The sequence below is a fragment of the Aeriscardovia aeriphila genome (assembly GCF_002259595.1).
Taxonomy (GTDB): domain Bacteria; phylum Actinomycetota; class Actinomycetes; order Actinomycetales; family Bifidobacteriaceae; genus Aeriscardovia; species Aeriscardovia aeriphila.
On the sequence record NZ_MWWU01000002.1, the window covers coordinates 115,344 to 173,014 of the forward strand.

At 55.2% G+C, this 57,671-nt stretch carries 49 protein-coding genes and 2 tRNA genes (1 of these 51 only partly in view); 41 read left to right on the forward strand and 10 right to left on the reverse strand.

Annotated elements, in window-relative coordinates; translation table 11 throughout:
• From glnA to AEAE_RS01570, 4 genes are all read right to left on the reverse strand, one after another.
• Positions 1–714, reverse strand: partial view of a type I glutamate--ammonia ligase gene (gene glnA / locus AEAE_RS01555; RefSeq protein WP_244569580.1) — the 5' portion only. Its footprint begins 729 nt before the window's first position; 714 of the gene's 1,443 nt are visible here — the first part of the coding sequence; it begins with the start codon at positions 712–714; its stop codon lies off the left edge, out of view.
• A gap of 354 nt (positions 715–1,068) precedes the next feature.
• Positions 1,069–1,794: a DUF4191 family protein gene (locus AEAE_RS01560; protein WP_094689419.1), complete on the reverse strand. Its 726-nt coding sequence runs from the start codon at positions 1,792–1,794 to the stop codon at positions 1,069–1,071.
• Positions 1,795–1,920: 126 nt separating this feature from the next.
• The gene (locus tag AEAE_RS01565) at positions 1,921–3,507 is read right to left on the reverse strand and encodes an FAD-dependent oxidoreductase (protein WP_094689420.1); all 1,587 of its coding nucleotides are present in this window, start codon (positions 3,505–3,507) and stop codon (positions 1,921–1,923) included.
• A gap of 229 nt (positions 3,508–3,736) precedes the next feature.
• The gene (locus tag AEAE_RS01570; protein ID WP_094689421.1) at positions 3,737–4,348 is read right to left on the reverse strand and encodes a DUF3043 domain-containing protein; all 612 of its coding nucleotides are present in this window, start codon (positions 4,346–4,348) and stop codon (positions 3,737–3,739) included.
• A gap of 107 nt (positions 4,349–4,455) precedes the next feature.
• Between AEAE_RS01570 and AEAE_RS01575 the strand changes: the two genes are divergently transcribed.
• The 13 genes from AEAE_RS01575 to AEAE_RS01635 all read left to right on the forward strand — a co-directional run bounded on the left by AEAE_RS01575 (position 4,456) and on the right by AEAE_RS01635 (position 22,506).
• On the forward strand, positions 4,456–5,826 hold the full coding sequence (locus AEAE_RS01575; RefSeq protein WP_094689422.1) for a dipeptidase: 1,371 nt from the start codon (positions 4,456–4,458) through the stop codon (positions 5,824–5,826).
• 565 nt (positions 5,827–6,391) lie between these two features.
• Entirely contained in the window at positions 6,392–6,949 is a 558-nt protein-coding gene (locus AEAE_RS01580; RefSeq protein WP_244569630.1) for an ECF transporter S component, read from the forward strand.
• A gap of 103 nt (positions 6,950–7,052) precedes the next feature.
• Positions 7,053–9,596, forward strand: coding sequence for an ATP-binding cassette domain-containing protein (locus AEAE_RS01585; protein WP_244569581.1), 2,544 nt, complete (start codon positions 7,053–7,055; stop codon positions 9,594–9,596).
• 90 nt (positions 9,597–9,686) lie between these two features.
• Positions 9,687–10,589: a TrmH family RNA methyltransferase gene (locus AEAE_RS01590; RefSeq protein WP_244569582.1), complete on the forward strand. Its 903-nt coding sequence runs from the start codon at positions 9,687–9,689 to the stop codon at positions 10,587–10,589.
• A 140-nt stretch (positions 10,590–10,729) separates the two neighbouring features.
• Positions 10,730–11,797, forward strand: coding sequence for a phenylalanine--tRNA ligase subunit alpha (pheS, locus tag AEAE_RS01595; protein ID WP_094689426.1), 1,068 nt, complete (start codon positions 10,730–10,732; stop codon positions 11,795–11,797).
• Positions 11,798–11,800: 3 nt separating this feature from the next.
• Positions 11,801–14,419 (forward strand): phenylalanine--tRNA ligase subunit beta, encoded by a 2,619-nt coding sequence (pheT, locus tag AEAE_RS01600; RefSeq protein ID WP_094689427.1) that lies wholly within the window; start codon positions 11,801–11,803, stop codon positions 14,417–14,419.
• A gap of 201 nt (positions 14,420–14,620) precedes the next feature.
• Entirely contained in the window at positions 14,621–15,922 is a 1,302-nt protein-coding gene (locus AEAE_RS06815; RefSeq protein WP_179373189.1) for a DUF4190 domain-containing protein, read from the forward strand.
• Between the two features lie 46 nt (positions 15,923–15,968).
• Complete coding sequence (locus AEAE_RS01610; RefSeq protein ID WP_094689428.1) at positions 15,969–17,309, forward strand: lyase family protein; 1,341 nt, start codon at positions 15,969–15,971, stop codon at positions 17,307–17,309.
• Positions 17,310–17,582: 273 nt separating this feature from the next.
• Complete coding sequence (locus tag AEAE_RS01615; protein WP_094689429.1) at positions 17,583–18,908, forward strand: MFS transporter; 1,326 nt, start codon at positions 17,583–17,585, stop codon at positions 18,906–18,908.
• Positions 18,909–18,920: 12 nt separating this feature from the next.
• The gene (locus AEAE_RS01620; RefSeq protein ID WP_244569583.1) at positions 18,921–19,961 is read left to right on the forward strand and encodes a dihydroorotate dehydrogenase; all 1,041 of its coding nucleotides are present in this window, start codon (positions 18,921–18,923) and stop codon (positions 19,959–19,961) included.
• The gene (gene pyrF / locus AEAE_RS01625; RefSeq protein WP_244569584.1) at positions 19,958–20,692 is read left to right on the forward strand and encodes an orotidine-5'-phosphate decarboxylase; all 735 of its coding nucleotides are present in this window, start codon (positions 19,958–19,960) and stop codon (positions 20,690–20,692) included. The genes AEAE_RS01620 and pyrF overlap by 4 nt, the downstream gene beginning before the upstream one ends.
• A 102-nt stretch (positions 20,693–20,794) precedes the next feature.
• Positions 20,795–21,565, forward strand: a complete 771-nt coding sequence (gene pyrE, locus AEAE_RS01630) for an orotate phosphoribosyltransferase (RefSeq protein ID WP_094689431.1) — start codon at positions 20,795–20,797, stop codon at positions 21,563–21,565.
• A 128-nt stretch (positions 21,566–21,693) separates the two neighbouring features.
• The gene (locus tag AEAE_RS01635; protein ID WP_094689432.1) at positions 21,694–22,506 is read left to right on the forward strand and encodes a hypothetical protein; all 813 of its coding nucleotides are present in this window, start codon (positions 21,694–21,696) and stop codon (positions 22,504–22,506) included.
• On the opposite strand, the gene AEAE_RS01640 is transcribed toward AEAE_RS01635, so the two are convergent.
• From AEAE_RS01640 to AEAE_RS01650, 3 genes are read right to left on the reverse strand one after another with little or no spacing between them, the layout of a single operon-like run.
• On the reverse strand, positions 22,503–23,207 hold the full coding sequence (locus tag AEAE_RS01640) for a methionine ABC transporter permease (protein ID WP_094689433.1): 705 nt from the start codon (positions 23,205–23,207) through the stop codon (positions 22,503–22,505). The genes AEAE_RS01635 and AEAE_RS01640 overlap by 4 nt on opposite strands.
• The gene (locus AEAE_RS01645; RefSeq protein ID WP_094689434.1) at positions 23,204–24,301 is read right to left on the reverse strand and encodes a methionine ABC transporter ATP-binding protein; all 1,098 of its coding nucleotides are present in this window, start codon (positions 24,299–24,301) and stop codon (positions 23,204–23,206) included. Before AEAE_RS01645 ends, AEAE_RS01640 begins: the two co-directional genes overlap by 4 nt.
• Before the next feature lie 23 nt (positions 24,302–24,324).
• A complete protein-coding gene (locus AEAE_RS01650; protein WP_211277515.1) occupies positions 24,325–25,254 on the reverse strand; it encodes a MetQ/NlpA family ABC transporter substrate-binding protein in 930 nt (309 codons plus the stop codon).
• A 382-nt stretch (positions 25,255–25,636) separates the two neighbouring features.
• Between AEAE_RS01650 and tyrS the strand changes: the two genes are divergently transcribed.
• The 11 genes from tyrS (at position 25,637) to AEAE_RS01705 (ending at position 36,987) form a co-directional block, all read left to right on the forward strand.
• Positions 25,637–26,962 carry a tyrosine--tRNA ligase gene (gene tyrS, locus AEAE_RS01655; protein ID WP_094689436.1) on the forward strand — a complete coding sequence of 442 codons (1,326 nt, stop codon included), beginning with the start codon at positions 25,637–25,639 and terminating at the stop codon, positions 26,960–26,962.
• The gene (locus tag AEAE_RS01660) at positions 26,959–28,968 is read left to right on the forward strand and encodes a tetratricopeptide repeat protein (protein ID WP_244569585.1); all 2,010 of its coding nucleotides are present in this window, start codon (positions 26,959–26,961) and stop codon (positions 28,966–28,968) included. Before tyrS ends, AEAE_RS01660 begins: the two co-directional genes overlap by 4 nt.
• Before the next feature lie 129 nt (positions 28,969–29,097).
• On the forward strand, positions 29,098–30,165 hold the full coding sequence (locus tag AEAE_RS01665; protein WP_094689437.1) for an HAD-IIA family hydrolase: 1,068 nt from the start codon (positions 29,098–29,100) through the stop codon (positions 30,163–30,165).
• A 27-nt stretch (positions 30,166–30,192) separates the two neighbouring features.
• Positions 30,193–30,432: a hypothetical protein gene (locus tag AEAE_RS01670; RefSeq protein WP_158520464.1), complete on the forward strand. Its 240-nt coding sequence runs from the start codon at positions 30,193–30,195 to the stop codon at positions 30,430–30,432.
• Positions 30,433–30,478: 46 nt separating this feature from the next.
• A complete protein-coding gene (locus tag AEAE_RS01675) occupies positions 30,479–31,291 on the forward strand; it encodes a TlyA family RNA methyltransferase (protein WP_094689439.1) in 813 nt (270 codons plus the stop codon).
• Positions 31,292–31,488: 197 nt separating this feature from the next.
• On the forward strand, positions 31,489–32,451 hold the full coding sequence (locus AEAE_RS01680; protein ID WP_094689440.1) for an NAD kinase: 963 nt from the start codon (positions 31,489–31,491) through the stop codon (positions 32,449–32,451).
• A complete protein-coding gene (locus AEAE_RS01685) occupies positions 32,441–34,309 on the forward strand; it encodes a DNA repair protein RecN (RefSeq protein ID WP_094689441.1) in 1,869 nt (622 codons plus the stop codon). The genes AEAE_RS01680 and AEAE_RS01685 overlap by 11 nt, the downstream gene beginning before the upstream one ends.
• Before the next feature lie 134 nt (positions 34,310–34,443).
• Positions 34,444–34,929 (forward strand): phosphoribosylglycinamide synthetase, encoded by a 486-nt coding sequence (locus AEAE_RS01690; RefSeq protein WP_420809218.1) that lies wholly within the window; start codon positions 34,444–34,446, stop codon positions 34,927–34,929.
• 31 nt (positions 34,930–34,960) lie between these two features.
• On the forward strand, positions 34,961–35,686 hold the full coding sequence (gene nadD / locus AEAE_RS01695) for a nicotinate-nucleotide adenylyltransferase (RefSeq protein WP_094689443.1): 726 nt from the start codon (positions 34,961–34,963) through the stop codon (positions 35,684–35,686).
• Positions 35,687–35,782: 96 nt separating this feature from the next.
• On the forward strand, positions 35,783–36,793 hold the full coding sequence (locus AEAE_RS01700) for a ribose-phosphate diphosphokinase (RefSeq protein ID WP_094689444.1): 1,011 nt from the start codon (positions 35,783–35,785) through the stop codon (positions 36,791–36,793).
• Between the two features lie 120 nt (positions 36,794–36,913).
• Positions 36,914–36,987 (forward strand) — tRNA-Gln (locus AEAE_RS01705).
• Positions 36,988–37,313: 326 nt separating this feature from the next.
• On the opposite strand, the gene AEAE_RS01710 is transcribed toward AEAE_RS01705, so the two are convergent.
• Complete coding sequence (locus tag AEAE_RS01710) at positions 37,314–40,817, reverse strand: glycoside hydrolase family 2 TIM barrel-domain containing protein (protein WP_094689445.1); 3,504 nt, start codon at positions 40,815–40,817, stop codon at positions 37,314–37,316.
• A 91-nt stretch (positions 40,818–40,908) separates the two neighbouring features.
• Here AEAE_RS01710 and AEAE_RS06820 point away from each other — a divergent pair, with 91 nt between their 5' ends.
• Entirely contained in the window at positions 40,909–41,100 is a 192-nt protein-coding gene (locus AEAE_RS06820; protein WP_148139938.1) for a hypothetical protein, read from the forward strand.
• A 7-nt stretch (positions 41,101–41,107) separates the two neighbouring features.
• On the opposite strand, the gene AEAE_RS01715 is transcribed toward AEAE_RS06820, so the two are convergent.
• Positions 41,108–41,398 carry a hypothetical protein gene (locus AEAE_RS01715; RefSeq protein ID WP_094689446.1) on the reverse strand — a complete coding sequence of 97 codons (291 nt, stop codon included), beginning with the start codon at positions 41,396–41,398 and terminating at the stop codon, positions 41,108–41,110.
• A 240-nt stretch (positions 41,399–41,638) separates the two neighbouring features.
• Between AEAE_RS01715 and AEAE_RS01720 the strand changes: the two genes are divergently transcribed.
• From AEAE_RS01720 to AEAE_RS01760, 9 genes are all read left to right on the forward strand, one after another.
• The gene (locus AEAE_RS01720) at positions 41,639–42,421 is read left to right on the forward strand and encodes an HAD-IIA family hydrolase (protein ID WP_094689447.1); all 783 of its coding nucleotides are present in this window, start codon (positions 41,639–41,641) and stop codon (positions 42,419–42,421) included.
• A gap of 144 nt (positions 42,422–42,565) precedes the next feature.
• Positions 42,566–43,990 (forward strand): bifunctional UDP-N-acetylglucosamine diphosphorylase/glucosamine-1-phosphate N-acetyltransferase GlmU, encoded by a 1,425-nt coding sequence (gene glmU / locus AEAE_RS01725; protein ID WP_094689448.1) that lies wholly within the window; start codon positions 42,566–42,568, stop codon positions 43,988–43,990.
• A gap of 84 nt (positions 43,991–44,074) precedes the next feature.
• Positions 44,075–44,473 (forward strand): ribosome silencing factor, encoded by a 399-nt coding sequence (gene rsfS, locus AEAE_RS01730; protein ID WP_094689449.1) that lies wholly within the window; start codon positions 44,075–44,077, stop codon positions 44,471–44,473.
• A complete protein-coding gene (locus tag AEAE_RS01735; protein ID WP_244569586.1) occupies positions 44,460–45,329 on the forward strand; it encodes a histidine phosphatase family protein in 870 nt (289 codons plus the stop codon). The genes rsfS and AEAE_RS01735 overlap by 14 nt, the downstream gene beginning before the upstream one ends.
• A gap of 176 nt (positions 45,330–45,505) precedes the next feature.
• Complete coding sequence (locus tag AEAE_RS01740; protein WP_094689450.1) at positions 45,506–46,669, forward strand: hypothetical protein; 1,164 nt, start codon at positions 45,506–45,508, stop codon at positions 46,667–46,669.
• Between the two features lie 184 nt (positions 46,670–46,853).
• Positions 46,854–46,926 (forward strand) — tRNA-Ala (locus AEAE_RS01745).
• A 151-nt stretch (positions 46,927–47,077) separates the two neighbouring features.
• Positions 47,078–47,785 carry a metalloregulator ArsR/SmtB family transcription factor gene (locus AEAE_RS01750; protein WP_244569631.1) on the forward strand — a complete coding sequence of 236 codons (708 nt, stop codon included), beginning with the start codon at positions 47,078–47,080 and terminating at the stop codon, positions 47,783–47,785.
• 249 nt (positions 47,786–48,034) lie between these two features.
• Positions 48,035–48,394 (forward strand): Cd(II)/Pb(II)-sensing metalloregulatory transcriptional regulator CmtR, encoded by a 360-nt coding sequence (gene cmtR / locus AEAE_RS01755; RefSeq protein ID WP_094689451.1) that lies wholly within the window; start codon positions 48,035–48,037, stop codon positions 48,392–48,394.
• Complete coding sequence (locus tag AEAE_RS01760; protein WP_094689452.1) at positions 48,391–49,038, forward strand: cation efflux transmembrane domain-containing protein; 648 nt, start codon at positions 48,391–48,393, stop codon at positions 49,036–49,038. Before cmtR ends, AEAE_RS01760 begins: the two co-directional genes overlap by 4 nt.
• A gap of 226 nt (positions 49,039–49,264) precedes the next feature.
• Here AEAE_RS01760 and AEAE_RS07015 read toward each other — a convergent pair whose 3' ends face one another.
• A complete protein-coding gene (locus AEAE_RS07015; RefSeq protein WP_420809217.1) occupies positions 49,265–49,348 on the reverse strand; it encodes a helix-turn-helix domain-containing protein in 84 nt (27 codons plus the stop codon).
• Positions 49,349–49,715: 367 nt separating this feature from the next.
• On the opposite strand from AEAE_RS07015, the gene AEAE_RS01770 reads away from it, so the two are divergent.
• The 7 genes from AEAE_RS01770 (at position 49,716) to AEAE_RS01800 (ending at position 57,552) form a co-directional block, all read left to right on the forward strand.
• Positions 49,716–50,960: an MFS transporter gene (locus tag AEAE_RS01770; RefSeq protein WP_094689453.1), complete on the forward strand. Its 1,245-nt coding sequence runs from the start codon at positions 49,716–49,718 to the stop codon at positions 50,958–50,960.
• Between the two features lie 256 nt (positions 50,961–51,216).
• Positions 51,217–51,486, forward strand: coding sequence for a glutaredoxin-like protein NrdH (gene nrdH / locus AEAE_RS01775; protein WP_094689454.1), 270 nt, complete (start codon positions 51,217–51,219; stop codon positions 51,484–51,486).
• A 202-nt stretch (positions 51,487–51,688) separates the two neighbouring features.
• Positions 51,689–52,246, forward strand: a complete 558-nt coding sequence (gene nrdI, locus AEAE_RS01780) for a class Ib ribonucleoside-diphosphate reductase assembly flavoprotein NrdI (protein WP_094689455.1) — start codon at positions 51,689–51,691, stop codon at positions 52,244–52,246.
• 50 nt (positions 52,247–52,296) lie between these two features.
• On the forward strand, positions 52,297–54,447 hold the full coding sequence (gene nrdE, locus AEAE_RS01785; RefSeq protein WP_094689456.1) for a class 1b ribonucleoside-diphosphate reductase subunit alpha: 2,151 nt from the start codon (positions 52,297–52,299) through the stop codon (positions 54,445–54,447).
• A gap of 280 nt (positions 54,448–54,727) precedes the next feature.
• The gene (nrdF, locus tag AEAE_RS01790; RefSeq protein WP_094689457.1) at positions 54,728–55,723 is read left to right on the forward strand and encodes a class 1b ribonucleoside-diphosphate reductase subunit beta; all 996 of its coding nucleotides are present in this window, start codon (positions 54,728–54,730) and stop codon (positions 55,721–55,723) included.
• Positions 55,724–55,945: 222 nt separating this feature from the next.
• The gene (locus AEAE_RS01795; RefSeq protein WP_094689458.1) at positions 55,946–56,422 is read left to right on the forward strand and encodes a DUF488 domain-containing protein; all 477 of its coding nucleotides are present in this window, start codon (positions 55,946–55,948) and stop codon (positions 56,420–56,422) included.
• Between the two features lie 185 nt (positions 56,423–56,607).
• A complete protein-coding gene (locus tag AEAE_RS01800; protein WP_094689459.1) occupies positions 56,608–57,552 on the forward strand; it encodes a magnesium transporter CorA family protein in 945 nt (314 codons plus the stop codon).
• Positions 57,553–57,671: the final 119 nt, after the last annotated feature.

Here is a 57,671-nt window from a genome sequence, read left to right on the forward strand (position 1 = left end):
CAGAGTGTTGTACTCGTAGTTGATCTCCTGCTGAGCGTCAGCAACCTCGTGGTGAGCGCGCTCGAGCTTCAAGCCCACCTTGGTGAGGTTGGAAACCATGTCATCGCGCACATCCTGGTTGTGATCGATCGGTGCGAAGGGGAAGTAGCCGCCGTCAGCCTTCTGCTTGTAGCCGCGGTTGGGCACAGAAGGGTCATCGGCAGAGTCGAAAGGCTTGCCGGAGTTCCAGGAAGCTTCAGCAGAGTCGACTTCGAAGAAGGAACGGTGTGCGGAAACATCGTAACGCACGGAGTCAAACAGGAAGAACTCTGCTTCTGGTGCGAAGTAAGCCGTGTCAGCAACACCGGTGGAGCGCAGGTAAGCCTCTGCCTTGGTTGCCACTTGGCGTGGGTCGCGAGAGTAAGGAGCGTCGGTGACTGGGTCGACCACGGAGAAGAAGATGTTCAGCGTCTTGTGCTTGCGGAACGGATCGACGTAAGCAGTGTCAAGGTCAGGAATCAGCTTCATATCAGAATCGTTGATCTTCTGGAAGCCGGTGATAGAAGAACCATCGAAGAACATGCCACGGGTGAAGCCCTCATCGAGCATCTGTTCGCTTGGCACGTTGAAGTGCTGCTGAACGCCCAACAGATCGGTGAAACCGACGGACACGTATTCGATATCGTTGTCTTTGATGAATTGGGCCAGATCAGCCTCAGTTGAGATACCGTTCACAACAGTTCCTTTCGTTGGTAACGTTTTCATTCTAATAAGTCAGGTTTCCTGCTCCGCGCGTTTTGGTTACGTCTCTATTTCCGTTTGCTAAATTCCTCGGTTCTCTTACGTTACGAACAAAATTTCTCAAGATTATCAGCGAGCGCACATCAGCTCCGCCCGTGCCGGTCGTTTCGCGTGCGGGCTATTCGCGCAGGCCAGCCGGCTGGGCCAGGGGACCGCGCTGTTCGCACTGGGAGAGCTTCCGCACTGGTAATCTGGGGCAATGGGGGGCAACAAAAAAGCCCCTCCTAACGGAGGGGCTCGTAAAATTACGTTTTCAGTTGCTGACTGCTACTGGCTGTTACTGGCAGTTCAGCGCATCATACGACGGCTGATCTTCAAACGCTTCGGGTCAACAGAGCGAGGCATTTGCTGTTGCTGAGTTTGAAGGGAAGTGATGCGGCCATTGAGCTGGTCAAGCTCCGTCTTGCTCATCACAATCTTCTTCTTAATCACCGTGCTGCGCAGCTTACGCAAAGGAGTCTGACCTTCGCCGTTGCCCACGAAAATACGGTAGACAGGGATTTGCGAACCCGGGGTCACGCGGTGAATGGCGGCCTCTAAACGGTTCATTTCACGAGTCAAACGCTGCTTATTGCCTTCGCCGATCAGGAAAACGCCCGAACGACCGGTGCCTTGCCACACGCCATCCTTGGTCTTGCGGTCGAACCACACCGGAGCCTCATCGAAGTTGTAACCGCTCTTGTTAATCGAACGCAGAACTGCGGAAGAAGCACCAGGCTGACCTTCCATGCGAGCGTAACCCACCGAGTCGGCTATCCTCGTCAGAACGATGGTGGCGATCATGACGCCCAGGGTGAGGGCCAGAACCATGGAGAAGACCCACCAGATCCATCCCGAGTGGGTGGCGATGTTGAAGGCGATCATCAACAGCACAGGCAGCAGAACGGAGAGGACCAGCCACACTGGCAGATCCTTACGATCCTTGGATGCGAATTGGTAAACCTGGATAACTTGCTTAGCGGTCTGGAACCGATCCTTCTTTGCACCCTTGGTCGACTTGGTGTCGCGTGCCATTGTGCCTCCTGGCGTGTCGAAACAATAATCAGGTGTTCATTCTACTCGCAAACTGAGAAAACAGGCTGATAATCTCAAGCAAGCCTTGCGAGTTCAAGCCCTTCTGCGAGCTCAAGCCCCGCGAGCTTACCGGCTATGAAGCGGCCTGCCATCTGCCTTGAGCAAAGCTTCGCCCAAAGTTTCCGAGAAAGTGGGGTGAGGGTGGATCAAAGCCGAAGCCTCGTGCACGCCAACGTGGTTACCCACCAGCTGCTCAGCCTCAGCGACCAGCTCAGTGACGTGCGGACCGACCATCTCAACGCCCAACACGACGCGTTTGCCAGGCTCTTGTTCGCGAATGCCGCTGACCACGGTGATCGTGCCGGCAGTCTGGCTCATGAAAACGCGAGCGTTACCCATCATCGGAAGGCTCGTCTCCTGAATTTCGGAGAACTGAGGATTGGCCTTCGCCTCTTCGCCCGAGTAGCCAACCTGCGCAATCTCAGGCTGAGAGAAGGTGACGGAAGGGACGTTGTGGTCGTCCACTGGCTCGCTATCCAGCCCGCAAATCGTTTCAGCAACGCAGATTCCCTGGGCAAAAGCGCGATGGGCGAGCTGCTTACCTGGCGTGATGTCGCCCACAGCCCAGACGTGCTCCACCGAGGTGCGCCCGTAAGGGTCGGTGACCACTAAACCTCGGGCATCGAGATTAACACCGAGCTTGCTCATCCAAGGCTGTGCAGTGTTCGGCACGCGCCCCTTTGCCACCAGCGCAAACTGAGCGGTAAGAGTGACCGTCTGCTCGCCGCCTTCCGGAGCTTTCGCCGTCGGAGGGATCGGAGTGTGCGTGGTCGAGTCAGGGGAGCTGTAGCGCACGGTGACCGACTGGTTGTCACCTTCCGTGAGGGAGTGCAGGTCGACGCTTGTGTGAATGTGGATTCCGCGGCGCTTCATTTCGCGAGCCATGAGGGCGGAAATGCGGCGCGAACCGCGAGGGAAGATGCGTGGCGAGGTCGCCAAAATGGTGACGTCTGCGCCTTGCGAGCTCCACAAGGTGGCAAATTCCAGGCCGATCGGGCCAGAGCCCAAAATGACGACGGAGTGAGGGATCTGCTGCAGGTTCATCGCGTCGGTCGAGTCGAGGATGGCCTTGTGTGAAATCGGAACGCCGTCGAGTTCGCGCGGGTGTGAGCCGGTGGCGATGATGATGTCGGTAGCGTGCAAGTGAAGGATGGGGTTAGCTTGACCGTCATCCTCAGCTTGGCCTTGGTCGGCAGTCTGGCCGCTAGCCTCGCCGTCAACCTGCCCCTCACTCTCGCTTTGGCTTTGCGGCAAATGCAAGGTGAGCTGATGCGGCTGCGTCACCTCCGCCCAGGCTTGCACAAACGTGACCTTGCGCGCATGCAACAGCTGTTCCAAGCCGGAAGTCATCTGTTCAATTGTGGCTTCCTTATAGCTGACCAGACGGCCAAAGTCGAAGGATTTCAGCTCGTAATCCATGCCCATCGCTGCAGCATTATCGGCTAAATGGCGCACTTCTGCGGCGCGCAGCAACGCCTTGCTCGGAATGCAACCCTCGTGCAGGCATACGCCACCAGGGCGAGCGTCCTCTTCGATGAGAACGACAGATTTTCCGAGCTCCGCCAGGCGCAGTGCCGCAGAGTAACCGCCGGTACCAGCACCAATGATGGCAACATCGAAATGCTGATTTTCGCTGACATGGTCTACGAGCATGAAGCCTCCTCCATACGCTGTGGCCGCAGGCTCAGCTTGGGCTTCGAGAAAATTGCTGGAGCATGCGGGCGCAGTTGTGTGCTTAATCACCGTTCATTATACAAAAAGTGCTGGGTTCCTCTCTGAGCTCAGCACTCTGCGAACTTTGTGTAGTTTACTTGTCATTGCTTGAGATTATCAGCCCGCTCATTTCACCTCGCAAGCTGACTTCCATCCCGAGCTGCGCTTATCAGCGCGGCCATTCGCCGCGCTTGGCAGAGCGTGGCTTAGGAATACGCCAACGGCGCACATTCATGGCTCGCGTCACCGCGTAGGAAGCGCAACGAGCGGCCTTGATCTTATCTGTGCCAAACTTGGCGACGAGCTGTGGCTTCAAACCGTGCAACCACATGACGAACATATCGACGATGGCGGCGAGCATGTACACGTACATGAGAACAACCACGACGAAGGAGAGAATGGCCAGCTGAGGAAGCATGCCGAAAATGAAGGCGAGGACGATGCACACCAAGCTCACCGGCAGGAACCATTCGGCCAAGTTGCGGCGAGCGTCAACGTAATCGCGCACGTACACGCGAATAGGAAGCTGCTCGGCGCGAGGCATATTGCGCAGGTCGCCTTGCTCCATGGCTTCATATTGACGATCCTGACGGGCGCGAAGCCTCTTCTTCTCTTCCTTATAGCGAGCTTTACGCTCTTCGTTGGTAGGAACGAGAGGGCGATATTCCTTGGCCTGAGCCTGCTTACGGCTCGGAGTTGGCCTGCCCTTGCCGCCTTGCTTGGCAGACGCCTGTGGCTGCTCGGCTTCGGCCTTTTTGCTCTTAAACGGATTCCATGTCATATGTCATGATGATACGGTCGGGTATTGACCCAGCGGCAGGTGTAACTGGTGTAATTCCGCGCCTTTGAGTCATAACAAGAACGCAGCAACGAAGGAGGAGAGCTTCGATGCAGTTAGAAAACGTCGAACAACTGAAAGCTCGTGTGGATGAGGAATGGCAAGCTGTTCTGGATATGTTGAGCGAAAAGATTGCCATTGGTTCTGTTTCCGCGAAGGGCATTACTGCAGAGCATATGCGTCGCTCTGCTGAGTTTGTTGCCTCCATGATGCGCGAGGTGGGTGTGGATGCTCATGTGGAGCAGTCCACCAACCCGGATGGCACTCCTGGTGCTTTCGAAGTGATCGGTGAAAAGCATGTTTCTGACGATGCTCCTACCGTTTTGCTGTACGCTCACCACGATGTTCAGCCTGTTCCTGACCCTTCCGTGTGGGATACAGACCCGTGGAAGGCAACGGTGAAGGGCGACCGCCTCTATGGTCGCGGCTCTTCGGATGATGGTGGTGGCTTAGCCATTCACCGCGGTGCAATCGGCGCTTTGGCTGATGAGCTGGGCGTCAACATCAAGGTGTTCTTCGAGGGTGAAGAGGAAATGGGTTCGGAATCCTTCATCCCATTCATCACCGCGCATAAGGATGATTTCGCCGCCGACGTCATCATCGTGGCCGATTCGGGTAACTATTCTGCTGAAATCCCATCGCTGACCACCTCTCTTCGTGGTGAAGCGGAATGCGATGTGACGGTTCGCGTTCTCAACCATCCAGTGCACTCTGGCCAGTACGGCGGCCCCATTCTCGATGCGAACACCACGGCAGCTCTGCTGATTTCGAGCATGTATGACGAGAAGGGCAATGTTGTCGTTCCTGGTGTCAAGAGTCAGGAGGTTGTGGGTGGCCTTCAGCGCGACCTCGACGAGAAGACTTTCCGTCATGACTCTTCTGTTGTTGACTCCTACACTTTCGCTGGCGAAGGCTCTTTGGCTTCTCGCTTGTGGGTTAAGCCGTCGATTTCTGTGATCGGTTTTGATGCTCACCCGGTGGAGGGCTCCTTCAACGTGATTGCTGAGACCGCTCGTTTCCGCCTGTCGATGCGCGTTGCTCCAAGCCAGAACCCTCAGAAGGCTCTCGATGCTTTGACTGATTTCCTGGTTTCTCACGCTCCATTTGGCGCGCAGGTGAGCGTCAAGCAGGTTGCTGCAGGTTCGGGTTGGGCTATGGATATGAGCACGGATGTTGTTCAGGATGCGGAAGAGGCTATGCGTGTGGCTTTCGGCACAGACCCGATTAACAAGGGTGAGGGTGGCTCCATCCCGTTCATTCCTGAGCTTCAGAAGCTGTACCCGCAGACCAAGGTTTTGGTGACTGGCCCGGAGGACCCGATGAGTAACGCTCATAGCCCGAACGAGTCCATCTCCCTGTCTGGTTTGAAGAAGAACATCTTAACGGAGGCTCTCTTCTTGCAGGCTTTGGCTCGCAACTAGGCTCAACTCCTCTCTTGCCATAATGGCTTGAGATTATCACTGCGCATTGGTGTACGCCCGCATGACATCACCGCTGTGTGATGAGCGAGCGAGTATATGCAGGTGCGCATGCTCAGGCGGTACGGCGGCTCGTCGTACCGCCTTTTGCGTTGTGGCAATCTTGCGTGATGGCAATCTTTTGTTCTGTCAATCTCATTGTGTAGGCTTCGAGGTGACACGGGAGGTTTCGTTCCTCATGCCATGTACAACCAGCTGTCGGCGTCGCATAAAGCGACGAGGCATGCGGTAGCAAGGCGTGGTGAGGTTCGGGAATCTGAGAAGGGCCTGGAGCCCAACCGATAGAACGTAACGGGTAATACCGAGACGGACCGTCAATCCCGTGCCCGGACTAACCACGGGGTTGAACGGGCATGAGAGCGCAGAAGCTCTTTCGCCTTTTGATTCCATGGATTTTATCGAAAGGCACAAAGTGAGTACAACACAAGAATCTGCAACTTCTGCATCCGCATCGTCCGCAGCAACCGCTGTCAGCACTCCACGTTCTCTTCGCTGGCGCGTTGTCGACATCGCCGTAGCATCGGTGGTCGGCGTCGTTTCCGCATTCATCTTCTGGGCAGCTGTTTTCGTTTATGACTTCTTGGGCGGCCCTCTGGAAGGCGCACTGCCCGGCTTGTCTGGCCTACTCAACGGTTTGTGGCTGTTCGCTGGCCCTCTCGCGCTGATCATCGTGCGCAAGCCCGGTGCAGCAATTTACGCCGAAATCGTCGCTTCTGTTCTCGAAGCTTTGATGGGCAACCAGTGGGGTATCGAAACTCTCTACATTGGCTTCATTCAAGGCCTCTTCGCTGAGCTCGCCTTCCTCTTCTTCGCTTATAAGGTGTGGAACCTCGCTGTTACCACGCTTTCTGGCACTCTGGCTGGCTTGGGCTGCTGGGGCTATAGCTTCTTCACCCACCTTCAGGCCATCAATTGGAACGGCTCGTACGGCTTGGCAAATCTCGTCACCACGCTGATCTCTGGCGCACTGCTCTCCGGCATCGCCATGTGGTACTTGGCTCGAGGCTTGGGTCGCACCGGTGCTCTCGACCAGTTCGCTTCTGGCCGTGAGGTCCACAAGGCCTGAGTTTCTTGAGATTATCAGGGCGCTTCATCGCCTGGCTTACTGTGCTCAGGCGCTGTTGCTCTGACTTTTCCGAGCTGTTATGCACAGAGAGGTGAAAGAGAGCATGGTTGATTCAACCCCACACGCTCAGTCGATTACATTTTCGCAGTGGAGCTATCGCTATGCTTCTCGTAGCACCTTCTCTGTGCATAATTTTTCTTTACATATTGAAGCTGGTCAGCGCGTGCTGTTGCTGGGAGCATCAGGAGCAGGAAAATCCACGCTGATGGCTGGTATGGCTGGCCTCGTCGGCTCCTCACAAGCAGGAGAGGATGAGGATGGTGGAATCTCCCAGGGTGAGATTCGCATTGGTCAGCTTCCTGCCCGTCAGGCGGTGGGCACAGTTGGCCTTATTTTGCAGGACCCGGATGCTCAAGCTGTTTTTGACCGCCTCGCCGATAACGTCGCCTTTGGCCCAGAAAACTTGGGTGTAGAGCGCGAAGAAATTTGGAAGCGCGTGGACCACAGCCTCGCCGAAGTGGGTATGAGCTCAGTGGAACACGACCGCTCGATTTTGCACCTTTCCGGTGGCCAGATGCAACGCGCTGCACTCGCCGGAGCGCTCGCCATGCAGCCCAGCGTTTTACTGCTTGACGAGCCGACTGCTAATTTGGACCCTTCCGGTGTGCAACAGGTGGTGAAAGCAGTTCACCACAGTGTTGAAGCGAGTGGTGCGACCATGGTTTTGGTGGAACACCGTGCAGACCCGTGGATGGATATGCTCGACCGCGTAGTGATCGTGGCGCGCAATGAGGAAGGCGACACCTGCATTCTCGCTGATGGAACGCCTTCTGCCGTGTTCTCCCGCACGGATATCGACTGGGATGCCTGTGGTATTTGGGTTCCCCAACAATTTGCGGCTTCTTCTGCAGCTTTACTGGCTTCGCCAACTGATGCCACTTCTGCCACTTTGCCGGTGCGCTCGGCAGACGTGCCACAGGCGCCTTCGCTCAGTTCGGCTACGAGCCACACTCTCGTTACCCGTGCAGCCGCACAACCTCACGCCATCCTGCAAACGCACGACCTGTCCATTGGCCGCGGCGAGGAAGTGTACGCTTCCCACATCAATCTGCGCATTTACCCGGGCGAAGTTACCGCGCTAGTAGGGGAGAACGGCGTGGGAAAATCCACGCTCGCACTCACTTTGGCAGGCCTGCTCAAACCACTGGCTGGCCAGGTGCAGGCCAGCGAAGAACTCAGAATTGCGCAGGTGAAGAGCAAGAAGAGTGGCAATCTTGTGCCGAACTCAAGCTGCCCGCAAGAGTGGAGCTCGACGCAACTGGCCGCCAGAATTTCCTACGTTTTCCAAAATCCTGAGCATCAGTTCGCCACCAACTCGGTGCTGCGCGAGGCGCAACTCGGCCCGCTGCGAATCGGAATGAGCGAGGAACAGGCTCGTGCCCGCGCCGAACAACTGTTGGAACGCTTCGGATTATCAGCGTATAAAAATGCGAATCCGTATACGCTTTCCGGCGGCGAAAAGCGCCGCCTTTCTGTGGTTTCGTCACTCGCTGCCGCTCCGCGCGTGCTGATTTTGGATGAGCCGACTTTCGGCCAGGATAAACGCACGTGGGCGCATATGGTGGCGATGATTCGTGACCTGGCGCACGATGGCATTGCCATTGTGGTGGTCACGCATGATGAGGACCTTGTCGAGCAGCTGAACGCCCGCGTGGTGCGTTTGGCGGTGGAGGGGACGCAGCCAGCCGAGCCTTCCCAGCCCGCGCAACAAGCCCAGCCCGCGCAGCCAGTCGAGCCAGCCCAGCGCGCGACTATCGCTAAGCCGGTCGCCGAAATCTCTGTGACTGCCGTCGAAGAGCGAGTCGAAAAGCGCAAGCCAACGAGCCCCAGCCCGGTGCTTGCCGCACGCAACCCGGCTTTCCGCTTCATTGCCGCCATGCTCGCGAGCATCCCGCTTGTGCTCTCCCTCGACCCGGTGTCCGCTGGTATCGCCACCCTCGCTGAGCTCATCGCATTCCTGGTGATCGGCTACCGCCCGTGGGAGATTATCAAGCGCATTTGGCCTCTCTTCCTCGCCTCGCCGAGCGCTTTGGTTTCCGTGATTCTCTACGGCAAAGTCGGTGGCCAGGTGCTGTGGCAGTGGGGGCCGGCCATCGTATCGCAGCAGTCGCTGTGGCTCGCGTTTGCCACTTTTTTGAGGATTTTCGCCATCGGTATGCCCGCTATTGTGCTGATCGCCGGCATCGATGCGACTGATTTAGCCGATAGTTTGAGTCAACAGCTGCACTTCTCCGACCGTTTCGTTTACTCCGGATTAGCAGGAATGCGCCTCTTCTCCGTGATCTCCGACGACTGGGCTGCGCTCAGCCTCTCTCGCCGCTCGCGAGGTTTGGCCGACCAGTCTGCCGTCAAACGCTTCTTGCCGCAATGCTTCGCCCTGCTCGTCCTCTCCATTCGTCGCTCGACCACCCTCGCTGTTGCCATGCAAGCGCGCGGTTTCGGTGGTACGACAAAGCGCACGCATGCGCGTATTTCTCGTGTCACAGGCCTTGATGGGGTGATGCTTGCCATAAGCCTCTTCATTCCTCTCGCCTCTTTGCTCGCCGCCGTGTTTGCTGGCACTTTCGCCTTCTTCGGAAACGCTTAGCGGGAAGCTTTCTGGCAAGGCCCTGGGAAGGCGCGCTGGCAATCCACTTCACCAGATACCCTTGAAGTTATGCCTTTTAGCCAGCAGTTTATGGACAATCCGAAAGCCGACCGCGTCAAGCGAGTGGCCAGTTTACGCCAAGCTTCTGTTCGCCGCCGCTTGGGTCTCTTCCTCGTCGAAGGCCCGCAAGCAGTGCGCGAGGCGGTGGCGTATATGCCTGAACGTGTGCACGACGTCTACATTGATACCTCGCACAACCCGCATGATGACATTATTTCCTCGGCTCTCGAAGCGGCCAACCCGATCTACCTGCACCACGTGTCGACCAAGGTGATGGAAGCGATCAGCCCGGACGCGCAGTCTATTGCAGCCGTAGTGAGCTCTGAAGGTTTGATCCGCACTCTGGACGATATTGACCTCAACCCGCTGAACACTGAATTTTCCGAGATTGGCAGTACGAGTAGTGACAATCCCGAGAAAAACTACCAGCCGCAGACGGACCTGATTGTCGCCTGCTGGCAGGCCAGAGACCCAGGAAATGAGGGCACGCTGATTCGTACCGCCGACGCGAGCGGATGCAGGGCCATCATTCTCGTCGACGACTCCGCCCACCCGCTCAACCCGAAAGTGGTGCGCAGTTCCGCTGGCTCGCTCTTCCACATTCCGGTTATTCAAGCCAGCACGGAAGAGTTCTTCGCTTGGGCTGAGAAACATAGCCTGCCAATATGGGCGGCGGATATTCATGGTACGCAAGAGCACGCGCCTTACGACTTGGTGACTGTGCTGGCCGATCGCAATTCTGGGCTCGTCAAGCCGGCTGCAACACCGATCATGCTGTTTGGCAACGAGGCTCGCGGCCTGCCAACCGAGATTGTGGAGCGTGCCGGAAGAGCGGTGATGATTCCGTTGTATGGTTCCGCTGAGTCGCTGAATTTGGCGATGAGCGGAGCGGTGATGATGTATTCCATCGCCATGGCTCAACACCAAGGCTGATCCCGCCTCGCCTGTCTGCGTCGGTGTCGGGCTACGTTGAAAGAATAAACAAGGAATAGCTCTCAGCCCGCATGTTCAGCGTGCGAGGAAGAGCAATGAAAATCTGAAACTTGAAACTGCGATGAGGAAAAGGGGCCTTCGTGACTAACGAAGCTGAATTCGACAAGGAGCGGGTTACCGCCCAGATCGCCGAAGCTGTCCAGGCAATTGAAGACGCCCAGTCGTCGAGCGCCTTACGCCAACTGCGTGACGAGTATGTGGGTAAGAATTCCGTTCTCGCTCGCGCTTCCCAGGCAATCGGCAAACTGCCTAATGACCAGAAGAAGGAAGCCGGACAGCTGCTTGGCCAGTTGCGTGCAGAATTTGGTCGCGCTTTCGGTGCTCGTGAGGCTGCCGTTAAGAAAGCAGAGGAAGAAGCCAAGCTCGCTGCAGAGAAGGTTGACGTTACCCTTCCTGTTGAGCGTCATCCTCTCGGTGCGCGTCATCCTTTGGCAGCGCTGACTGAAGATATTCAAGACTTCTTCGTTTCCATGGGGTGGCAGATTTCTGAAGGCCCAGAAATTGATTCGGAGTGGTACGATTTCGACGCTTTGAACTTTGGCCCTGACCATCCTGCTCGTCAAATGCAGGACACTTTCTACGTCAAGGGTGATAAGGCTCGCGACGCTGCTGGCTTTGTCGGTTCGAACATGGTTCTTCGCACCCAAACCTCTTCCGACCAGGTTCGTGGCCTCATCCAGCGTGGTGTGCCGTTGTACATGGCCTGCACGGGCCGCGTTTTCCGTACCGACGAGCTCGACGCTACCCACACTCCTGTGTTCCACCAGTGCGAGGCTCTCGCCGTGGATAAGGGCCTGACCATGTCCGACTTGAAGGGCACTTTGGACGCTTTGGCAGTTGCCATGTTCGGCCCGGAGGCCAAGACTCGCTTGCGTCCGTCCTACTTCCCGTTCACTGAGCCATCTGCTGAGATGGATTTGTGGTTCCCCGATAAGAAGGGCGGCCCAGGCTGGATCGAATGGGGTGGTTGCGGTATGGTCCACCCGAATGTTCTGCGTTCGGCCGGTTTGGACCCTGACGTGTACACCGGTTTCGCTTTCGGCGTGGGCATCGAGCGCGCTTTGCTGCTGCGCCACGACATTAACGATATGCACGACTTGGTTGAAGGCGATATTCGCTTCAGCAAGCAGTTCGCGATGGGAGAGTGAGTAATGCCAATCGTTGATATTGACTGGCTCAAAGAGCATGTTGACGTTCCTGCAGACCTCACCGTCGAGCAGCTGAGCCAAGACCTCGTTCGTATCGGTCTGGAAACCGAAACCATTCACCGCTCTTCCGTGACCGGGCCTGTGGTGGTTGGCCGCATCGTTGACTTCGTCAAGGAGCCGCAGAAGAACGGCAAGACGGTGTCCTGGTGCCAGGTCGATTGCGGTGAAGAGCACAACGTGAAGGAAGAGGACGGTACCACTCGTCTGCGCGGCATCATTTGCGGCGCTCCGAATGTGGAGAAGGACGCCCTGGTGGTGGTCGCTCTTCCTGGTGCCGTTCTTCCTGGTGACTTCGCCATTTCTGTGCGCAAAACCTACGGCCACAAGTCGGAGGGTATGTGCTGCTCCGCCCGCGAGCTGGGCATGGGCGATGACCATCACGGCATTATCTTGCTGCGCGAAGAGGGCTTCTCTCAGGAGGAGTTGAAGAATATCAAGCCTGGCGATGATGCGCTGAGCTTGCTTCACCTCAACATTCCAACGCTTGAGATTAACATCACGCCAGATCGCGGCTACGCCTTCAGCTACCGCGGTGTTGCGCGCGAATATCACCACTCCACCGGCGAGCCTTTCACCGACCCTATTCCTGAGCTTGCCGCTCAGGCTCCTCAGGTTGAGGCAGGACACCAGGGTGATGTTGAAGCTGCCATCGAGGATGACAACCCTATCCACGGTGTGGTGGGTTGCGACCGCTACTACCTGCGCGCAGTGCGCGGTTTCGACCCGAATGCAAAGACGCCAAACTGGATGCGTCGCCGCCTGATTCGCGCCGGTGTTCGCCCTCACACTTTGGCTGTGGACGTCACCAACTACGTCATGCTCGACTTGGGTCAGCCTTTGCACGCTTACGACTTGGATAAGCTCGTCCCACCGATCGTGGTTCGCCGTGCTCATGAGGGCGAGAAGCTCGTCACTTTGGATGGTGAGGAGCATGTGTTGAGCGTGGAAGACCTCGTCATCACTGATTCTCCGAATGGTGAGCGTTCCTCGCGTATTCTTGGCCTTGCCGGTGTGATGGGCGGCCAGTATGGCGAAATCACTGCTGACACCAAGAATATTTTGGTGGAGTCGGCTCATTTCGATACGGTTTCCATAGCTCGTACTGCTCGTCGCCACAAGCTTCCTACCGACGCTTCGCATCGTTTCGAGCGCGGTGTGGATTATGCGATGCAGCCAGCTGCAGCTCAGGATGCTATTCACCTTTTGACTCGCTATGGCCAGGGCGTTGCTTCTGATAATCCAACGGACCTCAACACTACGAAGGAACCGCAGCCGATCGCCTTCAAGGTGAGCGAGGTGAAGCGCCTTGCTAATCTCGATACCTCTACTGAGGATATTGCCGCCATTTTGGAGGATATCGGTTGCACGGTTGCCGGCGGTGGCAATGGCACCTTCATCGTCACTCCTCCTACATGGCGTCCAGACCTCACCATCGCTCCTGACCTGGTGGAGGAAGTAGCTCGCCTGGTTGGTTATGACAAGATTCCGACTCGTATTCCGTCGGTTCCTGTGGTGAACCCTGGTTTGACGCCATTCCAGGCTCGTCAGCGTAAGGTCGCTGCAACGCTTGCTGAAGCTGGTTTGGTGGAGACGCTCAGCTACCCGTTCGTCGGTGAGAAGGACTTTGAGGAGTTCGCTCTCAACGCCGAGCAGGTGAAGGGTGAGTCGGTTGAGGTGCGTAACCCTCTGGCTGGAGATCGTCCGTTCATGCGTACGAACCTTCTCTATACTTTGGCTCGCACTGCTCAGCGCAATCTTCGTCGTGGCATGCGTAACGTCCAGATTTATGAGATTGGTCACGTGTACCGTCAGGATCCTAACGCTCCTGCCATTCCTGCTCTGCCTGGTTCGGTCAAGCCAAGCGAGGACCAGCTCAAGGCTTTGGAAGCTGGCCTTCCTGCTCAGCCGTTGCAGGTTGCTGCTGTGCTGACTGGTGAGGCTGTTGCCCCCGGCTGGTGGAAGGATTCTCGCGCTATCGACTGGTCGGATGCTGTTGCTCTGGCTCGTCGTGTGGGCGAGCGTATCGGTGCTGAACTGAGCATGGCAAGCCTTGATGAGGCGACGAACTTGCCATCTGATTTCAATGCGGGCACCTGGCATCCAGGCCGTACTGCAGTGGTGAGCTTCAACGGTGTTTACCTGGGTGTTGCCGGTGAGCTCCACCCTGAAGTGAACAAGACTTTGGGCTTGCCGGAGCACTCCGCTGCCTTCAACCTCGACTTGACGGCGCTGTTCGACACCTTGTCGCTGCAGCCACTGCAGGCCAAGCCGATTTCCACCTTCCCGCCAGTTCGTGAGGATCTGGCCTTCATGGTGGAGGAGAAGGTGAGCGCTCAGCAGCTGATTGACGCCATTCGTCGTGGTGGTGGTGAGTCTCTGGAGTCTGTCGAGCTCTTCGACGTGTACCGTGGCTCTGACTTGGGTGAAGGCAAGAAGTCCTTAGCCTTCTCGGTGGTGTACCGTTCTGATTCTCAGACTCTCACCGCAGCCCAGGCGAAGGAGATTCGCGCTGCTATCGTCGCTGAATGCGAGAAGGACCTCAACGCCGTTCTGCGCGTCTGATGCGCGATTGAGCAGCTTCGCTGGTAGGTTTATACGCCCGTTTGCTCAGCACTGGTAATCTGGGGAGATTATCAGCATGCTCAGTAAACGGGCGGTTTTTTATCAGCAAGCATCCAGCGAAGTTTCATAGGATACTGGTATTTTGTAAGGGTTGGCTCTTAGTGTCAGAAGTGAATTCTGAGCGAAGCGGAAAGGGGAGCTATGTCGGATAATGAGAATCTCAACCCAGTGAAGGGTGATTCGGGAGAAACTCCTCGTAATACTGAGCTCAACAATGCTGAGCAGACGGGTGCTGAGCAGACGGGTGCTGAGCAGACGGGTGCTGAGCAGACGGGTGCTGAGCAGAGTGGCGTTCAACAGGCGGAAAATTCTGCGCCGGCTGCTACCCACGATGACGCCCCTCAGGCGGCCGTGCCTCAGAATTCTGCTGCCAGCGAGCCTCATCAGGCCGAGCACAATGCTGAGCACAATGCCGAGCAGCAGGACGAGCGCGTGGACTTGGGCCGCTTGGAAACGCAAGAGCCGTCCTATGGTCAGATGAGCGCGCAGTATGGCCCGAATTACAATCCGTATATTTTCGGCGCTCCTGAGCCTCAACCACAGCCTCAGAACAATAATCGCCCCCAGCAGCAGAATTTCTTCGGTTTTAATGGCAACCGTCCGGATATGAACCAGAACGGCAATGGTTACGGTCCTCAAGGTTTCGGCTCGAACAATTATGGCCCAAACGCTCAGTTTGGTTACGGCCCGAACAACTATGGTCCCAACCCTTATGGTCCACAATTTGGCCCGAACCCTTACGGCCCTCAAGCTGGCCCGCAGGGCCCTCAGGGTCTACAAGGTCCTCGTGGCCCGCAAGCGCAAGGTCCGCAAGGCCCTCAGGGTCCACAGGGCCAGCCGAACCAGCCAGGCAACCAGGATCAGCCACAGAACAGTGGTGCTCGTAACCAGCATGTTCCACAAAACGGCCCGTTCGGTTTCAACCCTTATGAGCCGCAGGATGGCTTTGGCCCACAGCCAGGCACTTTTGGCCCCGGCCAGTTCCCACCTCGCGCATACGGTCAGCCTGGCCCACAGGGTCAGCCGGGCCCACAGGGTCCTCAAGGTCCGCAAGCTGGTCCTCAAGGTCCTCAAGGTCAGCCTGGCCCCAACGGCAGGCCGCAGCCCGTCGCCTACGACCAGTTCCTGCGCCCGTTCAACCCTGATGACCCGAACCAGAACCCGGTGTATGGCCGCTGGGATATGTGGAGCATCATCGCTTTCATCCTGAGCTTCTACACCTACTTCGCATTCCTGAGCTTGCCGCTGGCCATCATGGCTGCTCGCCGTGACAAGGTTCTTCACATGAAGGGCCGCGGCTTGGCTATCGCTGCCATCGTCTTGTCGGTGATCGGCTTGATCGTCATGCTGCTCGTCACTTTCGGCGTTCCGATCCCCGGGCTGAGTTCGCTGCTCGGTGCTGTCGCTAATGGCGCACAAACAGCCAGTTTCCTAACCGTCTGACAAGTTGGAGGCCCCTCGTGGGCCTCTTTTTGTATGAGGAGCTCGCATGAACACAGCAGTTTCCTACGACCTTTCACTCTCTGATGCGTGGGCAGCGGGCCTCGCATCCCTTGAGATTATCAGCGCGAACGAAGCCCTCCGCCTTCACCATGCTCTCCAGCGCATTGGCCGAGACTGGCCAGCTGATTCCTCCCCGCGCTACGACGAGCTGGCTAATCTGTTTAATCACCTCGACGCCCAGCTGGTTTCTCTCATGCGTGAGGATGAGGACGAGCAGCTCGCGCTCGATTTTCTCGCCACTCGTTCGGCAACTGCGCGTTATCTGAGTGTGGGTCGAGCCCTGTTGCGCGCGCATGCTCAGCACATTGTTCGAGCGCTGAACGATGTGAAGCACAGTTTGTTAACGCAAGCAGGTAAGGCGTTGTCGCTCAGGATTATCATTCCTGTTAATCTCAGCCCAACTCTTGCAGCCCAAGCGCTCGTCGGCTGGGCGTACCAGTTTGCCGACATGGCCGAGCAGCTGGTAGCTTGGCGAGCTCACGCCGACCGTTGCCCGGTGACCGTGGGGGAGGGTGCGGGCATGCTTTTCGAGCAAGACCCGAGGCCCTTGGCTCGCGCGCTTGATTTTTCAGCGGTTTCCTCGTGTGCTGCCCGAGAGTTGAGCTCGACTGCGGCAAGCCCAGAGGAGGAGCGATTTTTCGTGTTGACCGGCCAGGTTAAAGCTTTGTGCCGCGAGTTTGAGCAGCAGGTGCAGCTGTGGGAAAACGTGGGGTTCGTCAAGCGTGCGGGCAATTCGGAACAAGTCAGATCAGCACAGACCAGCCCGGCACAAGGTGAGCCTGCACAAGGTGAACCGGCACAAGGTGAACCGGCACAAGGTGAACCTACTCTTCCTCATGATGACTCTCACGCTCTCATAGTCAAACTTACCGCACTGGCTCATATGGTTGAGCGGCTGGAGTGGGATGAGCCTGGCTGCGAGAAGGCCTGCTCGTGGAAGCTCGCTGCGCCGGATGTGGTGGCGTGGCTTGTGGTTCACCAGTATGTGCATCCCACGCTTGCCGAGCAGGTGGTGCTCAAGTTTTTGGAAGATCGCGATACCAGCTCAGCTCAAGCTGAAAGCGCTGAGGTCGCAGCCTCGCGCGCCTCAGAAGCTCCGCGCACCTCAGAGTCTCCCAGCACCTCAGACGCGCCAAGCTCAAAAGAATGCGAGCAGATGCTCCTTGCGGCTGGTGTTGCCCCAGCTGCGATGACAGGCAAGCTACCGGTGAGCGCGCTGAAAAACCTGTGGAGTGCTGCAGGAAGCGTTGAAGCACATAAGAGCTTGGGAGGAAGTGCTGCCAAGCGCGTGGACGAGCAGATCAAAGAGCTTGCGACACGCCCATGAGCTTCGTCTGTCATATCGCGGGCGTATCGTCTTGCAACGATGAGAAACGCAAGTGTGACGGTGAGCGCATGCGCCACCCAGGAGAGCAGCCGAGCAGCCTCGGTTGTTTTTGCATTTGCTTTTCGTGATTGCGTAGTGAAGCAGAGACCGTAAGGTTTCTGCTTTTTTTATGCCGAAAAAGCTCGCTACAGCAATCACTCAGTAGTTGCACCCAACTACTGCAAACCCATACGTCGGGCAGGCCGGTGGTCACCCGATAAGGAGATGAGGTTGATGAACGAAGAAAAGAAGAATACCCAGGCGAAGCTGAGCTTCGCAGATATGACCAAGCAGCAGCGTTGGGTTGTTGCTTCGACATCCTCCGGCTTCTTGCTGGAAAACATGGATATCATGTTCCTGAGCTTCTCGCTGACCATGATTATCGCGAGCTTGGGAATTTCTAAGGCAGAGGCTGGCCTGATTTCCACTATCACGAACCTCGGTATGCTTGCCGGTGGTTTGATCTTCGGCATTTTGGGTGACAAGCTCGGCCGCGTTCGCACTTTCTCCCACACCATTTGGATTTTCGCCATTGCGACCGCTCTGACCTTCTTCGCCCATAACATTTGGCTGCTCTACATTCTGCGCTTCCTCGCAGGTGTGGGTGCAGGCGGCGAGTACGGCGTCGGCATGGCAATGATCGCTGAGAACTTCACTCACCGTTACATGGGCCGTCTCACTTCTCTGGCAGCCATCGGCGGTCAGGTTGGTTCCATTCTCGCAGCTCTTCTCGCAGCATGGATTCTTCCTACTTTCGGCTGGAACGCGCTGTACCTGGTCGGTATCGTCCCCGTCATTTTGATCTGGTTCGTCCGCCGTCACGTCAAGGAATCTGATACCTTCCTTGAGGCTCAAAAGCAGGCTCAGGAAGCCACCGCCCACCACGACGCTTCTCACAAGATCTCCTTCTCTCGCCTCTTCGCCACTCCAGCTCTGGCCGCTCAGACCATCGGCCTGACCATCATGGCCATCATCCAGATCGCCGGCTACTTCGGCTTGATGAACTGGTTGCCAAGCATCGCACAGGCTCGTCTGAATCTCTCCGTCACCAAGTCCAGCTTGTGGATGATCGCCACAATCATCGGTATGTCTCTGGGCATGGTCGTCTTCGGTTGGGTTATGGACAAGTTCGGCCCTCGCTGGTCCTTCGGAATCTTCCTGCTGGGTTCTGCTTGCGTCATGTTCTCCCTGCTCTCCGTCAATAACATGGTTCAGCTGCTGCTCGCTGGCGCGCTGATCGGCTTCTTCTCCAACGGCATGTTCGGCGGCTACGGCACGGTGATCTCCCTGCTCTACCCAACAGAGATCCGCTCTACTGCTAACAACATGATCATGAATATTGGTCGCGCTGTGGGTGGTTTCTCCTCTCTGGCAATCGGCGCGATGATGGACGCTTTCAACAACCTCTGGATTGTGATGGGCTCTTTGGCTGGCATGTACGTCCTCTCCTTCCTGGTGATGGTCAGCCTTCCTGGCATCAAGCGCCTGACTGCTCTCAAGGCTCAGGCTCGCAAGGGCCAAGAGGATGCCCAGGTTGGTCTCGCAGTAGAAACTGCTTGAGAGGAGGGAACGATGGCTGAAACAACAGAAAATATGCTCGCGATCTCTGCTCACGCTCAGCTTTTGGCAGGGGAGGAAACGCCCCAGATTACCAGGCCAAGCTCAACCCGTCCTGACAATCTCAAGAAAGGCGGTGTTGTTTCTGACCCGCGCCTTGGCGTCGAGCTGCCGGGCTTAAAGCTCAAAAACCCTGTTATGCCAGCTTCGGGAACGTGCTGGTATGGCCAGGAAATTGCCCGCGACTACGACCTCAACAGGCTGGGAGCCATCGTTCTCAAAACCACAACCTTGCGCCCGCGCGAGGGAAACGGCCAGCCTCGCCTGCTCAAAAGCGGCGAGGAATGGATGAACTGCAACGGTTTACACAATGTTGGCGTCGAGCAACTCCTCGCCGACAAGCTGGTGTGGCTTGAGGAAAACTATCCCGACCTGCCGGTAATTGCGAGCGTTGCCGGCAATAGCGTCGAAGAATACGAGCAGGTGGCAACAAAACTCAACAAGTCGAGCCATCTTGCAGCCCTCGAACTCAATATTTCTTGCCCGAACGTCAAAGCTGGCGGCCAGGCCATGGGCGTTGACCCTGAGGTCGTCGAAGAGCTGACTCGCCGTTGCGTGCAGGCAAGTTCCAAGCCGGTGTACGTCAAACTCACGCCAAACGTTACCGATATCACGACGATCGCACTGGCCGCCGAGCGTGGTGGGGCAGCGGGCTTGACCATGATTAACACGCTGACGGGTTTGCGCTTCGACCTTGCCAGCCGCAAGCCGATTTTGTCGAATGTGACCGGCGGTGTGTCTGGCCCTGCGCTGAAGCCGATTTGCTTGAGGCTTATTCACCAGGTTCGACAGGTTTCCGATATCCCGATCATTGGCGTCGGGGGTATTACGAGCGCCGAGGATGTTCTGGAATACCTCATCGCTGGTGCTCAAGCTGTTCAGGTGGGTTCAGCATCCTTCACTGACCCGCTGGCATTGCCCAAGATTATCAGTGCGCTTCCGCTTGTCATGGATCAGTATGGCATTGATAATCTCAGCACACTAAGGGGAGAATGATGAGAAGATACGAGCCGATTGTTGCCATCGACGTTGCCAGCGAAAAAGAAGCTCTCGCTCTCATGGACACGCTCAAGGATTCGGGCGAGGCCAACCATGACATGCCCATCCTCAAGATCGGCATGGAGCTGTATTACGGCGTCGGCCAAGAGATGGTGAAGCAGGCTAAAGCTCGCGGCTTCCGCATTTTCCTGGATTTGAAGCTGTACGACATTCCGAACACCGTGCGCCGAGCCATGGCTGCTATCGGACGCTTGGGTGTTGATTTCACCACGATTCATGCGGCTGGCGGCTCTGAAATGCTCAAGGCTGGTTTGGAAGGTTTGCGGCAGGGTGCGCAGGAGGCTCATGTTGAGCCTGCCCAGCTCCTCGCCATCACTCAGCTGACCAGCATTGACGAGCAGATTTTGCACGAGCAGCAGCATGTGGATTTGTCGCTGATTGAGTCGGTGCAGAACTATGCGCGCTTGGCTGACGAGTGTGGTCTGGCTGGTGTAGTCTGCTCTGCTCAGGAGATTGCGGCCATTCGCGAGGTCACTCGTGATGACTTCTTGTGCGTGACTCCCGGTATTCGCCCTGCTCACTACCAGAAGGATGACCAGAAGCGCATTGTTACGCCGTTCCAGGCGCATCAGCTGGGTTCGAACGCCATCGTGGTGGGCCGTCCGATCACGCAGTCTGCCGACCCGGTTGCCGCTTACCAGACCATTCGCCGCGAGTTCATCGGCTGAACGCTGGCTCGCCGATCCCAGGTCGCCCGCTGGCCACTGGCCCGCCCATCCGCGTGGTGGCCTGCCGGCCCGCCCGCACATATTCGTACTCAAGAAGGAAAAATGACGAACACAAACTCCGTTAACGCTGAGAACTCTGCAAGTGCTCAGAACGCCGCAAGCGTTGAAAACACTGCTAACGCACAAGCTGCCGAGGCTAACGCACAGGCCGCCGAGGCAAACGCTCAGGCCCACCAGATCGCCGCTGATCTGCTGTCCATCCAGGCTGTGACCTTGCGCCCGAACGATCCCTTCGTCTGGGCTTCGGGCCTGCATGCGCCTATTTACACTGATAATCGTTTGACTATCTCTTACCCGCAGGTGCGCACTCACATTGCTCAGGCTTTAGCGGCTCTCATCACTCGCCAGTTTGGTGAGGTGGATGTCATTGCTGGCACGGCAACGGCAGGCATTCCTCACGCTGCTTGGCTGGCAGCAGAGCTCAACAAGCCGATGATCTACGTGCGTTCTAAGCCGAAGGATCACGGCCAGGGCCGCCAGATTGAGGGCACGATCACTCCTGGCGCTCGTACGGTGGTTATTGATGACCTGATCTCAACGGGCGGCTCAGTTCTCAAGGCTGTCAAGGCTGCCGAAGGCGAGGGTGCGAAGGTGCTTGGTGTCGCCTCGATTTTCAACTATGAGCTGCCGGAAGCTCGCGAAAACTTTGCTGCTGCTGGCATGCCCTACTTCTCTGCAACAAGCTATTCGACGCTGATTTCTGAGGCCATTGCTCAAGGTTTCGTTGACGAAGCTGATCGTGAGGTTCTCACTGCCTGGTCCAACGACCCTGAGGGCTGGTCTTTGGCTCATGGTGGCGAGCCTTTGGCCTGAATTTCTCCAGATTATCAGTCCGCTTCATCAGCCGCAGCCGAGCATCCGCTTCGCTGCGGCTTTTTCATCTGCCCTGGCAATTTGGCAGAAGCAGTATTCAGAGCTAGCGTTGCTCTCAGGAGGTAGCGATGGAGTATGTGATTCTGCTCGTCATATTGGGCTTGTTGGTGTGGTTTATTGTGCTCCTCGTTCAAGAAATCAAGCGTGAGCAAGCAAAGATGCCAGAAGAAAAAGCCTATGATGCCGCCGTGCGAGAGTATGAACGCCGCGTACACGAAGCAGAGAAGCTGTATAACAAAGCGCTCAAAGCTCACGATAGGCGAGTGGCAGCAGCCCGATGGCAGCATGAAAAAGCGCAGAAAATGGGCGATGGCTACGTGGACTCCATCATCGGCAAAGAAGGAAAAATCGAAGTCCACAAACTCTACATCACCACTCCACAAGGCCGATACCCGCTTGACCCTTCCGTGCGCGCAGAAGTAGACACGGCAGGTGCCATCGCTGTGAAATCACGCACAACACTGACCCGTGTCGCCACCGGAGCTGTACTCTTCGGTCCCATAGGCGCACTCATCGGTGCCAGCGCCAAGAAAAACACGGTGATCGATACCCGCCAGCTCTTCCTCGTGATTGAAAGCGACGCCTTCGCTGCAGCACTCACTTTGAACCCCGACCAAGCCAGCCAAGCACACGCCTTCGCAACCAAACTTCTGCAAACAGCCAAACAAGTGCCCGTTCTCAAGGCCGATCAGAAGAGAATGCTCGAGGAAACTCAAAAGAACATAGAAGAGGAACAAGCAGACCGACGCGAGATTAACACCGCCAGCCACAACCTCACTCTCATTCAAAACGACACGCAAACTGTGGATGCTGCCAAACGAGCAGCGGACGCTGCCATAGCTCGCAAAACTGGTGTGGTTCCACAGAAGCACAACCGTTAGCGAACGCGCGTCTTATCCAAACGGCGAGTGAGCACATCGCCCACCAACTGAACGATAAGAACCAACAGAAGAGTGAGCACGGTAGCCATCACCGTCACATCCGTGTTGAAACGGTCATAGCCATACGAAATAGCCATCGTACCCAAACCGCCAGCGCCAACAGCACCAGCCATAGCTGTTAATCCTATGAGGTTAATGACGGTGACTGTCGACACACGAAGCAACTCGGCTCGCGCTTCCTTCAAGTACACCGTGGTGACAATATCCATCGTGGACGCGCCCACCGACTGCGCCGCCTCCACAATGCCCGGATTCACCGTCTCCAAAGCAACCTGAACCTGGCGGGCGAAGAAGGGGAAAACACCCAAAGAAAGCGGTACCAAAGCAGCCTTCGCACCAATCTGAGTGCCAATCAAAGCCTTCGTAAACGGCGCCACAAAAGCGAGCAAAATAATGAACGGCACCGCGCGGAACACATCCACCGTCTTGCTAATCACAATGTTCCACTTGCGCGACTCATGAATGCCGCCCTTACCGGTCAACACCATGCCAATACCAGCCAACAGACCAGCAATACCGCCAAAGAAAGCCGACCAGAAGGTCATGAACAACGTCTGAACAATAGCGGTACCCCAACCGGTTTCGCCATACCAGCCCAAAGCGAGAACATTAGGAATCCACTGTTCCAGGAAATCTTTCATGCCACACGCTCCTCAGAAGAATCGTCAGCTCCCTCATCATCAGAACTGACCAGCGACGAGTCCAACTGCTGCGCATCAATATCCATCGACGCCAAATAATCCGTCGCCTGCTTGAGCTGCTGCGCATCACCCGTCACCAAAATGATCAGAGTGCCAATCAACTCACCATTCAACACATCAACAGAGCCGTACAGAATACTCGACTCAACGCCAAAACGACGGTACAACTCGAGGGTTGCCGACTGGTCGACATTATCCACACCATACGTCAGCTGGAAAAGCCTCTGGTTCGGCTTCAAACCACCCAAATGGTAAGCGGCCAGAGAGCGCTCCGTCTCACTCGAACCACCCACGAACTCGCGTGTCATCGCCTGGCGAGGGTGCAACACCACATCGCGCAAAGCGCCACGCTCCACCAGCTCACCGTGCTCCATAACAATAATGCGATCGCAAATGCGCTTCACCGCATCCATCTCGTGAGTGATGAGAACAACCGTCACGCCCAAACGACGGTTCAAATCCTTGAGCAAATCAAGAATCTGAATAGTCGTTTGCGGGTCCAGCGCCGAAGTGGACTCATCCGAGAGCAACACCTCAGGGTTATTTGCCAAAGCGCGCGCAATAGCAACCCTCTGCTTTTGGCCACCAGACAGCTGAGCAGGGTAGGCATTCGCATACTCTTCCAAGTGAACGAGCTCCAAAAGGTGGCGAACGCGCTGCTCGATGTCACTTTCACTAAGCTCACTGTGGCGCAAAGCAAAAGCGATATTGTCGGCAATGCTCGACTGGTTGAGCAGGTTAAACCCCTGGAAAATCATGCCCACGCGGCGGCGCAAAGCACGCAGTTCGCGAGGCTTAATCACCGTGCCATCGTCAAAAATCGTCTTTTCCAAAACGCGCACACGCCCAGCACTCGGGGTCTGCAGCAAATTGAGCGTACGAACCAGCGTTGACTTTCCGGCTCCGGAAAAGCCAATCACGCCCAGAATTTCACCCTTATGCAGCTTCAAACTGGCGTCATGGACGGCGGTCGTATCACCAAAGCTGACGCGCACGTGGTCGAGTTCAATGACCACATCACTTTCGTTGTTCATTCGCTCCCGCTTTCCTAGCTCAACTATTCGGCGTGCTGATCTTCCAAACGCTTCAAATACTCGCCGAATGCTGGCAATGTTCTCCCGCCGTATGCGCGGCGAATCACAGTGGCAATCTCGTCGCTTTGGTAGCATTCCACCACTTTGGCGAACAGATCGTTGTGGGCGTCCTTCTTACGCGCGGCAATAATGTTGAGCCACTGGTGAGAGCTCGCATCCACAGGCTCCGTCGCGATGGCCAAGCTTAACGGAGTGTTCGACGAAGCGGCAAAGTCGTCGTTAATAACCGAGCCTGCCACTGACTCGAGTACGCGGGGAGTTTGGTCTGGCGGCACCTCTTTAATAGTCAATTTCTTAGGATTATCAGTAATCGACGCCACCGTAGCCAAACCATTTTTTGGCAGCTTCACGGAAATCAGGCCAGCGTGCTGCAAGGTGAGCAAAGCTCGAGATTCATTCGTTGCGTCGTTGGGAACGGCGATAGTCGAACCGCGAGGAATATCCTGCACCGAAGAATACTGGCGAGAGTAGAGGCGGATCGGGGCAATAACCGTCGTGCCAATCCCCACGAGGTCAGCATGGTTCGCCTTATTCCAAGCGTTCAAGAAGGCGTAATGCTGGTAGGCGTTGAGGTCAATATCGCCATTTTGCAAGGCTTGGTTGGGTTGGTTGTAGTCGGTGAAGTTCTTAATGCTCACCGTAATGCCATAACGGTTTCTGGCAATCTTGGAAACGGCGGCCCACACCTGCTGAGTAGCCGAGCTCAAGCCTGCCACGCCAACAGTGACGTGCTTGCCAGAAGCGGAGGAAGAAGCAGAAGAGTCCTGGTTGGGATCCATCAAAACGATGTCACCGGAGTGCGGGCTAAAACTCAGCCAGGCGAGTGCTGCGATCAGAAGGGCAGCAATACCAGAAATAATGAGCTTTTTCTGGCGACGAAAGTGTCTCATCATACTTCCCCAACTAGTGAAACGACTATGGTGTTCAATTCTGCTCGAATACAAACGAAGAACTAGTGTACGGGGTTCTGACCCTTTTGCCTAAAACGAAATACACGAGTTATCAGAAAAGCTGATAACGGGCGCGGGGAGAGGTTGGGCTGGGTGAAGGCGCGGGCTTCGAGGTCGCGTTCGGTGAGGTTGGGCTCTCTTGGCAGGGGCGCGCGCAAGATTATCACGCAGTGATAATCTCAAAAAAATGGGGAGCGCTGTGGCAAAGAATTGGCTATTTTCTGCGGATTTGCTGAGCTGAAAAAGTGGCGTGTGCTGTCGGGCTGTACTGAGAGAATGAGAACTCGTAAACTCATACGCCGAGAGGCCGAAGGGCAAAAGGAAAATGGCAAAGGTTACCAATTACAAGGAAGCAGGGTTCTCTTCCGTACTAGAAGAACTGGAATGGCGCGGTTTGATCGCGCAGTCTACTGATCGCGAGCGTTTGAGCAAGGCTCTGTCCGAAGGCCCGATCACCTTCTATTGCGGTTTCGACCCTACCGCTCCTTCCATTCACATTGGTAATCTTGTGTCCCTGCTCGTGATGCGTCACTTGCAGGAAGCTGGTCACCATCCTATTGTTCTGGTCGGCGGCGCAACAGGTTTGATCGGAGACCCACGCCAATCCGGCGAGCGCACCTTGAACCCTGCTGAGACGGTTGCTCAGTGGACGGAAAAGTTGCGCAATCAGATCTCCCGTTTCTTGCGTTCTGATGGCGAGAATGCTGCCCAGTACGTGTCCAATTACGACTGGACGAGCAAGTACTCCGCCATTGACTTCCTGCGCGATGTGGGTAAGAACTTCCGCGTGGGAACCATGCTCAACAAGGATATTATTGCCAGGCGTTTGAACTCGGAGGACGGCATTTCCTTCGCCGAGTTCAGCTACCAGGTTCTTCAGGGAAACGACTTCCTCCACCTCTACGAGACGAAGAATGCCACCCTGCAAACTGGCGGTAACGACCAGTGGGGTAACCTCGTTTCTGGCCTGGACCTCATCCACCACGTTCACGGCGTCGACGTCAACGTCATGACCAGCCCGATTATCACTGATTCTCAGGGTAAGAAGTTTGGCAAGTCAGAAGGCAACGCCATGTGGCTGGACGGCTCCATGTTGAGCCCATACAAGTTCTACCAGTTCTGGTACAACCAGCCAGATTCTGAGGCAATCAAGCTTCTCAAGGTGTTCACCTTCCTGCCTAAGGAGCGTATCGAGCAGCTCGCTCAAGCTCAGCAGCAGGACCCTGGTGCACGTGAAGCACAGAAAGTTCTCGCCTATGAAGTCACGAGCTTCATTCACGGTGAAGAGGCAGCACAGCAGGCTATTGAAGCCAGCCAGGCGCTTTTTGGCCGCGGTGAGCTTGCCAAGCTGGATGAGCAGACTCTCGAAGCTGCTCTCGAAGGCTTGAAGAATGTTGACAATGCTGATGGTACGAAGGCATGGGCCTCGGCTGAAGAGGGCGAAGAAGTGGTGCGTGCTGCAGTTGATGGAGGTTTGTTCCCATCGATCTCGCAGGCGATGAAGGCCATTCGTCAGGGTGGCTTGTATGTAAATAACAACCGTGTTGAGGACCCGAACCAGGTTCTCACTCAGTCTGATTTTTTGGCCGGACGTTTTGTTTTGCTGCGTCGCGGTAAGAAGTCCCTTGCAGCTCTGGAGGCTAACAAGTGAGCGATAACTATTCGCATAATTCTGATTCTCGTTCCTCTCGCTCGAACGAGCATCGCAGTGGCGGCCGCGGCTTTGGCGGTCGCTCGGATCGCGGCGGTGAGCGTTCCGGCCGCGGTTTTGGTGGCCGTAAGTTTGGTGAGCGTAACGAGCATCGCGGTGGCGGCCGCGGCTTTGGCGGCCGTTCTGACCGTTTCGAGCATTCTGACCGTTCGGAGCGCTCTGGTCGTTCCTTCGACCGTCGTGATGATCGCTCGGATCGTGGCGGCTTCCGTCGTGATGATCGTGGTGATCGTGGTGGTCGTCGTTTTGGCGATCGCGATGATCGTCGTTTCAACCATTCCGGCGAGCGCAACGGCCGTTCTGGCCGCGGTTTTGGCGGTGGCTTCTCTGGTCACGGCCGTGCAGAAAAGTCTGATAACCCCTTCGCATACGGTGGCGAGCGCAACACCTCTCGTCATTTCGCCCGTGAGAACGATGAGCGTCGCTCTCGTTTCGCTGGTGAAGGCCGCGTAAACCGTGATGACCGCGGCTTCCGTCGTGATGACCGCGACGAGCGTGGCGGTCGTCGTTTTGGCGATCGCGATGATCGTCGATTTAACCGTGATGGCGAGCGCTCTGGTCGCAATTTCGGTGGTCGTCGTGATGACCGTGGTGGCTTCCGTCGTGATGATCGCGGCTTCCGTCGTGATGAGCGTGGTGAGCGTGGTGGTCGTCGCTTTGGTGACCGTGATGATCGTCGTTTCAACCGTGATGGTGAGCGCTCTGGTCGCAACTTCGACCGTCGTGACGACCGTGGTGATCGCAATTCGCAGCACCGCTCCGGCTTCAGCACCGACCAGCTCAACGAGCGCTTCCACGGTGACCGCAACCGTCAAGGAACCGGCCGTCCTCTCGTTCGCCGCGATGACGATAACCGTTCCTTCTCCAACGGTCCTCGCCGCAACGCCGATGGTACTATTTCCTACCCATCGCAGAACCCATACACTGCTCGCCGCCCAGGTGAGCCAAAGATGCCACGCGGTATGGAATGGTCCATGCTCTCCCCAGACGACAAGCAGCGCTTGCGCGGTTTGAGCAAGGAGCATGCAGAGAACATTGGCCTGCACATTCTCGCCGCTTACACTTTGGAGCAAACCGACCCTGCAGCAGCACTCGAGCATGCTCGCTGGGTTGCCAAGCAGGCATCTCGCGTTGATATCGCTCGTGAAACCCTCGGTTTCATCGCCTACCGTCAGGGTGAGTACGCTCTGGCAGAGCGCGAACTGCGCACCGCAATGCGCATGAACGGTGAGCTCGACTACCTGCCATTCATTGCCGACTCTGAGCGTGGTTTGGGTAACCCTGACAAGGCTATTGAAGTGGCACTCTCCGAAGAGGCTTCTCATTTGAAGGGCGAGCCGAAGTTTGAGCTCATGCTCGTCTTCGCTGGTGCTTACGCCGACAAGGACAACTTCGACCAGGCTTTGAAGATCGTTCGCACTTTGAAGCGTGTGAAGAACCTTCCAGGCGAGTACCGCATGCGCGCACTGCAAGCAGAGCAGAACTTCCTCGACCTCGCCGGCCAAGTAGAAGAATCGGAAGCTCTCGACGACCAGGTCGCAGCTTTGGAGGATCAGTTCGCCGAGCCAGACCAGGAAGACCTCGAAGCACAGGAAAACCTCATCGACACTGATATTCAAAACCTCAGTGAAGATGACGACACCAACCTCGTGAACTTGGGCTTCACCTTCGACCAGCTTGCCGCAGAAGAAGATGAGGCCGCTCGCCAGGAGCGCGAAGAAGCATGGCAGCATCGCTTCGACGATGATGATGCCGACGATGATGATGTCGATGACGATGACACCGAAGAAGCTGATGACGACTCCGACGCTGTTGCAGACGACGAGTCTGCCAACTCTGATGAAGCCGACAACTCTGATGAGGACGACGCTGAGTCTGACGAGGACGGATCTGAAGATGAGGCTTCTGACTCTGATGATTCCGACGATACTGAATCCACTGAGTAATACGTCAGTGTAACCCTGTGGTGAGCCAGAGAGCGGAAACTCTCTGGCTCATCGCATATACAGCACCCGTGAAGAATCAGGCCTGATGAAGCGGACTGATAATCTTGAGCGACGAGGAGAGGCAAGGAAATGACGAGCATACAACTCAAGTCGAGCAGCACAACCCTGCAAAAACAGTACAAACTAGGCCTTTTCGACCTGGATGGCGTTGTGTACCGCGGGCCTGAGCCAGTGGAAAATGCCGCCCAGGCGCTCACCGCCGCCGCTCAGGAGGGCATGCTCGTCACCTACACGACCAACAACCCCTCGCGCTTCCCACAAACTGTCGCCGACCAAGTCGCCAGTTTCGGCGTGGAATGCAAACCCGAGCAGATTATCACCTCGGCGATCGTCGCCTCCCGCATGCTCGCCCACCGCGTGAGCCCCGGCGCAAAAGTACTGGTGGTCGGAGGCGAACACCTCAAAACAGAAATCGCCAGCCAGGGCTTCCAGGTCGTCGACAATGCTGACGAGAAGCCAGAAGCGGCAATCATGGGCTGGTTCCCACATATTTCCTGGCAAGAACTCGCGCAAATGTGCTTCGCCGTCGAACAAGGCGCGCAATTCTACGCAACCAACCTCGACCTGACCTTGCCACGCGAAAAGGGCGTGACCCCAGGAATCGGCTCCTTCGTCCAAGCAGTCGGCAACGCGACCGGGCAGAAGCCCCTCGCCATCGCCGGTAAGCCAGAATCAGCCATGTACGACGTCGAACGCGAAATCTACGCCGGCAACGCGCCACTCGTTCCTATCGAGCAGTGCCTGCCAGTGGGAGACCGCCTCGACACTGACATTGAAGCAGCAAACCGCGGCGGCTACGACTCCCTGTGCGTGCTGACCGGGGTGACGCACGCCGAGCAGCTCATTTTCGCCGAGCCTCTTCTTCGCCCCACCTTCATTTCCCAGGACTTGCGCGGTTTGGGTGAGATTCATCAAGCGCCTGTTGTTGTACACGGGGAAGGGGAGCAGGAGCATCTGCTTTACTCGCGAACTTCGCAGTCGTGCGCCGTGTATGACGCCGAGCAGCAGGAGATCAGGGTTGAGAACTTTGATGCCCGCTCGGTTGATCAGCTGCGATGCGTGTGCCAGTTGGCTTGGTATTTGGCTGATGAGCAGGAAGACCTCTCGCAGCTGAGTCTGCCTGAGTTTGAGCTGTGATGCTATGACGCTGTGATGCGCGGGGTAATGACTATGGAAAATGTGAATGGTGCGAACGGTGCGAATGGTTCGGCTGGCTCGGCGAGTTCAGACGGTTCGAAAACTGAGCCCATGCTTCCTCACGAGCACACGCAGTTGCCCGCGCCTCTGAGTGAGCAGATGAGTGATGCTGAGGCAATTCATGCGCTCACTGGCTTGCTTTCTGAGCTTCGCCAGGATGTTGACCGCGCGATGAGCGCCGAGCCGCCAGCTCAAGCCCAATTGTGAAAACATCTCACGTCCTCACAGCACAGTGCTGAAAGAAGGGATTCCTATGCTTCGCCTTGATGTTGAGCTCGTCAACCGCGAGCTCGCCGCCTCTCGCACCCGCGCGCAAAGGCTTATCGAGCAAGGTTTTGTGCGCGTCGATGGCGAGATCATCACCAAGGCGAGCACCAAAGTCAACGGCAGTGAGGACATCACGGTTTCGGGTGACGCTCCTCATTACGTTTCTCGCGGCGCGTACAAGCTTCTCGGCGCTCTCGAGGCCTTCCAGCCTCAGGGTTTGGCAAGCCCTCAGGGTCGCGAATGCCTCGATATCGGCGCTTCCACAGGCGGATTCACCCAAGTTTTGTTGGAAAATGGCGCTTCTCGAGTGGCGGCTTTGGATGTTGGTCACGGTCAGCTCGCTCCTTCAATCGCCTCTGACCCGCGCGTGGTGAATATTGAAGGCCTGAACATTCGTGAAGCTGAGCTTTCCGACCTTCCTGCTCGGCCTACTTACATCGTTTCTGACGTTGCGTTTATTTCGCTGACCTACGTTATCCCGGTGATCGCAAAACTTTTAGGATTATCACTGCGCAAGGCCCACGCCGAAGCTTCACAGCCCTCCCGCCTGACACCTCGTGAGGATGTGCCCGTGGAGATTGTTTTGCTCGTCAAGCCGCAGTTCGAAGTGGGCAAGAATCATCTGGGGAAGAACGGCATTGTGAGTGATCCTGCTTTGAGCGAAAAAGCTCGCGATGAGGTGTGCGACTGCGCTCGCGCTAACGGTTTCACGGTCTGTGGCTGCATAACTTCGCCGATTAAGGGAGAGCATGGCAACACCGAGTACTTGTTGTGGTTGCGCGCACCTCAGTTGAGCTGAAAAACGCGCAAGCTTGCTCAGCATTTCTTGAGATTATCAGCGCTGATAATCTCATTAAACCCTTGTTTTTTCAGTCGTGTCGAAAGAGGGGAGGAGTTTTCCACAGTCTGAAACATTGGTTGTTAACTCGGCAGACCTTTCTCTAAGATGGAAACTACATTCGAACGAATTTTCGAATAGAGTGCAAGGAGGGTGCGATGAGCAAGCGCAAAGTGCTTCTGGTGACGCGACCAGATATTGGGAAGAGCGCGGTCGTTTCCGTGGTCATGCGCATGCTGGAATCCGCAGGCATTACCGTCGAACTGATCGACACTCTCCAATCCAAGCGTTTCGGTCAATGGAAGAAGCCCTTGCTGGACTCTACCGTCGAACTCGTCCTCGTGCTGGGCGGCGACGGAACTATTTTGGGCACCGCAGAGCTTGCCAAAGGAACTCCCGTGCCAATCCTTGGCGTGAATATGGGCCATGTCGGCTTCCTCGCCGAGTTCGAAGAGTTCCAAATTCGCGAAGCAATCCAGCGCGTCATCGATCGCAACTACCAGGTAGAAAAGCGAATTCTCGCGGACGTCAAAGCCTACCTTCCTGGTGTTGACGAGCCTTTGCATGATTGGGCGCTCAACGAAGTCACCATCGAAAAATCTGATAGGGGAAAGATGGTGGAATTAGGCATTGAAGTTGATGAAACCGAAGTGTCCTCCTTCGCATCGGACGGTGTGGTGATTTCCACACCAACCGGCTCTACTGCCTATGCTTTCTCCGCAGGTGGCCCTCTCATTTGGCCAACCTTGCGTTGTTTGGAAATGGCACCTTTAGCAGCGCATGCGCTGTTCAACAGGCCATTCGTTATTGGCGACACTTCCTCCTTCCGCGTTGGAGTTCTTCCCAACTCCATTTCCGAAGGCTGGATTACCTGCGATGGTAGGCGTTCCGCGCTTCTGCCTCGCGGCTCATATGTTGATGTGAGCGTGTGCAAGGATGTTCTCAACCTCGCTCACCTCTCCGAAGTTCCTTTCGCACAAAGGTTGGTCACGAAGTTCGACCTTCCTGTTTCGGGATGGCGACAGAAAAACCATCCGTCCGAGTTCTCTCGCCCCTGGGCATTAGCGGCCGACGCTGGCCAGAATGCCACATCACATTCTGAGGTGAACGATGCTCACTGAACTTGAAGTTAGAGACCTTGGCCCTATCCACCACGCTCTCATCAACCCTGCGGTGGGAATGACCGCTATCACCGGTGAAACCGGTGCAGGAAAATCCATGCTTCTCTCCGCTCTGGGTTTGATCCGCGGAATGAAAGCCGATGCTGAGCGCGTCAGTGCCGGTGCAACCCATGCGTGGGCACAAGGTATTTTCACCGTTGACGATTCTCACCCTGCCCTTGAGGATGCTGCCCAAGCAGGTGCGGAAAGTGAAGATAACCAGATTTTCCTCACCCGCCAAGTAGCAGGTAAAGAGCAAGGTGGACGTTCTCGTGCTATCGTCAACGGCCACAGCGTGCCCCGCTCGCTGATGACCAGCCTTGCTAACTCGCTGATCACCATTCACGGCCAGGCAGACCAACAGCGTTTGGTCAGCAGCGCTCATCAACGCGAATTCCTTGACCAATATGCCCAAGCAGGTGAGGAGCTCGCCGCTTACCGTGAAGTGTGGAAGAGCTATCAGGACGCTCAAGCAACACTGAAGCAGTTGACCAGTGACCAAGCTCAGCTTCGCCAACGAGAAGACTACCTTCGCGATTCTCTCGAACAGATCAACAAGATTGATCCGCAACCGCATGAAGATGAAGAGCTGAAAGCTCAGCGCACGCGCATTGAAAATTCAGCGCGTATTCGCTCAGCTTTCGTCACCGCACTATCCTGCATTGATCCTTCCTGCGTGGATGCGAATGATGAGGGTTCCTGCTCAGCAGTCGACCAAGTGGCACGAGCACAGTCTGCAATTGAGCAAATCAGCGAGATCCCTGGAATGAACGAGGTGGTGGACCAGCTCAGCGCTGTGTCTGACCAGCTTAGTGACATCGTCTCCACTTTGGCTAACGGTTTGGAAACCAGCGAGGGGAGTGACGCTGACCTTGATTTTATCAACTCGCGTATTCACGAGCTGGCAGGTCTCACCCGCAGGTGGGGACCAAAAATCGATGACGTGCTTACCTGGAAGAAGAACGCTCAGGAAGAGCTCGACAGCATTGATTCTTCTCCGGAACGTATCGCACAGGTGAGCGCCGAATGCGAGAAGTTGGCACAACAAGCCTCAAAGCTCGCTCACGGTTTGCATGAAACACGAAGCGGCGCAGCCAAGCGCTTGAGTGACCAAGTCAACCAGGAGCTGGAAAGCCTCGCGATGAGCGGAGCACACTTGAATATTCAGGTGAGCGAAACTGCTGAACGCGGCAAGCTCAATTCCACCGGTTGGGATGACATCACCTTCCTCTTCTCTGCATTCCCCTCGGCTCCTCAGCGACCACTGGCGAAATCCGCCTCGGGCGGTGAGCTGTCCCGTTTGATGCTCGCCCTTGAGCTTTCCTTCGCCACTTCCCAGCGCACTGACCTCGGCCAATACGCAGGAGAAGATGACGAACTGCTACCAGCTGACCCGAACCGTCAACCGCAGCTCACCTTCGTCTTCGATGAGGTGGACGCAGGTGTCGGCGGTAGCGCAGCTGTGGAACTGGGCAAGAGGCTTGCCAGCTTGGCGAAAACCGCTCAGGTCATCGTCGTCACTCACTTGGCACAAGTAGCCAGCTGGGCAGACGCTCAATTCGTGGTGAGCAAGAACATGCAATGGGCTGATCAGCAGGCTCAAGGCACTCGCGACACTGCAAGCAAACCGGGTCAGTCGGATCAGCAGAACCAGACGGATAAGGCAGCCGAAGCTCTCACTCAAACCACAGTCACCCGCGTGGAAGGCCAGCAACGATTGGAAGAAATCGCGCGCATGCTTTCCGGAAGCGCCGATGAGATTTCCCTGCAGCATGCCGATCAGCTTCTCAGAGCGAGCAAACTGGAAAGAAGAGCGTAGCTCGCACGCCTGAGCACGCTGTAGAATGACGGCAGAAGGAGGCAGATATGAACGAGAAGAACCGCCCAAACAAAGCTAATGAAAAGGTGTCGCTCGAGCCAGCACCAGAAGCGACAGTGGACGCCAACGATGCGATGATGATCGCCTCACAGCGCTTGTCTCAAGTTCGTTATGTCTTCATCGTTCAAATCGAAGACGGCATTCCTACCGCCCACTCCCGCGCAGCCTTGGAATACTCCGACGCGGTGCTCATGGGATGGCCTGACCACCACGGAGCAACCAAGTTCGCTACACCACAGCCATTCCAGCTGGAAGAAGTCGAATCCAACATGAACTCCGTGGAACGCCACCTGCGCGACTTCAGGGACGCGGAAGTAGCCAGCGACACCGACCAAATGGCCGACCAGTTGATCGCCATCACCGGTCACGTCGCCCGCGTGCGCAAGGTATACCAGCCCGACTTTGAACTGCCTACCTTCGCAGAGATTAACCGAGTGATCAAGGAAGAATGGAACGAGGATATGAGCAAGATCGGTGCTGTAACCTCCCGTTCTTCCGAGCAGCTTCGCGAAGACATTAAGAAGAAACAAGCAGAAGAGAAAGCTCAAGATAACAACTGAGCTTCATTCACCAGGAGAGACAAACAAGAGTATGAGCACACCACTGGCAGGGACTCGAGACCATCCCAATGCACTCTGGCTTCAAAGCTCAGCGCAAGGAAATCATCACGAGCATTTGAGAATCGGCATCATGGGTGGCACCTTCGACCCGATTCACAACGGCCACTTGGTTGCCGCATCCGAAGTGGCATGGGTATACGACCTCGACGAAGTGATCTTCGTGCCCACCGGCCGTCCAGTGTTCAAACTGGATAAGAACGTCACCGACCCGGAAGATCGCTACCTGATGACAGTGATTGCCACCTCTTCCAACCCGCGATTCACCGTCTCTCGAGTCGATATCGACCGCCCAGGCATCACCTACACCATTGACACTTTGCGCGATATTCGCCGCGAATACCCAGACGCAGAGCTCTTCTTCATTACCGGTGCTGACGCTATTGCAGAAATCATGCGCTGGAAAGATGCTGACAAAATGTGGAATCTCGCTCACTTCGTCGCTGTGACGAGGCCAGGCTATTCCACTGACTTCACACAACTGTCCGTTCCGCAAGGAACAGTAGATGCACTCGAAATTCCTGCACTGGCAATCTCCTCGACTGATGTGAGAAGAAGAGCAGGGGAGGGAGAGCCGGTACGCTACCTCGTTCCCGATGGTGTGGTGGAGTACATCTACAAGCATGGCTTGTACCGCAGGCCTACGGACGCAGAGCAAACAGGAGAGGCGCCGATCAGCGAAGCCAGCATTTTAAGCTAGAAACACGGTTACGCTATGCAGTATCGAGCTGTCTGCTTCAACGGATAAACTCGATACGAAACGGTTGATCTCGCGAAAAAGTTGGGAGAACTCAGAGTGAGTGTACTTCTTGAAGGCACGCCTGATAAGAACCTGGTGCTGGTAACTGGACGCGCATACCCGAAGCTCGCCGAGGATGTTGCCAAGCAGCTTGGCATTGACGTCCTTGAGACTACGGCTTACGACTTTGCAGACGGTGAGATCTATTGCCGTTACACGCAGTCGGTACGTGGTGCAGACGCTTTCGTCCTGCAGTCTCATACTCAGCCCATCAACAAGTGGATCATGGAACAGCTCATCATGATCGACGCCATGAAGCGTGCATCCGCACGTTCCGTCACCGCTGTTGTTCCATTCCTCGGCTACTCTCGCCAGGACAAGAAGCACTTGGGCCGCGAGCCAATTACTTCTCGTCTGATCTTCGATCTTTTCACTGCAGCAGGTGCCGACCGCATCATGTCCGTGGACCTGCACGCAGCACAGTCCCAGGGCTTCTTCAACGGCCCAGTCGACCACTTGCAAGCAATGCCACTGCTCGTCAGCTACATTCGCTCGAAGATGGCCACCGACAACCTCACTGTTGTCTCCCCAGACGCCGGTCGAATCCGCGTTGCAGAACAGTGGGCAGCACAGTTGGGTGGCAACCCGCTCGCCTTCGTCCACAAGACGCGCGACATTCACCACGCCAACCAGGCTGTTTCCCACCGCGTGATCGGTGATGTGGCAGGCCGCGACTGCGTCCTCGTCGACGATATGATCGACACCGCAGGCACCATCGTCGGTGCGACCCGCTGCCTGAACGAAGCTGGCGCAAAGTCCGTCACCATCGTGGCAACCCACGCCATCTTCTCCGATCCAGCCATCGAGCGCTTGCGCGAATGCGGTGCTAAGGAAATCGTCGTCACCGACACCGTTCCTGTTCCACAAGAGAAGCGCCTGCCAAACATGACCGTTCTCTCCATTGCTCCACTGCTCGCAGCAGCAATGAAGTCCGTGTTCATGGACGGCTCGATGGCCAAGCTCTTCGAAGATTATCCACAGGAGCATCCAGACTTCCTCTACGCCTGAGCTAGGGCAGTAGAGAGCCGACAAGTGAACAGAGCACGCTGATAATCTCAAGAAATACGAGACTACCGGCGTGTGTTATTTGAAAAAATGGCTAATTCTGGGTAATCTTGTTTCGGCTATTCCTCCATGGTGTAATGGCAGCACACGGGTCTTTGGAACCCTTAGTCTTGGTTCGAGTCCAGGTGGAGGAACCACTTACCGCGGTCAATCGATCGCGGTTTTTTGTTTTGTACGCGCAACACGTGGACGGCTGTCGGCTAGTTCGTTAGTTAGCCAGTTAGTTTCCAGTTAGTCAGTAGTTAGCCAGCCTGTCAGTGTCAATCAGTGAGTTAGCGAGCGAATGGAGATGAATGCTGAGGTTGAGATGATGGAGACTCGGAGCCTGTAGGCAGTGAGCGTGGAGACGGCGAACGAGGAGATCGCAGCTTCAGTAGGGCCGCCGAGACAGCTTCGGCAGAACCGCTTAGACAGAAGAAGCCCACCAGGCGGTAGGCTTCTGTGTATTCGATGAACGCAACTGTCACTTCACGCCAGAGCCTGCCAGCGGCAGGAGAGTGAGAGCAAAGTTGAACTCAGTAGCGCTGAAGCGATAGCGAGATTGCAACGCTGGTCCGCAAGAATTCGAACCGATGCCATTGAGTTGATAATCCAGCTGGACCACGGTTGCCGAACTCTGAGGCAGCTCATCGAGGTGGCGAGCAGCAGTCAGCTCCTGCGCAGAATAAGGCAGTGCTTGGAAGTCGAAGCCCGTGTTATGGCGAACTCCCGCGCTGCTAATCTCGGACGAGTCGTCAAAACTGACCAGCAAAGCCGAGCGCGCGTCACCAACCTGAGCCCATGAGCAGTCGTGATGGCTGCCGTTTTCCTGCGGCATGAGGTACGGCTCAAACAATCTCATCGCATTCGAACGGAACACACCGTGCCATGAGCTGCGCCGCTTATCGCGATAGCTCTCATTAGGGCCCAAACCGCAATAGCTCACCTCGGCAAGCTCGGGCTTGAGGAAGAGTTGGAAGCCGAAGCGCGGAAAATCAGGGAAAACAGGGTCTTTGACGACGTGCATCTCCACACGAAGCACCCCCGAAGCCGACACCGTCCAGGTGAGATTCACCGTCGCAATTGGCTGAACAATCGAGGCGACCAGCTTGCAGGTAAAACGCAGCTCAACGGCACCCGAGCTCAGCTGCTGTACCTCACTCGTGTACGCGCGCAGGTAAGCGCGATCATATTGCGCGCGACGCCAGGCTTGAGCCACCTGAGAATCGTTGTCCGTCGGGGCGCGCCACACATTGAGCGCCATCGGACGGGCAAACAGCTCACGGCCATTGACACTCATCTGCTCGACCAGGCCGGTGCGCTTGTCGAAAGTGAAGGTAGCCGTTGGGGCGGCAACCTGCAGGTGAGCACCAATCTCGTTCATCGTGCTCGTGGCTTGGCCAGCAAGATTATCACTGCGATCACCATCGCCAGCGCTGCTGTTGGCGGGTTCTGCATCGTCGTTCGCGCTGGTGGCGGTCGTGGCATGGGTTGTCTGGTTCCTCACCCACTGCTGAACGGCAGTGGTGCCTGAAAGCTCAGGCAGAGCAATTTCGTCGAAACCAAGCTCATCGCCCGCATGGTGGAAGGCGAGAATACCGGTTTGCGCAGCGTGGAGTGCGCGGTAGCGCACAACCAAGCGGTACTGGCCCAAGCGAGCAGCATTCTCGCCCCTCACAGCGTCTTCGCCCGTCACAGCATTCTCGCTCTTCACAGCATTCCAAGCAGGCGGCAGCGCGTCACCGGGTACGCTACCCACAGCAGTGTGCAAGAACTCGGCGGGAACCACCACGCTGCCATCACTATGCGGTGCCACAGCAGGGGCGGCAAGCTCGATGCTCCTCACCGCCGTTCCATCCACCATCAGTTGAATTTGCAGACTGATAATCTCAGGCAAGGCTGTGGAATCGCAATAATTATGCAGGCTAAGCGTGCCAGAAGCCATGTCAAACTCAGTGACGCGGGCCGGGCGGTACACGTTCTTGAACTCCTCCAAGCCAGTGTGCGCACGACGGTTCGGGTATACCAGGCCATCCATGCAGAAGTTACCAGCGTTGGGGTATTCGCCCATATCGCCACCGTAAGAATACTGGTAGGTGCCGTGAGCATCAGTGCCGCGGTCGATCACGTGATCGCACCACTCCCACACGAAACCGCCCATGAAGCCCTGGTAGCGCTGGATTTTGTCGAAATACTCTTCTAAATCGCCCGGACCGTTACCCATCGCATGGCTGTACTCGCACATAATGTACGGTTTGACGCCATTATCGCCGTCGTCACCGTTGGAATGGTCACCGCGCGGGCCGTCGGCAGAGAAGTACTCGTCGATCTCCTCGAGCGGCGGATACATGCGCGAATGTACATCCAGATTCGAATAATCGCACACCTCATCCTTGCCCACATAGCGAGCCGACTCGTAATGGGTGAGGCGTGAGGGGTCGAAAGCCTTCGTCCAAGCCAAAGCCTTCTCAAAAGTGCAGCCGTAAGCGCATTCGTTGCCCATCGACCATAGCAGCACGCACGCATGGTTCTTATCGCGCTCCACCAGGCGGCGGGTGCGGTCGACGGTCGCTTCGATCCACTCCGGATTATCGGCAATGCGCGTATTCCACACTTCTTGACTGTTCTCATCGGCCTTCGTGAGCGCTGATGATGTTCCGTGGCTCTCGTTATCCGCTTCGTCGCAGAGGAAGAAGCCGAGGCGGTCGTACAAATCGTAGAAGCGTGGGGCATTGGGGTAGTGGGAGGTACGGATTGCGTTGACGTTATGCTGCTTCATCATGCGCAGATCTGTGAGAATCTGGCTGGTGGAGATGACCGGTCCGCTAACCGGGTCAGAATCGTGGCGGTTGACTCCGTGAATCACGATCGGCTTGTCGTTGAGCAACACCTCCTGATTATCAACGCGGATGCTTCTTATTCCTACGTGCTCCTCGATAGCTTCGTCGCTGGTGGTCAGAATCAGCGTGTACAAGGAGGGGTTTTCGGCATTCCACAGCTGGGGATTGGAAATCTCAAGGTGGGCATGAGAGCGAGGAGTAAAGCCCTGAGGGTTTTCGCTGACCTGAGCTGCCGGCACGCTCGAAGCTGAGGCAATAACTAAACCCTGGTTATCTACCAGCTTGGCTTCGACAGGAAGAACAGAAGCGTCAAAGAAGTCAAAATCGACGTCGACGCAAGCCGCAGAGTGATCAGATGCCAAACTTGTGTGAACAAAGAAGTCGCGAATAGCGCGGGCAGGGCGCTTGAGCAGGTAGACGTCGCGGAAGATTCCGGAATAGCGGAACTTATCCTGATCCTCCATATACGAGCCATCGCACCACTTGAGCACGAGCACGGTCAGGCGGTTGTTGCCCTCGCGCACCTGCTCAGTGACGTCAAACTCGGAAGTGGAGTGAGAAACCTGCGAATATCCGACGAAAGTACCGTTGACCCAGACGTAGAATGCGCTGTCGACGCCTTCAAAGTTGAGGAATGCACGCGGCGCCTGAGGGTCAGGCGTGTACGTGAAGTCGCGAATATACACGCCACACGGGTTATCCTGCGGCACAAAAGGCGGGTCGCAGGGGTAGGGGTAGTCGACGTTGGTGTACATATGCGGCTCGCAGCCCAGGTTTTGCCACACGGACGGCACAGCAACCGCGTGGTACTCCGCTCCCGGGGTGAAGTCGGCGGCAGCGAAGAATGGCGTCGGGAAGGTTGCATTTTCGCCGTTCGGGGATGGCTGGGCGCTGGTAATCTCGTCTTGTTCTTCTTGCAGCTGCCACAGGCTGGAGTAGTAACGGAATTGCCACTTGTTGCCAGGCTTCTCAGCCCCCAAGATTGTCACCGCGGCATCCTCGTCGCTCAACAACTGGAAACGGTCCGAATGCAGGCGGTTATCAACAAAAGTGTCAGTAGGCGTGCTTGCAGGAATGTAATACGCACGGTTTGGCTGGGTTTCGCGGTGTAAGATGTGCGGATCTTCGTACCAATGAGGGATAAACATAATGCTCCTTTGCAAATGTGTTCTCACTCATTATTGCAGGAACACCTGCCGAGTTTTAAGTACACGACAGTGAGCAGAGAGTAAAAATGCAATGAATGGCAACAAACGAGAGCGAGGTAGCCTGCGTGTGGGAAAGTACAAAAGGACGGTTTCTCACAAAGAAATTGAAGAAACGACCGCTCACACTGTTGTAACAGCTACTGAGTGGGCGGGAAATCGTCTGGTCAAAGAAGGAAGTTGGGATCTGGGCAGCTTTACACCAGGGGATTATTGTTTCTTCTGACATCTGGTTAAGCAGCTGTATGGAAGTAAAAACTAATGAGGAAGCAGAGGAGCAGAAAAGCTAAAGGTATAGCAATCGTTAAGGTCACAGTGATCCAACGTGGGGCACTTTTATACTTGAGAACTCCCAGGGTGATGAAGAAGATATCAAGAGCCATCTGAAATCCAGTTCCCCAGAACCTATCACTTGAGAATCCCCTCGTAATGATGAAGAGGGGTTCAAAGAATAAATTCTCAACAAAGAGCGCTGTTCCTACCCAGATTGCACCTTTCCAGTTTTCCTTTGTCGGCTTTGGCATATCTCTACTCCTAAAAGATTCCTTCCGCGGTGAAGCAATCTTATTTATACAGTATATACCGTCTCGCCGGGGAAAAGTTCCTATAGTAAACAGTTCTTAAGGTAAACAGTTTCCTCAGTGAACAGTTCTCACAGTGAAAGCACCACATCAAGCTAGTGCCTCGGCTACAATCAAGCTAACGAGAGTGCTGAAGAAAGGATAATCATGACGAAGCGTCCTGTGAAAACATAGCTTACCGATATGGATGGTGTTCTCGTTCATGAAGACACTGCCTTGCCTGGTGCTGCCGAGTTTATTGAAGCTCTGAAGCGTAACAATCGCGAATTCTTGGTGCTCACCAATAACCCGATCTACACTCCTCGCGATCTTTCTGCCCGCCTGAAGCGCTCAGGTATCGATGTTCCTGAGAAGAATATTTGGACTTCAGCTCTGGCCACTGCAGAATTTGTATCGCGTCAAATCCCTCAAGGCTCAGCCTTTGTTATTGGCGAGCCTGGCTTAACGACCGCATTGCACGAGGCTGGTTACGTTCTTTCTGACGCTGACCCCGATTACGTCATTTTGGGTGAAACTCGCAATTTCTCATTCCAAGCGATTACCACAGCTATCCGTTTGATTAACAAAGGTGCTCGTTTCATTTGCACTAATCCAGATGCAACAGGGCCTTCCGATGAGGGTGTTCTTCCTGCAGCAGGTTCGGTGGCTGCTATGGTCGCGACTGCTACTGGTAAGGAACCATATTTCATTGGAAAGCCTAACCCTGTGATGTTTCGCACGGCTCTCGACCGCGTTCATGGTCACTCGGAGTCGACGGCGATGATTGGCGACAGAATGGATACTGACATCATCGCTGGTGTTGAAGCTGGCCTTGCTACTTTCCTCGTTCTCTCTGGCATCACTGATCGCAAGGAAGTAGAGAAGTACCCGTACCGGCCCAACAAGATTGTCAATGGCATTGAAGACCTCATCGGCTTTGTCAACGATGGCTTCTTTGAAAACAAGCCTGCACAAGCCAATAACTAAACTTTTTCGCTGGTCAGTCACGGCGCTGGTAATCTGGAATTCCTCCAGATTGTCAGCGCTGTTTTTTTGTTTCACAAAACCTTCGTCGGGTCAGTGGATAATAGGACGGTAGTCATGCGCCGAAGGGTGCGTTGAGGAGGAATTATGGCAATCAGTGCAGCAATTGTTCTGGCAGCAGGTGAAGGCGTACGAATGAAGTCGTCCACGCCGAAAGTGTTGCATACCCTGGCAGGAAAGAGCTTCATTGCTCGCGTTCTCGCAGCTGTTCAAGGCTTGGACGCGCAGCGAATTGTCGTCGTTGTGCGTCATGGCAAAGAGCAGGTGAGCCAGGCAGTAAAGGCTGTCGCTCCTCAAGCTCTTCTCGTTGAGCAGGATGACATTCCTGGTACAGGTCGTGCTGTGCAATGTGCCATGAAAGCCCTCGAGCAGCAAGAAGGTGCTGATTGGGCCCGCAAGCAAACAGATCCTCTGATTATCACTGCTGGTGATCTACCGCTCTTGGATACTCCTACGCTCAGCGCTATGGTTCAGGCTCAGAAGGATCAGTCTGCTGTTGCCATGGTGTTGGCAACAAAGCTGGATAATCCCTTCGGTTATGGTCGCATTGTGCGCGATGATAACGGCCATTTCGATCGCATTGTTGAGCAGAAAGACGCTGATGAGGAAACTCAGCGCATTAAGGAAGTCAACACGTCTGTGTACTCCTTCACTCCTTCTGTGCTCGCTTCTGCTGTTGCACACCTGGATGCGAATAACAACCAGCAGGAGTTCTACTTGACTGATGCTTTGGAAAATGCCAAACAATGTGGCCATGTGGGTGTTGCTGTTGCTGCTGATCCACTGGCAGTTGAGGGTGTGAATGACCGTGTTCAGCTCTCTCGCTTGGCTCGCTTGCACAATCAGCGCGTCTGCGAACAGTGGATGCGAGAAGGCGTGAACATTTGGGATCCAGCAACCACGTGGATTGACGATGATGTTGAGCTTGCTCAAGATGTCACTGTTTTGCCAGGCTGCTTCCTGCAAGGCCATACGGTAGTAGGCCAGGGTAGCGAGGTTGGGCCGTACACCACATTGATTGATGCCACTGTGGGTCAGAACGCTCACGTGGAGCGCGCTCGTATTCAAGAAACGCAGATTGGTGACCGCGCCAACATCGGCCCATGGACCTACTTGCGCCCTGGTAACGTGCTTGCTGAGGATACGAAGGCGGGTGCGTTTGTCGAGATGAAGAAGGCTCACATCGACCACGGCACCAAGGTTCCTCACCTGATCTATGTTGGCGATTCGCATATCGGCCATAATTCCAACCTTGGCGGTGGCACTATTACTGCTAATTACGACGGTAAGTTTAAGCACCACACTGAGATTGGCAGTAACGTTCACATCGGAGCAGGAAACATGATTGTCGCTCCAGTCACCATCGGTGACGATGTCACCACAGGTGCAGGTGCTGTTGTTCGCCACAATGTTGACAATGGTTCCATGGTGTATTCGGAGAACACCCAGCACGAGGTAAAAGGCTGGAAACCGCGCTATGAACGCGAAGGCGGGCAAGATTCTCAGAACTGATAATCTCAAGGCATTGTGAGCTTTGAGCGCAAGAGATAGGCTCTCTGCGACAATAGGGCAGAAAGCTTTTGAAGAAAGGAAAACATGAGCGTACGCGAGGATACTGTCGTCGCATTGCAAAAGGCTGCTGAAGCTGCGAATGAAGCGAAGGCTGCAGACATTGTGGCCATTGATGTTTCTGAACCAGTGGCTATTACCGATGCCTTTTTGCTCGCAACGGCGTCGAGCCCCCGTCAAGTGCTGGCTGTTGCAGAAGAAGTCGAGAAGAAACTGAGGCAGGAGTGCGATTTGCACCCTCGTTCGCGCGAAGGTCTGCTCGAAGCGCAGTGGACCCTGCTCGACTATGACGATTTCGTGGTGCACATCTTCAATGAGGAGGCACGCGAATTCTATGGTCTGGAGAAGCTGTGGGGTGATTGCCCACATATCGAGCTGCATTTAGAGCATCCAGAGACCACCAAGAAGGCTGATGCTGATGAATGATCCAGACATCATTCACGACTACGTCGAGCCTGCTGCAGGTCAGTATCTCATTGCCCCTCTTCAGGGCTACAGCGTGCAGGACGACCGTAACCTCACTCCGCGTACAGATGCTGACCTCGTCTGGCACACCAACTCTCGCGAGCAGCTCGCCCGCCGTGTGATTTTTGTCCGTCATGGGCGTACGCATTACAATGCCGTTCACCGCATTCAAGGCATGGTTGACATTCCTTTGGATGCCAAGGGCATGTGGCAGGTGACCGAGACTGGTAAGGAACTGCGCAGACTCTACGTTGACACTGACGAAGCACGGGAGCACGGAATCAAGCAGTTTGTTCTTGCTTCTGACCTCACCCGCGCTGCTCAAACGGCTCACGCTTTTGCTGACCCGCTGGGTCTCGACGTTCACTTCGATACTCGTGTTCGTGAACGCTACTTTGGTGAGTGGGAAGCCAAAAGCCAGAAAGAGTTGATGGAAAACCATCCTCAGGATTTCCGCGGCTGGCTGGAAGGCAAGGGTTCTGAGCTCAAGCATGGCGCAGAATCTAAGCAGCATACCGGTGCTCGGGGAGCGGAGGCTGTCAACGACTGGGCTCACAAGCTTGATTCTTCCACCGACCTGTATGTGTTCTCCCACGGCTCTCTCATTGCTCAAACCATCCAGTATTTGCTGGGCAAGGGAACTGACGGCGTGTATGAGGCATTAGGTTCCATGCGTAACGCCTACTGGGCAATCCTCGAGCCAGTGGTTCGCTCGGACGGTTCCTATCGTTGGCGTTTGCTGGAGTTCAACCATGCTCCTCGCATTGCTGAGCAGGGTAACTGGAATGGGGAAATGACGCCATCTGGTTTGAGTTAAACGCTGTGATGGTGTGAGTGATAGCTGCACAGCTGACTTGCTCAGCATGACCGCAGGCGATGGGCTCAGTTTGTGCAGCTATTTTTCACTGAAAAAGCACAGAAAACCCGCGATTTTTCAGCCATTCTTCATCGCCATGCACTACAACTAGAGGCAGAAAGGTGAGGTGAATAAGAGTGGTCGAACCAGGTGGAAGCAGGCAAGGCTGGAACGGTGAGCAGGGTGCGCCTGCATCCTGCAAACCTCCTGTACCTTCTTTGCCAGCGCAAACGCCTTCTCATAATGACGCTGAAAAGGGCGGTAAGAAGAGCGTTTTCCGTCATTTCTTTGCTGGTATTTCCTGGATTCAAATTCTCGCTGGTGGCCTTGCTGCAGTGACAGTCTTTCTTCTGTCGAGCAAATTAGGCCTTGCAGGAACGATTATCGGCGCCGCACTGGCTTCGATGATCTCAACTTTCGCCTCCCAGCTGTACCAGAACATCCTCAAAGTGGCGAATTCGAAGCTTCTCAGCACTTCTGCCGACGACTCGCAGCAATCTCGCTCTCCTCACGAGTCGTCCACTGCTGTTCAGCCTTCTTCAACGCAGCCTTCGTCAGCTTGTGCGTCCGATGTGCCGGAAAGTTCGCAGGCACATCGGCGGATTGTGGGAACCTCTGACCAGTCTCAGTTGAGCTCTACAACTGTCATGCCCTTGTCACAGGCTTTGCAAGGTACTTCTTCGCCAGATTATCAGCCTGATATAGCCGTTCAGAGCGCTGATAATCTCAAGAAAAACAAGCAGAAAAAACTCGCCATCATCATATCCGTTGTGGTGGCGCTTCTCTCTGTCGCGCTTGTGACGGGCGGAATTATGTTGATCACTGGCGGTAAACCAACTGATACCGTTCTGCCATCGACGCGTGTTGAGCATTCGCAAACTCCAACCCACAACTCTCCTGACTCTTCCCAGCAAGGTGAGGAGACCAGTAAGCAGAAAGAACGGAGCCAGTCGGGTAGCGACGAGGAGAAGAAGGCTGAAAATCAGTCTTCTTCTGGTTCTTCTCAGGACGATGGTTCGACAAACTCAACTACCAATGGCTCAGACTCTTCTCAGTCGAGTAATACCAACGAATCTCAGAGTTCAACGAATTCAGGAAGTTCGTCTGATTCCTCCAGCTCGAGTAACTCAGGCAGTTCGAATTCTGACTCGAATAGTTCGAATAGCTCTACTAATTCAGGCAATTCCAGTAATTCTGATTCGTCAACGGGCTCTTCTTCTGACGCCAATTCACAGGGATCAAACGATTCTTCTTCGCAGTCAGGTTCGGCGGGAGATTCTTCCTCACGCACGCAGAAATAGGAAGGGATTTTCTTCCTCCTGTACACGTTCAGGTGGCTTAGTGAAGACGCTCACGCATGCTTGTGAGAGGGCAGTGGAGGAGAGGGAGAACTGACGAGCTTGCCCAACACGCCGAAAGGCTATGTGCTTGCGCTTTGCCTGGTGTCCGCGTATAGTTTCTTTCTGTTGTCATAGACAACTCACTGGGGCTATAGCGCAGTTGGTAGCGCACTTCCATGGCATGGAAGGGGTCGTGGGTTCGAATCCCACTAGCTCCACTATGAGGACTACCTTTGTGATACAAATGCACGAAGGTAGTCCTTTTTTATTTCCAGCGTCTCATCCCACAACGAAGCTCGGAAAGTGCTGGTCAGAAAGATTTATGGAGGAGCGAGTGATAATCGCACGTGTATCTGCCCTGTAGGTGAGGTGACCTCACCTACAGCATCACTTGAGGCTCAGGTAGAGCACTTCAAAGCATTGGGTGATATCACCCGACTGCAGCTAGCCTTAATAGTCAAACAGTCCGCCCCGTCCCCGGTGTGCGCATGCAACTTCCCTGAGGCCTTCGGCATGAGCCAGTTGACGATTTCCCACCATCTAGGCAAGCTGGTCAAAGCCGGAGTTCTCGAAAGGCAAAAGCGAGGGAAATGTGCGTACTTCACGCTCAACCCAGATTTTGATCAAAATCTTCTCGCAAACGTGACCCTAGGAGTCGCCATGAACGTTAATGACACAGCCACAGGAACCACGATCTTGTTCGCCTGCCGGCAAAACGCCGGACGTTCCCAGATTGCTGCAGCGTTAGCCAAGCAACTTGCACCAAAAGGCGTAACGATCCTGTCGGCAGGATCCGAGCCTGCTGATGCGGTTCATCCCGTCGTCGTTGAGGCCCTCGCCGAGCTCGGCCTCCAACCCGATTCTCAACCCAAGCCACTCGACCCTGCACAGGTGAAAACGTCTGACTGGGTCGTCACCATGGGATGCGGCGAAGCCTGCCCCTTCTTCCCGGGCGTCCACTATCAAGACTGGAAGATCGACGACCCCAGCGACCGTTCACTGGAAGAAGTCCGGAGCATCATCGACCAAATCAGAATACGTGTCCAAGAACTGCTTGACACAGTCTCCCAAGGGTAATCCCCATGATCCTCTCTGGTTGCAAAGAGTCTTGGTACAACCGGGAGGTATTCGGAGTGACATTTTTATTGTTCTCGCGCAGATTCCGTAGCTCTCATAAGAGTCGTGTGGAGCCGGTGAAAAGCTCTTGGTGAAGTCCGGATGTCACTTCGGATCACTCTCTCAGGCAGCTCCTCGCTCTGTGTTTGTCGGTCCAATCTAAGGGTGTGAGCTTGGACATTAGTCAGTGTCTACTGTATAATTCAGTGTATGCTGACTATTGCTTCTCGCCTCGACGTCATGAACCGGCTCGGCCGGGCCATGGCCGACCCGACGCGCTCCAAGATACTCATGACACTGCTCGACGGCCCGAGCTATACGGACGTGCTCTCGCGCGAGCTGGACCTGACCCGCTCGAATGTCTCGAACCACCTGACCTGCCTGCGCAACTGCGGGATCGTCATCGGCAAGTCCGAGGGGCGGCGGACCCGCTATGAGATCGCCGACCCGCGCCTCGCGGCGGCGCTCGTCGCGCTGGTGGACGTGACGCTGACTGTCGATGAGAATGCGCCGTGCGTGGACTCCGCGTGCACGGTGCCGTGCTGCTGCAGGACGGGGGTGGAGGCGTGAGCGAGACCCTGACCACCGCGCGCCGCGCGACTCTGCACCGCCGCGTTCGTTTCATCGTCGGCTTCACGATCACCTATAACGTGATCGAGGCCATCGTCTCCGTCTGGGCGGGCGTCCTCGCCTCTTCGGCCGCACTCATCGGCTTCGGGCTCGACTCAGTCGTCGAGGTGCTCTCGGCGGCCGCCATCGCCTGGCAGTTCACGCGCAAGGACCCCGAGCGGTGGGAGAAGGTCACCGTCAAGGCCATCGGCATCGCCTTCTTTGCGCTGGCCGCCTACGTCTCGATCGATGCGGTGCTCGCGCTTATCGGTCAGAAGGACCTCGACCACAGCCCGCTGGGCCTCGGCATCACCGCGCTGAGCCTGGTCGTCATGCCGCTGCTGGCATGGATCGAGGTCCACACCGGGCGAGAGCTGGGCTCCAAGAGCGTGATGGCCGACGCTAAGCAGCTCATCCTGTGCATCTGCCTCTCCGGTACAGTGTTCATCGGCCTCGTCCTCAACAGCCTGTTCGGCTGGTGGTGGGCCGACTCGGTCGCGGCGTTGGTCGTGGCGGTGCTCGCGGTGCACGAGGGCCTGGAGGCCTGGCGCGGCGACGTCGAGTCGCCGTTCGAAGGTCTGGAGGCTTGTCGCGACGACGACTGATTCCCACCCACGAGAGGATGACGGAGACCCCCGGAGCGCTGTTTCTGGGGGTCTCCGTGTTTCCATCACACTTCACGAGTGTCATGACTCGGACATGTGCTAACGCATATCAATCACACCGGTGCCCACCTCGATATTTTTGGTGCGCGTACCCGCTGCTGCGAGCACGGGCACTGGAGAGGCGACCTGGCGAGCCCAGTGGTGCATACGCCGCGCGGTCCGACTCTCACCTGGAGATTGCCTGACGCGGCACCCCGAGCAGGACAGCCAAACGCTCCTGGGTGAGGCCACGACTGGACCTCTTATGAATCTCGGTGAACTCTCGGCGTTCTGCTGCAGGTTAATCGCTCAGTCGATACTGATATTGATGCGATGACTTTCTGAAATGATTACCTCCTGCCATCCTTGATCGTGCAACGCTTCATCGTCGAGGGTGTTACTTCGGGCGCTGTGAAAGGCTGATCCTTCATCCGGGACGGCTAGCCTTACCCTTTCGGCTAGTCCCGGCCCGGTTGCAGTGGCTGAGTGCAATAGGGCCTTTTTGTTAAAATCCTCTGCTACAGTGAGCTGACAAGCTCATAAGGTGAGATTGCCACTGTCTCACGTTACTTGTTGTCACGACATTGCTGCCGTCGTGAGATTGCCACTGTCAATCGCCAGGTGAGTAAGGAGAGTTGATGGCACGTGCATCGCTTCAGCCGTGGGTGCGTACCGTTTCTACTGTATGGGGCGGCGAACTCTTCTCTGTTCTCACCAGTTCTGTGCTGCAGATGGGCTTTATCTGGCATATTACGATGACGACTCAGTCACCTCTTGCCGTCACCTTAGCTTCGCTGGTAGGTTTCCTTCCTGCTGCTTTGTTGGGCCCGATTGCAGGAGTTTTGGTTGACCGCTTTGCCATCCCTGTAGTGATGATCAGCGCGGATATGAGCATTGCTCTGGTCAGTTTATGTGTCACATTATGGGCATGGGGTGTGGGGAGCATTCCGCTGTGGCTCGTCCTCGTGGTTTTGTTCCTCCGCTCCTGCGGTCAAAGCGTGCACACTCCCGCTTTCAATGCACTCACGCCTCTTATTGCGCCGAAGAAGATGCTCGATCGGCTGGCTGGCATCAGCCAGATTGTTCAGCAAAGTGGCTACCTCATTGGAATGGCTGTGGCTGCTTGGATGTACCCGCACTGGGGTTTGAACAGCATGATTGTTCTGGACGTTCTCGGCGCTGTGGTAGCTTCTGGCTGCGTTTTGCTTTCCCAGGTGCGCGATACGCGCAAGAGGACTATCGCTCGTCAAGAAACAGCCTCTGCTGAGGTGAAAGAGGCTGCTCGTCAGGCCTGGGAAGGCTTTGAGATTATCAGAGCTGATAAAAGCTTGCTTACCTTGCTCATTGGAGCTTTTCTGTTTAATCTTGCCTTCTCTCCGCTTGCTGCACTCTTCCCTCTGATTAGCATTGACTACTTCAAAGCGGGAACTGGGGGAGCGGCTCTTATTGAAGCTGTCTGGTCAGCTGGTGTGATTGTGGGTGGCGCTATTGTCGGTGCAACGGGTGGTTTGAAGAAGAAGTCGCATTCTATCCTGTTATCCTGTTTGATTTTTGGTGTGACAACAGTGTGGTCTGGGTTGCTTCCTCGCTCTGGCTTTGTTCTGTTTGTCATTTTGAATGCCATCATGGGTTTGAGTCAGCCGCTCTATGATGCTCCAGTGACTGCTCTGATCCAGCAGCGTATTGCTCCGAAGTATTTGGGTAGAGCTTTTGCGCTGTTCCAATCTTTGCAAGCCTGGGCTATGCCAGTGGGTTTGGCTGCATCTGCCTTCTTCGTTGATGGTGTGAGTGTTCCTTCCTTCTTTGTTTTTTGTGGTAGTGCCTTTCTGGTGTTGACAGTGGTGTTGTGGCTGTTGCCTCAAGTGCGCCTGCTGGATGAGTGAGGGCTTGGCGGGTGTTTACTGAGGGGAGCAGGACCTTGGTTTATGCCCGAAATTGCTCAAGGCGAACAACACGCCAGACGCGCCGAAATGACAAAATTCACAAATAAACTTTTCCACAGTCCAAGGCTTGATTTTTCAAGACGACACTAGATGTAGTGTTTAAAACTTTGTAACGACACTACCTGTTGTGGTCATTTCGCTCTTCATTTTCATATACGATACTGTGAGCAACCAATTGATGAGAAGAGAGGTCCTTATGAACGTCACCGTCTATGCCAAGCCTCATTGCCCTCAGTGCGCTGCAACTCAGCGTCAGTTGAAGCGCTTGGGTGTTGACTACCGAGAGATTGACATCACCCAAGATGAAGAAGCTTTGAAGAAAGTTTTGGCTGCTGGTTTTAAGCAGGCTCCCGTCGTCATGACAGACCATGATGCATGGAGCGGCTATCGCCCAGACAAGATCAAGGCTCTCGTGCCAAGCACCCCGGAGGCACTGCGAGCAGTCGCTTATTCAAGCGTGCGCTGAACGCAGCCTGACAATCTCAAGAAATTGGCAATGTAAACAGTCGCCAGCTACAATTACATACTTCTCTTTGCGCTAAAACCCAACATGCTCCTTACACAGGCAGTGCATTTCGGGTTTTTCTTGTGTTCGAGCTTCAACAGGAAAGAATTCCTCGGCGAGTACAGCAGCGAGTACAGCAAAGAGGCAACAAGGAGGCAACAACGTGAGCAACGCAGAAAGCGAGCTTGGCCAGGAAAGCAGCGAGCCAGAATACAAGGCTCAAGGAAACGCCATTGGTTCTGTCGTCTATTTCTCTTCCGTATCACAGAACACTGCGCGTTTCATCGCCAACTGTGAGCTCGACAAGCTGGGTATGAATGTGTATCGTCTGCCGTTGCGCAGAAGCGATCCTGAACTTCATATTCACGAGCCCTACGTTCTCGTTGTGCCTACTTATGGCGGAGGAAATCCGAAAAAAGCCGTTCCTATGCAGGTCAAGCAGTTCCTCAATAACCCAGCAAACCGCATGTGGATTCGCGCAGTGATCGCCTCCGGCAACACCAATTTTGGTGAAGCATACTGCGCGGCAGGGGATATGATCTCCGCAAAATGCCACATTCCCTACCTCTACCGCTTTGAGTTGATGGGAACCCCAGAAGACGTTCAAGCTGTTCAGCGCGGCCTGGTAAAGTTCTTCGCTGACCTCTCCGCAGGCAAGGTAGATGTTCCAGGTATGCAAGAGGCAATGAAAGAAAATGAGCAGCGCGCACTTGTGCACTGATCCCCATAGCATCCTCGTTCCCGTCGATAGCAAGCTTTACGGAGGCAATAATGAGTGAGCCAACTGCTTACGATCCAGCGCATGATTACCATGCACTCAACGCCATGCTCAACTTGTATGACAAGAATGGCAAAATCCAGTTCGACAAGGATAAGCAGGCAGAGCGTGAATATGTGACTGGCGAGATTGCCAAGCGCACCATCACATTCCCCTCCACCAAGGAGAGGCTCAACTACCTCATCGAAAACAAGTACTACGAGCCAGAAGTGTTTGCACAGTACTCTGATGAGTTCCTCGACCGCTTCTACCAACACCTGGAGGACAAGCACTTCGAGTTTGACACCTTCCTGGGCGCATTCAAGTTCTACACCTCCTATGCTCTGAAAACTTTTGACGGCAAGAACTATTTGGAAGATTTCCCTCAGCGTGCTGGTGCAGTTGCTCTCGAACTTGCTTCTGGTGATGAAAAGATGGCTCTCACCGTTGCTGACGCCATCATCAATGGAAGCTTCCAGCCAGCAACTCCAACCTTCCTTAACCTTGCTCGTGCTCAGCGCGGTGAGCCAGTTTCCTGCTTCCTCGTTCGCATTGAGGACAACATGGAATCCATCGCACGCGCAATTAACGCAGCACTGCAGCTATCCAAGCGTGGCGGCGGCGTCGCTCTTCTGCTGAGCAACCTCAGGGAATTGGGTGCTCCTATCAAGCACATTGAAAATCAATCCAGCGGTGTCGTACCTGTTATGAAGCTGCTGGAGGATTCCTTCTCCTACGCTAACCAACTGGGAGCTCGCCAGGGTGCAGGCGCTGTATACCTCTCCGCTCATCACCCAGACATTATGCGATTCTTGGATACGAAGCGTGAGAACGCCGATGAGAAGATCCGCATCAAGTCGCTCTCCTTGGGTGTTGTCATTCCTGATATCACCTTCGAACTGGCCAAGAACCATGAAAAGATGGCTCTGTTCAGCCCTTATGATGTTGAGCGCGTCTACGGCAAGCCATTCGCTGATATTTCCGTCAACGATCACTACCGCGAGATGGTCGCCGATGATCGCATTCGCAAAACGTATATTGACGCGCGCGAATTCTTTATGACTCTGGCTGAAATTCAGTTCGAATCTGGCTACCCGTACATCGTGTTTGAAGACACCGTCAACCGCGCCAACCCGATCGAAGGGCGCATTGCCATGTCGAACCTGTGCTCGGAGATCTTGCAGGTGCAAGAGCCGAGCAGCTTCAACACTGACTTGACGTATAGCCATGTTGGCCGTGATATTTCTTGCAATCTGGGTTCCCTCAACATCGCTAAAGCAATGGATGCAGGCTTGGCTGATACCGTGCGTACTGCTATTCGCTCGCTCACCGCGGTTTCTGAGCATACGAGCATCGATTCAGTCCCCTCCATTCGTCGTGCCAATGAAGAAGGCCATGCCATTGGCCTGGGTCAGATGAATTTGCACGGCTTCCTGGCTCGTGAAGGAATGATGTACGGTTCTCCAGAAGCACTCGACTTCACCAACTTGTACTTCATGACTGTGGCGTACAACGCTTACAAGGCTTCCCATGAGCTGGCAGTTGAACGCGGCAAGGCTTTCGCTTTGTTTAAGACTTCCGCCTATGCGAAGCCTGCTGGCCAAGGAAACTACTTCGACAAGTACACCGATGGTACGTTGACCCTTGAGCCACAAACGCAGAAAGTGCGCGAAGTATTCGAGAAGTTCCATGTCAGCTTGCCAACAAAGCAAGACTGGGCCGAACTGCGTGATGAGATCCTCAAGGATGGCATTTACAACCAGAATTTGCAAGCAGTGCCACCAACGGGTTCCATCTCCTACATCAACCACTCCACTTCCTCGATTCACCCGATCGTTTCCAAGATCGAGATTCGCAAGGAAGGTAAGGTTGGTCGCGTTTACTATCCGGCAGCATATATGACCAATGACAATCTCGAGTACTATGCCGACGCATACGAGATTGGATGGAAGGCCATCATTGATACCTATGCTGCCGCCACACCTCATGTTGACCAGGGCTTGAGTTTGACACTGTTCTTCCCGTCCACTGCCACCACTCGGGACCTGAACAAGGCTCAGATTTATGCATGGCGTAAGGGAATTAAGACCCTCTACTACATTCGTCTGCGCCAGCAGGCTCTCTCCGGAACGGAAGTTCAGGGGTGCGTCAGCTGCACACTGTGATTGAATCTGGCCAGTAAGGCGTTTTCCTGTATTGTCTTTTACCTGTGTTGTCTGATCCGTTAGTCACAACGACACAGCAATGACGACAAGGCGATGACGACACAAGCACAAGTTTCATAACTTCAGATAGGGGCGCATCTGCGCAAGGTGCGCCCAGCTGCACTGGGCTTGTTGGGCTTTTGAGCTGTACAGGCTCACAGGCCCAGTGCAGGAGACGTAGTGATAATCTCAAGAAATTCGAAAGCAAGTTGTGAAAGCGACTTGCAGAGAGGCAGAGACAATGGTCCCACCGATTTCCGTTCCCCGCAAGCCACTGAAGCTGATCGACAGAGTGAGCGCCATCAACTGGAACCGTCTGGAAGATGAAAAAGATCTCGAAGTATGGGATCGCTTGACAGGCAATTTCTGGCTGCCAGAAAAGGTGCCAGTTTCCAACGACATTCCTAGCTGGCAGCGCCTGAGCGAGGCAGAACACACGCTCACCATGCGCGTGTTCACCGGCCTGACCCTGCTCGACACCATTCAGGGTACTGTCGGCGCAGTCTCTCTCATTCCTGACGCACTGACTCCACACGAGGAAGCTGTGTACACCAACATCGCCTTCATGGAGTCGGTGCACGCCAAGAGCTATTCCTCCATCTTCTCCACCCTGTGCTCCACCAAGGAAATTGATGCAGCATTCTCCTGGAGTGAGGAAAACGAGTTCTTGCAGAAGAAAGCGCAGATCGTTCTCGATTACTATGAGGGTGATAATCCTTATAAGCGCAAGGTTGCTTCGACCCTGCTGGAGAGCTTCCTGTTCTACTCTGGCTTCTACCTGCCGATGTACTTCTCTGCACACGCAAAGCTCACCAATACGGCTGATGTGATTCGCCTGATCATTCGTGACGAGGCTGTTCACGGCTACTACATTGGTTATAAGTACCAGAAGGGCTTGGAGCAGCTTACTCAGCCAGAGCGCGACAGCATGCAAGATTACACGTATGACCTTCTCAACGAGCTGTATGACAACGAAGAGCAGTACACCACGTCTCTGTACTCTGAAGTTGGCTTGGTTGAGGACGTTGAGAAGTTCCTGCGCTACAACGCGAACAAGGCTCTTATGAACCTCGGCTATCCAGCACTCTTCCCAGCAGAAGCCACTGACGTCAATCCAGCAATTCTGGCCGCTCTCAGCCCGAATGCCGATGAGAACCATGACTTCTTCTCCGGCTCTGGCTCTTCTTACGTGATGGGCAAGGCTGTTGAGACCGACGACGACGATTGGGACTTCTGATCGAAGCTGCTGAGCTTGCCGATAGGAGATTATCACATTGCTGACAGTACGAACGAGTACGGCACGGTGATGTGAGGCAATCTGGAAGAGGGAAGCGGCAGTATATTGAGCTCACCTTGGCTTGCGCTGAGGTGAGCTTTTTTGTGGCTGAAAGAGCCTCCTGTTCCCTCGCTATAGTAGAGCTTGAGATTATCACTGCGCCAAATCACTTCCGAGGTACTCATGGCAGTTCTGCGTTTAGAACGGATTTACGATAAACCAGCGAATACGAACGGCTATCGCATTCTCGTTGACCACGGCTGGGTGCGTGGGCTCTCCCAAGCTGACGCTCAGCTCGACTTATGGGCGAAGTATGCAGCACCTTCGACCGAGCTGCGCAAGTGGTTTAACCATATCCCTGAGCGCTTCCCTGAATTCGTGGAACGTTATACGCACGAGCTCACGGGCGGGGGAGAAGGTGTGAAGGGCAGGCAGCAGGCTGATAATCTCAAGCCACAGAAAGCTAAAAAGCCCAGCCAAGCTGAAGCTTACCAAGAGTTGAAGCGCGTCACCGCCGAGCAGCTGAAGGCTGGCAATGACGTGATTGTGCTGTATTCTGCGCGCGACCGCGAGCATAACCAAGCCGTAGTTCTTTTCCACTTGCTCGAGCGCGATTTGTGTGTCCAGGGCGTGGTGAGGCAAGCAAACCTTGCACAGTGAATGGCGGCTTTCTTTGGGTAGGCTGAGGCCTAAAATACCGCTTTGGCGCAGGAGAGCGGGGAGCTTCAAGCCGGCCTCACGCTGATCGCGGATCAGATGTCGGCCAGTTGCCGACAGGCCGCAAGCCTACCGCTGCGTTTCACTATAGGCTAGCTTTCGAGCTCATATGAAGGGCAGGTGATGCCATGCTGAAGACCTTTATTTCGCAAGAAGACGATATTCGTCAGATCAAACAGTTTGAGAAGGGAAGCTGGATCGCCTTGTCTAATCCAGCTGATTCTGAACTTGCAGAAGTTGCTGAACGCTACGACATTGATCTCGCTGATATGCGCGCTCCTCTGGATGAGGAGGAGAGGTCTCGTGTAGACGTGGAAAAAGGCTACACGATGATCATTGTTGACATTCCAACAGTAGAAAACCGTGGCGGACGAGATTGGTATGACACCATCCCTCTCTCGATCATTGTGACCAACGACGTGATTATCACCGTCTGCTCGGAGGATACGCCTCTGCTGCATCCTTTCATGGAAGGCCGCATTCGCAACTTCTACACTTACATGCGTTCGCGCTTCATCCTGCAGATTCTCTACCGCAACTCGCAGATGTATTTGCGCTACCTGAGAATCGTGGATGCTGAGTCTGATAAACTGGAATTGCATTTGCAAAATTCCTTGCAAAACCGTGAGATTCTCATTCTCATGGAACTGAGCAAGACTTTGGTCTACTTCGCTACTTCTTTGCGTTCAAATGAAGTGGTGTTGGAAAAGCTGACCAAGTTGCCGCGTATCAAGCAATATCCGGACGATGAAGATTTGCTCTCGGACGTGATTATCGAGAACAAGCAGGCAATCGAGATGGCAAGCATCTACTCTGGAGTTCTTCAGGGCATGATGGATGCCTTCGGTTCGATCGTGTCGAATAACTTGAACAATGTGATGAAGATCTTCTCCATTCTCTCCATTGTTCTCAACATTCCCACGATTATTTTCTCGGCGTACGGCATGAATTTGAACCTCAAGGGCATGCCGCTGTCGCATACAGTATGGGGCTTTGCCATCGTCTGGCTCATCGCTTTGGTTCTCTCGGTGGTGGCCTGGATTTACTTCAGGAAGGCTCGCCTGTTTAGGTAAGCCTCAATCGCTTCAGATTGTCACCACGTTGTGCGGCAGAACCTTGTTCTGCCGCATTTTGCGTTTGCCTGCATTCGCGCGCGGTTTGGGCGCGCGGCCTGTCGCGCAGCCGCCGTAAT

Bases quoted from the DNA above. Each gene is read 5' to 3' on its own strand.
- AEAE_RS01560 (WP_094689419.1), bottom strand. From the start codon at position 1,794: ATGGCACGCGACACCAAGTCGACCAAGGGTGCAAAGAAGGATCGGTTC.
- AEAE_RS01565 (WP_094689420.1), bottom strand. From the start codon at position 3,507: ATGCTCGTAGACCATGTCAGCGAAAATCAGCATTTCGATGTTGCCATC.
- AEAE_RS01570 (WP_094689421.1), bottom strand. From the start codon at position 4,348: ATGACATGGAATCCGTTTAAGAGCAAAAAGGCCGAAGCCGAGCAGCCA.
- AEAE_RS01575 (WP_094689422.1), top strand. From the start codon at position 4,456: ATGCAGTTAGAAAACGTCGAACAACTGAAAGCTCGTGTGGATGAGGAA.
- AEAE_RS01585 (WP_244569581.1), top strand. From the start codon at position 7,053: ATGGTTGATTCAACCCCACACGCTCAGTCGATTACATTTTCGCAGTGG.
- AEAE_RS01590 (WP_244569582.1), top strand. From the start codon at position 9,687: ATGGACAATCCGAAAGCCGACCGCGTCAAGCGAGTGGCCAGTTTACGC.
- pheT (WP_094689427.1), top strand. From the start codon at position 11,801: ATGCCAATCGTTGATATTGACTGGCTCAAAGAGCATGTTGACGTTCCT.
- AEAE_RS06815 (WP_179373189.1), top strand. From the start codon at position 14,621: ATGTCGGATAATGAGAATCTCAACCCAGTGAAGGGTGATTCGGGAGAA.
- AEAE_RS01610 (WP_094689428.1), top strand. From the start codon at position 15,969: ATGAACACAGCAGTTTCCTACGACCTTTCACTCTCTGATGCGTGGGCA.
- AEAE_RS01615 (WP_094689429.1), top strand. From the start codon at position 17,583: ATGAACGAAGAAAAGAAGAATACCCAGGCGAAGCTGAGCTTCGCAGAT.
- AEAE_RS01620 (WP_244569583.1), top strand. From the start codon at position 18,921: ATGGCTGAAACAACAGAAAATATGCTCGCGATCTCTGCTCACGCTCAG.
- pyrF (WP_244569584.1), top strand. From the start codon at position 19,958: ATGATGAGAAGATACGAGCCGATTGTTGCCATCGACGTTGCCAGCGAA.
- pyrE (WP_094689431.1), top strand. From the start codon at position 20,795: ATGACGAACACAAACTCCGTTAACGCTGAGAACTCTGCAAGTGCTCAG.
- AEAE_RS01635 (WP_094689432.1), top strand. From the start codon at position 21,694: ATGGAGTATGTGATTCTGCTCGTCATATTGGGCTTGTTGGTGTGGTTT.
- AEAE_RS01640 (WP_094689433.1), bottom strand. From the start codon at position 23,207: ATGAAAGATTTCCTGGAACAGTGGATTCCTAATGTTCTCGCTTTGGGC.
- AEAE_RS01645 (WP_094689434.1), bottom strand. From the start codon at position 24,301: ATGAACAACGAAAGTGATGTGGTCATTGAACTCGACCACGTGCGCGTC.
- AEAE_RS01650 (WP_211277515.1), bottom strand. From the start codon at position 25,254: ATGATGAGACACTTTCGTCGCCAGAAAAAGCTCATTATTTCTGGTATT.
- tyrS (WP_094689436.1), top strand. From the start codon at position 25,637: ATGGCAAAGGTTACCAATTACAAGGAAGCAGGGTTCTCTTCCGTACTA.
- AEAE_RS01665 (WP_094689437.1), top strand. From the start codon at position 29,098: ATGACGAGCATACAACTCAAGTCGAGCAGCACAACCCTGCAAAAACAG.
- AEAE_RS01670 (WP_158520464.1), top strand. From the start codon at position 30,193: ATGACTATGGAAAATGTGAATGGTGCGAACGGTGCGAATGGTTCGGCT.
- AEAE_RS01675 (WP_094689439.1), top strand. From the start codon at position 30,479: ATGCTTCGCCTTGATGTTGAGCTCGTCAACCGCGAGCTCGCCGCCTCT.
- AEAE_RS01680 (WP_094689440.1), top strand. From the start codon at position 31,489: ATGAGCAAGCGCAAAGTGCTTCTGGTGACGCGACCAGATATTGGGAAG.
- AEAE_RS01685 (WP_094689441.1), top strand. From the start codon at position 32,441: ATGCTCACTGAACTTGAAGTTAGAGACCTTGGCCCTATCCACCACGCT.
- AEAE_RS01690 (WP_420809218.1), top strand. From the start codon at position 34,444: ATGATGATCGCCTCACAGCGCTTGTCTCAAGTTCGTTATGTCTTCATC.
- nadD (WP_094689443.1), top strand. From the start codon at position 34,961: ATGAGCACACCACTGGCAGGGACTCGAGACCATCCCAATGCACTCTGG.
- AEAE_RS01710 (WP_094689445.1), bottom strand. From the start codon at position 40,817: ATGTTTATCCCTCATTGGTACGAAGATCCGCACATCTTACACCGCGAA.
- AEAE_RS06820 (WP_148139938.1), top strand. From the start codon at position 40,909: ATGAATGGCAACAAACGAGAGCGAGGTAGCCTGCGTGTGGGAAAGTAC.
- AEAE_RS01715 (WP_094689446.1), bottom strand. From the start codon at position 41,398: ATGCCAAAGCCGACAAAGGAAAACTGGAAAGGTGCAATCTGGGTAGGA.
- AEAE_RS01720 (WP_094689447.1), top strand. From the start codon at position 41,639: ATGGATGGTGTTCTCGTTCATGAAGACACTGCCTTGCCTGGTGCTGCC.
- glmU (WP_094689448.1), top strand. From the start codon at position 42,566: ATGGCAATCAGTGCAGCAATTGTTCTGGCAGCAGGTGAAGGCGTACGA.
- rsfS (WP_094689449.1), top strand. From the start codon at position 44,075: ATGAGCGTACGCGAGGATACTGTCGTCGCATTGCAAAAGGCTGCTGAA.
- AEAE_RS01735 (WP_244569586.1), top strand. From the start codon at position 44,460: ATGCTGATGAATGATCCAGACATCATTCACGACTACGTCGAGCCTGCT.
- cmtR (WP_094689451.1), top strand. From the start codon at position 48,035: ATGCTGACTATTGCTTCTCGCCTCGACGTCATGAACCGGCTCGGCCGG.
- AEAE_RS01770 (WP_094689453.1), top strand. From the start codon at position 49,716: ATGGCACGTGCATCGCTTCAGCCGTGGGTGCGTACCGTTTCTACTGTA.
- nrdH (WP_094689454.1), top strand. From the start codon at position 51,217: ATGAACGTCACCGTCTATGCCAAGCCTCATTGCCCTCAGTGCGCTGCA.
- nrdE (WP_094689456.1), top strand. From the start codon at position 52,297: ATGAGTGAGCCAACTGCTTACGATCCAGCGCATGATTACCATGCACTC.
- nrdF (WP_094689457.1), top strand. From the start codon at position 54,728: ATGGTCCCACCGATTTCCGTTCCCCGCAAGCCACTGAAGCTGATCGAC.
- AEAE_RS01795 (WP_094689458.1), top strand. From the start codon at position 55,946: ATGGCAGTTCTGCGTTTAGAACGGATTTACGATAAACCAGCGAATACG.
- AEAE_RS01800 (WP_094689459.1), top strand. From the start codon at position 56,608: ATGCTGAAGACCTTTATTTCGCAAGAAGACGATATTCGTCAGATCAAA.